This window comes from Pseudomonas sp. 43NM1 (genome assembly GCF_002836905.1).
In the GTDB taxonomy this organism is placed as follows: domain Bacteria; phylum Pseudomonadota; class Gammaproteobacteria; order Pseudomonadales; family Pseudomonadaceae; genus Aquipseudomonas; species Aquipseudomonas prosekii.
Genome location: NZ_MKGS01000114.1, coordinates 1 through 56,116 on the forward strand (window position 1 = coordinate 1; position 56,116 = coordinate 56,116).

Here is a 56,116-nt window from a genome sequence, read left to right on the forward strand (position 1 = left end):
TATTTGGCCGTGGTGCTCGATCTGTTTTCACGCCAGATCATTGGTTGGTCAATGAAGTCGCAGATGACCAGCGACGTAGCCATTGATGCACTGCAGATGGCGGTTTGGAGACGCAAGCCGAAGCAAGAGGTGATGATCCACTCGGATCAAGGCAGTCAGTACAGCAGCTCAGACTGGCGAAGCTTCTTGAAAGCTAACAACCTGGTAGCCAGCATGAGTCGTCGAGGTAACTGCCACGACAACGCTGTGGCGGAGAGCTTTTTCCAGTTGCTAAAGCGGGAACGGATCAAGCGTAAAATCTACACTACACGCCAGGATGCTCGGGATGATGTGTTCGATTACATCGAAATGTTTTACAACCCAAAACGACGTCATGGTTTCAACAATCAGCTGTCACCGGTAGAGTTTGAAAAGCGTTACGCAGCGAGCCTGGAGAGTGTCTAGAAAATCCGGGGCGATTCAGTGTGCAGTAAATGGAGAGATCGCTCCTTCGGGCCAAAGGGCCCGGCTCACACAATCAGCCGAGCATCTCCTTAATGATGGACGCGACGTTCCTGGCATCGTCTATCCCTCGGTGATAGGTACCCGTCCAAACCAAGCCCAACGACTCTACCGTTTGCTTAAGTGGTTTCGGTAGATTGTCATACAAGCCTGCATGCCATTTCCTGGCATTGAAATGGGGTAAGCCTTCGAGTAGGGAAGGGCAGGCGGCGAACTCTGCGTCTCGCTCAAGCTGCCTTGCATCATAGTCACCCCACGACGCCCAAGCAGCGTTTGGATATCGCGCAACGAACGCTCCTAGCTCCTGGCCAACCTCCACATAGGTTCGTGCACTGTCTACATCCGCTAGCTGAATGGATGTGAGCTTGATGCAGAAGTCGGTGAGGACAGGATTGATCTGCGGTCGAACGAAACGCTGGAACTCATCGACGATCTCAAGCGTTTCCAAATCGATCACCACCAACCTAGCAGCGATAACCCAGGGCAACTTATCTGCCCCGGCACTGGCGGAATAGGCAGCATCGCTTACCCGCCCAAATGACCGAACGACACCAGAACAGCTAAGCGCTTTGACCTGAAGACCTTGTAGTCGCTTTCCAGAGTCGGCTCGATGGGTCATAAAATCGCCGCGTTGAGAAGTTCGACAAGCAACGCGTATCGCGTATGGGCGGCTTAGAGCGCTTACGCTTTGAGCGGCCACTCCTCTGGTACCAAAGCTGGAGGTTTAGACCAAGGATCTTCTACCAGTGCATCTTGGAACCACTGATCTCGGAGGTTCGCGTGCTCGGTGATGATAATTTGAAACCCAGGAACCTCATCCTGGGTAAATTTTAGAAGTAGCTCAAACAGCTTACGCACGGACACCATGTCAGCATCTGCCTCGGTCATCTGTACAGAGCCATCGGCCTCCTGATAAACCTTTTCGGAGGGAAAATAGACCTGCGTTGGCTGGTCGATCATCAGAAATCGTGGAAGAGGGCGATTGCTCTTTGCCGCGAACCAGTGAAGTGCGAGCAGTGCACTTAGATGGTAAGCAAGATGGTTTTCACCGCCCCCCGTCCTGGTCATCGGCACCGGACGTTCTGTTTTGTCGAACACCACTGTCAGTTGCTTCAGATCGAAGCGTGCAGGGTAATCACTAAACTCCGCCCCAAAGCGTGTGATGTATCGCGACATCTGGGCGGATATATTATTCAAGATCGATATTAGGCGATCATCACTGTCATCCGACCCAATCGCACTCTCTAGATCCTTGACACGCAGTTCGCGCCGCTGGTGCTCAGCGCGAAGATTGCTCAAGTCAGCATCAGGGATCAGTTGTTCTAAAAACCAGCTGATTCTGCCGACAACAACGGCGGCAGCGGTGGTACGAGCTTCTGCTGAAGCGAGCGCGACATTTGCAGCAATTGCAGCGCTCAACTCGGCATCTTTCTCGGCGATCTGATCGGAGATTTTTTGATGACTTTCCTCCTCCGTAGTCAGGTAGGCCTGCAACTTTGGCCGCTGTCCAGCTACGACGGTCATTTCCTGTTCTAGCGAGGCTAGTTCCTGCAGGAGAGATGCGGCAATCGGGGTATCCATTGACAGGTTACTTTCACAGAACGGCCATTGCCACTCGCCGGTAGCAACGTTTTTGGGAAGCGATTTGATTGAGGCCAAGCGATCGATATGTTGGCTAGCTTCATTCGAAAAGCCGCCAGCTCTTTTCTCAAACTGCTTACCAGCATCGATCCGGCTCTTTATCTCCCGACGCGTCTTACGCAGATTTGCGAGCTCAGCCTCTAATTTTGTCACCCTGTCGCCGTCGTCAGCCACTCGCTTTAGGGGTATCCATTGAGCTGCCTCGCGCAGGGCCATAATCAATCCATTCTCACCGCTAGGCGTAGCATTGGTACTGATGATGCCAACAGCCTTGGCCTCTGAGTACAGCGAGATGGCTTTGAGTTGAAAAGTGTCCAGGGTCTGCTGTGCTTCCGAGAGCAGTTTCGCCTGAAGCCTCAGGTCTCGCTTTGCAATTCGTAGTTTTGCTTCGTGCTCAAACCGTTCATTTGTCGACACGCCTAGCAAAATTGGAAGGGTGTCTCGAATGGCCTGGGGCTGAAACTGCTCGTTCTGTCGGTAAAATAGCTGGTCTTTGTTTGCGACCAAACCCTGCTTTTGGAACATGTAGTAGTACGTATGCTTGATATTCGCGTCAAAGCTTACACGGCTATGCTCAGCGTCAACGTCGGTACGGTTTTCCGGAATCCCGATTAAACGTGAGAGCAGGGACGTGACGGTATCGTCATCGGCGTTAACTGCTAGCTCGTCGAAGGGCAGCGCAACTACCTGGTCACCATATCTCACCATCGCGGTGCTACAGCTCACACCTCCCGTCGGGGGGGTGGGCTTTGCAATCATCACCTGGACACCAGGCAGCTGGTAGATCACTGCAAACCAAGACACCTTGTCACGAATGATCCCTTCTGGGACGTTGAACGTGGATCGCCCCATGCAATATTCGATGATGTCCGAAAGTGCGGATTTACCGGTTGAGGATCTCCCCGTAATGACGTTTAGTCCGTCGACCTTGAATTTGAGATCTCGACGCTGACCGTCGTGGCTATACACATGGATGGAGCTGATCTTCATGGTCTGATTCCGAATGCTGTGTATATCGTCGCTCTGTCGCCAATGCGTGAAAATTCGCGGCCCAGAAGGCGGGCCACTCGCTGGCAACTAATCGACTCCTCAGTTCCAGTGATCGCTTTTTTGGTCGTTTTGGGCGTTCCGATTAGTCGACCTTCTGACGTGACCTGAAAGCAGCCCATTTGCATGGCCAGTCCGAATGCTTCAAAGGTAAACGGAAGCATCTCGGTTACCCGCTCAGCTAACGCAATGAGAAGCTGGGGATTATCCTCTATGGTCTTGAGTAAGTAGCTTCGACTGCTAGGGGCGAGGACGTCCCGGCTGCCCTTGTAAAGTGACAACGGTAGTATCAATAGGGATAACGAGAAGGGAATACCCCTTGCGTCTTCGAGCTCAAAAGCCTCAAGCGAACGCATCATTAGCAGAGCGCAAAAGGCTGGATTGAAGAGGTTCTTCGTTTCAAATGGCCTCAAGTCCCAACGCTTCATGGGTTAACTCCCACGACTCGCTGAACTCCGGCGAGGAAAGATGGATGCCAATAGACCCTAGGGGTAGGGCGGTGATTGGCTAAAATATGAAAGCCCCCGCGCAGGACATACGGCTCGGTAACGCGGGCTCGGATCTGCAATGAGGCCATGCCGCCGCTGCCTAGTTCGGCCCACTTGTAGAGGTTCTTGCCGGCGTCAGTAAGGACTGAGTCTGCGCTGTTCTCGCTCAATCCCTCGAAGACTACCTCGCGGTACCGCTCCCATTCGTCAACCAAGCGATCTTCGTAGAGCTCAATTTCCTGCGAAACGAGAAGATTCTCGCGTGCCCATGCAGATCGCTGCTCGAAAGCGCGATAGTAGTCCAAGATGGCATTTCGGATTCGGATTGAGCTAATGCCCAGAGCTCGGATCTGCTGAACGAACATCCTGGAATCAGACTCCACATCGACTTCTTCAGCCGGGGATACATTCCTGAATGTGATCGGCAGGTTGTCCGAGGCGTACTCTTCACAATACGAAGAAAGCTTGTCGGATATCTCATGGTTGTAGATCGGAGCGTCCTGCAGGCCTGATAGCATTCGGACGATCAGATCGTTCCACCACCCTTCAAGTCGCTCGTAAATAGCGTCCCTGATCTCGCGGCGAACGGTTCTCATTTTACTTTTGATAATCCGGGGTATATCGACGATCCTCGGGCTTTCATCAAAGATGGTGATCCTCGCGAAGAAGTCCTCTTTCTCTGAGTCGGAAAAGTCCTGCAGGGCTTTCTGGATAGGTAGCAGTAGTTGAGACTTACTGCTTTCCAACGCTTTAACAGCCGTCACCCATAGCTTGGGCTCTAGGTCAGCCTGCAAGGCGTCCGGCAAGAAATGGCGCAGAAATGAGTCGGATGACATCGTGGCCGTGCTGAACAAGAAGAATCTCAGATCGGACTGGATCCTATCTTGGTCATTATACCGATGGATCCAGATGTTAACCGACTTCCAAAAGTCGACCGAAAGGTTAGTAATTCGATCCCCTATGGCCTTGTGTTTCAGTGACGCGAGGGTCTTTACTCCGTTTGCGTCAATGAAGTCCAAGTCATCTTCTTTTTCGATCAGTACCGATGTGCTTTCAGGCATTTCCAGCATTTTTAATAGGGCAAATCTAGGCTGGTAAATATAGCCAAGTCCCTGCTCGCTCGCGGAAAAGCGATCCATTGAGCTACTCACAGCATACCTCCGATGTACACGCTAGCTTGATTTTTCCCTTCAATGCTCGTACGAAATGCAGTCCGATACGGTGCCTTGAAGCCCCCTTTACTGGTAAGGGGGCTTGGCGTAGCAAATGGCATCAAGATGATATCACTTGCTGTTAATGGGGACATCGCTTCTTCGGGCACCTGGGCCCGGCTAACGCAGTCAGGCAAGAATCTCTTTCACGATGGAAGTGACATTTCTCGCACGTCTGTCCCTCGGTGATAGGTACCCTGCCAAACCAAGCCCAACGACTCTATCGTTTGCTTAAGAGATTTAGGTCGATCGTCATATAAGCCGGCATGCCATTTCCTGGCATTGAAAAGGGGCAAGCCTTCAAGCAGGGAAGGGCACCCAGCTAAGCCAGCGTCACGCTCAAGCTGTCTTGCATCATAGTCACCTCACGACGCCCAAGCAGCGTTTGGACATCGCGCAATAAAGGTTCCTAGCTCCTGGCCAACATCCTAATAGGTTCCTGCACTGTCGACGTCCGCTTGTTGGATGGATGTGAGCTTTTTGCAGAAGTCGGTGAGGGTGGGATTGATTTGAGGCCGGACGAAGCGCTGGAGTTCATCAACGATCTCAAGTGTTTCCATATCGATCACCACCAGGCCAATTTCAATCGTTTCCATCTGAGCAGAAACGACTGCAAGCGGCCTTGGTGATTCCGACTCGCCAACCTCATCCCAGGTTGCCTCAAGGTCTACGCAAAAGAGGTACTGATATGGCGCGAGGAGGTTCTGGATGGATTGGAGGTGATGGCGCTTCGCTTCAATGCTCATGGCAAGTATGTCCTAACTTTGATCTGTCCAAGATACATCGACAGGATCCTAAATCCACGTGGTTGCAGGCCTTGACGAAGACTGGTTTTTTTCCCACTATATATCTGCGCCATCGACGTTGGCGTTCAGCCCTAGCTAGGTGAAGCCTCTGCAACGTCGCTCCAACATCTCTTATTGCCACCTTTAATGGTCAACTGACACTAGGGTTTAGCGTTGATCGTAAGAGGCTAGGCTATGAAATTCCCTGATACTCCTTCGCTTGCTGCTTTTAAGTCAGATGCAGCTGTTTTGCATCGTGATTTACGCAGCGGCTGTCGCTCTGCACTCGACAGAGCCATTAGTGCTCAATTGATAACTTCGGGCCCCGTGAACCGTGATATCTGCCTGCGTATCATTGCCAAAGAGTATGGTCTGCCATACCCCAAAATTGTTGCTAGAGATCAGATGATATCCCGGTATGCGGAACACTGTGTTTCTCAAGGGTTTTGGCGCAAACCATATGAAGGCGTATTCCGAAGGACGCGATTCCTGTTGCAATTCGATGCCCTTGTTGAATGTCTTCGTGACCAAGTTCCACTTGCATCTGCTGCAGATAAGCGGGGCGTCGATTTCAGCGGATTTCATTTCAGCTCGTTGCTATTTAGCAGAATTCGTCGTGTCCTCAAGCGCTTGAAAGTCCCTGATTTCAGCTATCTGCAGGCGCCCGGAAGCCTCGTGCACTACGACTGGTTCCAGGACGTTCAAAAGGCAAGCCACTGCAACTTCAGTGATGCAAAGTTCTACTGCATTACTGCTGATCCAGTGATTCAACCTGGCGCTTACGGATGGGAAACCGATTTTAGCTATGCAGATTTGCGAGGCGTTGACCTTCGAGGGGCCTATCTGAGAGAAGCCTGTTTTAAAGGGGCTAAAGTCGACGGCGCTGATCTGCGCAATGCGAATATCAATGGCTGCATATTCAACGGTGCCACAGGGCCGTTTTTGAGCGGTGAAATCCTTTATCACAACTGGGACGTAGGCCCTCAGGGCGTCGTCCCTTGGTTACCAGACGACGAAGACTGAACCGCAGCCTCTACTTAGTACCCCGCTCATACACCTAGACGAAGTTGTGGGGGCGTGGGCGGGCGAAGAAATGTTGCGATTAAAGAACGCTTTGCAAGTGAATTATACCAACGCTAGTAACGAACATTAAGTATCACTTTGAGGTGATGCCCTATCCGTGTACCTGTTTTTTTCAATTCCGGCTTTTTTCGAGATGAGAGGGCAAGGATTGGATCATCAGCTATTGGGTGAATGGCCATTGAAGTTAAGGGGAATAAGAAGATGGAAAAAATAATAGGGTTTTTCTTGGAGAAGATTTGGCCAGCTTTGTGCGCATCCGCTCAGGACGCGCGGGAGCTAATTCAGTCGAACTCATCCTTTTTCGCAACCATGAGAGATCGCAAGGGAGTTTGCTTGAATGCCTGGCTCTTCGGCATCTTCGTGGCGATTGGCTTGGGGGTTCTAGGGCTGCCAGCGTCTCGGTCTGCCGGCATTACTCCAAACCTTGAGTTTGCGGGCGTGATGACAATGATGAACTGGCTCCTCGTTGCGTTCTACGGGGTTTGCTTCGCGATAGGATCTCGGCTACTCGGAAGTGACCGCGAGATGTTGGTCAGCGTTAACACCTTCTTTTACGTCTCGGGTTGGCTGGTGGTACTAAAGTTATTCGAAATGCCCGCTTTGGGTGCACGATTCAAAGCGATGGCGCAGAGTTGTAGTGCCTTCAGCTATGACGAGGCGGTCACGTCGGCAATCCAACAAAGCTCTATGGCCAAGACTTCAGATGATATAGTGCTGATCGGTTATGTAATGTTCATCGGCTTTGCCATCGCCAAAATGCAGCGTTCAGTGCATGACTTCGGTTGGATTCGTGCGATCCTTTCAACAGTGATTGGTATGACTCTGTTGAGTGCGATGGTCTCGTATGTTCAAGAGCCCATCATCTCGCAGCTGATATGCAGCTATGTAAGTTATCCACTTAAGGGTTGATAACGTCTCACCTGTATCGGGCGAGCCACTTCACATCTGGCCCGCCACGATACGAACAAATGCTCGTGATACTTACGTTTTCAAGCTCTAAACAGATCGCCGGAATCGTTTCCGGCACGCTGTCCAAGTTCGAGTGCCCCGAATCTGCGATCGGCGATCCGCCGTATTAGCAGTAGCCCAGGGCGTCACAGTCATTGAAGACTCTGAGCTGCCAGCCATCGATTTCTACGGGCATGAGGCCATGGTAGATCTCGCTCCATGATTGTATGGAGCTTCGCATCATGATGCTAAAGGCCAAATCACCATCCCTACCAGGTGCGGGCTATTCTTGGCCTACGACCAGGAGATGAAATCGAATTCGTCGACCTGAAGAATGGCCAGTTCGCCATCGTGGTTGCAACGTATTCCGTTGAGCGACTGAAGGGCATGAATTCGCAAGCCGAAGGCCATCGTGAGCATTGATGACATGAAGCCAGTTTTTGCGCTGAAGGAGTAAATGCTCGTCGATAGCGTTTCCCAAGAAGACGCTTGCTAAGGTTTGTCTCGAGCTTCGTTCAAAGGCAGCTTCTGAGGTGGGATGTTGCTATCGCGTCTTCGGGCCTGAGGCCCGGCTCGTCGAGTGACTGCTTTATTTCATCTCGGCGTTGCCTGGTTGTCCGCTACTCCAGGCTTCAGTGAGCTCGTCTATTCGATCCGCGGTTTGCGGCTTTGTTGATAGGACTAGGCAACGAGTGTTGCCGACACACTCCTCTATCAAATACAGCGAGTCGCCAATATTCCACTCCAGTTTCTGCAATGCCTCATCGTCGTTGACGCTCAATGGAACTCCGTCCATTGAGCGTTCGGTAATGAGGGGTGAGCTTACGGCCCACTCAACCGATGCGGCTGTAGGCAACGACTAACGCTCAGGGCGATCTGCCCGAGACAAGCGGTAAGTTTGCAGGACATTCAGGGGCAAGCTTTCAACGAATGCTGTCAACTTCTCCAAATCTACAGAATTACTCAAAGACTCTGTGTGAAGCTTGTTCGCAAGAGTTATCAGGATTGCCGCGCGAAGATCCGCAATCTCTGGGGGCGGGGCGTTCTCAGGCCCCTCATAGGCAGAACGCGAGACATCGTGATAGTTCTTGTAACCAAAGCATCGAGCGAGCATTTCGCGCGCCGCTGAAAGGTTGACAGGATCAGGCCCGGGCCAGTCGCGGTGGAGGACTTTGGCGATTCGTTTGAAGCCTTTCTGAGGGATAAGGTCTTCGGGATAAATCGAGATGCGCATTAGCAATTCTCCAGTTGTCGGTATGGCGACGCGAGCCCTGCGCCGTGCAGAAGCCTGCCCGCTTGATTGGCCTCTCCGTTCGAGGCAATCAAGGGCACTTAAGGTTGGGCTAGGATTAAAGTTTGTGTTGGAAAATGGAGGGCCCACACGAGAGGCATGACATCCCACCCGATGAAGGCTGATTGGCGTCGTATGGTGATTGATGGGTGCAGACACCCATGGGGGGAGATACATATGCCGCGCAAGAATTCACCGAGAGGTGTCCCAACATCGCATCGAGTCTATTTAATCGGAGCTCGTGGGTTCGCTTATCTGGCTGTACCTCAGAATGAGCTTTCTGAGTGGATAGGAATGCCTCAATTAGCTCGGCAATCACTGCTTTAGCCACAACCCGATTATCAGAGTGACCGTATTGCTTACGGTAGACGCTCAATTGCAAGAATGGCCAATCGATAACCTGCGTTTGTAGCTTCCCGAGGTCGAAGAATTTAGCGCGACCACCACCTAACAGTTCACCACAAAGCGTCTCCATGCACTGCGCTACCACGTCTGCTATCGATGGGTAAGCTACGATTTTTGGTGAGTTTGAAGATATGATCTGATGGTAGTCGGAGTATCCGAAGCATCTAGCAAGTAGATTTTGCGCTTCTGACAGTCGGATAGGCTCGGTTCCCGGCCAATCGCGCTTTAAGCATTTCGCAAGACGCGCGAAACCGCTACCACTATTAAGATCTTGAGGGTAAATAGGAACGCGCATAATCATTCTCCAATCGTCCAGGCGGTGTCGGCTGCCCGCAGTGACTAATGTCGAATGCATGCAAAAAGAAGGGGTGCTGCGACCTGTGGGTTACCTATGCGTGCCGACCGCTCGATCCAGGAAGACCGATCCAACGTGCAAATGCTATCAGACGTGCCGGATGGGCTCAATGAGTTCATGCCGTCGTTCCTTCCACCATTCGTTCGGTCGATAGTTAACATTAGGGAATGCAAGTTTTGTTTTGCTGGCAAAAGAGGAGACTGGCGTTACACCGAAGCAGTTTCTGAAGGAGCAAATGCGATGAGAATTTCCACTTTACTGACTCTTGTCGCAGTGTTGAGCTGTGGTACTGCAGCCATGTCGCCCGCCTATGGCGCGGGAGGGGATGCTTGCCATTTTCTGCCGATGGATAACAGCTCGGCTGTCTTGTTGCAGCATTCACAATCGGTGGGAGTTCTTTACAGCGAAAACACCATAAATACCGTTCAATACCTTGAGCAGTACCATTCCGTTGCGTTGAAAGGTGCTAAAAATGATGCGCTCGATTCCCGCATCAGCAGCGCGTTTATCAACAGTTCTGAACCGAAATTTGCAATTGACTGGCTTAAGAATTCTCTCCAGAAACAATTTTCCTCAGTGACCGTTTACGACAACCTTGATGCTGTGGTGCAAGCGCACCCGGACGTGGTGGTGATGCTCGACACCTACAGCCGCCTAGTGTCGAAGCGCAATAACCAGGTCGAAGCGCGTTTCATGGCCAAGTTCTATGACTCGAACCTGCAATACATCGGCAAGGCCGAAGGCTCCCGTGAACAACAGATGCCTTTGGTCTGGGTGCATGGCAAGGCCGCACCGCAGATTGCCGCGCAGATCGACCAACAAACCGAATTACAAATCAACGCGCTGAAGCAGTTTGATGTGTCGCTGAAGGCGCTGGTTTCATCAGGGCGAATGGATCAGCTTTCAAGCAACTGATGGCTTGGTGCCCACGGATTGCGATGTGCTATCGGATGGTACTGCCGTCGAATGTGTTTACAAAAGCACGTCGTCCCATATAGACATTGCGTAGCCCTGAATTACTAGTCGTGCAGGAAACCGAAAAGGATGATTTTCAGCAGAAAGGGCTGGAAGGCCTGTGCTAGAGCTTGTTTTCGTGATGTGCATTAACTATAATGCACATCACGGCAATACGATGGTTGAGGTCACGATTTAACACGTACTGTGCATGTTTGTTGGGGGCAGGAGCTTGTTGGGGTCGCTGCAAAAACAATTTGCCTCGGTGACCGTCTACGACAACCTCGACGCACTGGTGCAAGCGCACCCGGACGTGGTGGTGATGCTCGACACTTACAGCCGGCTGGTGAGCAAGCGCAATGATCAGGTCGAAGCGCGTTTCCTCGCCAAATTCTACGACGCCGACCTGCAATACATCGGCAAGGCTGAGGGCGCCCGCGCTCAGCAAATGCCGTCAGTCTGGGTCCACGGCAAAGCGGCACCCGAGATCGCCGCGCAGATTGATCAGCAAACCGAGTTGCAAGTGAACGCGTTGAAGCAGTTCGATGCGTCGCTCAAGGCGTTAGTGACGGCGGGGAGTGTGGCGCGGGTGGCGAGCAACTGAACACTGGCTCATCGGCCCGCAGCGGTTTCGAGGGCTGCGGCTAAATGGCTCACGACGTGTGCCTCAACGATGCCTTGGTCAGCGTCCTCGAGAAACACCGCGCAGGTCGCGGTGTTTTCATGTTCGGCGCAGTGATGAACCGCCACCACGCTGCCCGGTCCGCTGCCGGTATGTCCGCTTAAAACGCGCCCGCCGCGCACCGGCCCTTGCATCAACCCGAGGCCGTAGCCTGGCGCTATCCATGGTCGACCGGCGATTGGCCCGCCGAGCGGGTAGGCGGTTTGCATTTGGTTGCGCAGGGACGGACCGAGCAGTCCACCTGTCATCAGGCGTTCCAGGCACAAGGCTGCATCCTTCAACGAACCGACCAGCAAACCGTGATAAACCCAGCCTGGGTGGTACGCAGCAGCGCTGCCCATGCGCACGTTCTTCAACGCTTCCGGGGTCGTCGCCAGGCTCACGTTTGATAAGCCGAGCGGTGCGAAAACTCGCTGGATCAATGCCTGTTCCAGCGATAGATCGCACAAACGCGTGATTAGCCTCGACACATACAAATAGCCAACGTTTGAATAGCCCCAGCCGGTTCCCGGGCCATAGCGCAGCCGGCCGGCATCAAGGCGTTGGAGCATTTCATCGGCCGACCACGGGGCGTCATTTCGCGCCACGGCCGCGTGGTAATCGGCCAGCTCGCCGTAGTCCGCCAGACCGGCCTCATGCCGGAGCAACTGGCGCAAAGTGAACGGACCTTCCGGCAGCACCTCGTCGAGATCGATCACGCCGTCGCGCACCAACGTCAGCGCCGCAGCGGCGAGCAGGGTTTTGGTAAAACTCCACCACGGCACGACGACGTCGGGCTGTTCGCCAGCGCTTGGTGAACCGTTTGAAACCAGGGAAAAAAGCATGGTGTGTGGCTCGAGGGGCAGGGCTGCGCGTTTGCGTGAGCCGCAAGTCTGCCAGAAAGTCTTTGCTGTTTGTGTTCGTTGCGGACTTTGGCTAATCTCGCCCTACGTTGCAAAACCCGCACTAACCCGCATAAAAAGGCACAACCATGCACGCGGCAATCGAGCTTCCTTCTCTGCGCCGGCAGAAAATCCTGCTGATTCTTGAGCGAGACGGCAAAGTTATGGCTTCCGAGCTGAGTCAGCATTTCGCCGTTTCCGAAGACACCATCCGCCGCGATCTCGCGGAGCTGGACAGCGCCGGGCTGGTGCAGCGCGTGCACGGCGGGGCGTTGCCGCGACCGAAAGACACCGGCAAGGACTTTTTCACCCGTGTCAGCGAAACCGATGAGGTGAAAGCCCGCCTGGCGCAACTGGCTGCGGGGTACGTGAAGAATGGCCAGATTGTGATGTTCGACTCTGGCTCGACGACGTTGCAGATCGCGCGTTCGTTGCCCTCGAACATTGCGATAACAGCGGTCACGGCCTCGCCGATGATCGCGATTACCCTCGCGGAGTATCCGGGCATAAAGGTGATTCTGGCCGGCGGCCAGATCAATCCATCGACACTGGCAGTGAGTGGGCACGAGACTATGCGGTTGTTGCAGGGGATCAAGGCTGACCTGCTGTTTACCGGGGTTTGCGCGATTCATCCCGAGGTCGGCATCAGCTCTCTGCACTTCGATGAAGTGCCGGTGAAACTGGCAATGCTCGACAGCGCCGCGCACGTGGTAGCGGTGACCACGGCGGACAAACTCGGCGCGGTCGAGCCGTTCGTGGTGGCGCCGTGCGCGCGTATCCACACGCTGATCACCGAGCACACCGTGGCCTCCGGCAACATCGAGGACTACCGCAAACTCGGGATCGAAGTGGTGCAGATGAGCGCTGCAGATTAACGCCCAACCCAATCACCGCCCCCCACGGGGGAAAGAGTTGGCCACAAATTCCGGCCATCACCCAAACCCTGTAGGAGCTGAGCTTGCTCGCGAAAGCGGTGGGTCAGGTTGATTTGATGGTGGCTGACACACCGCTATCGCGAGCAGGCTCGCTCCTACAGGGGACGGCGTTTGTCACAAATTCCGGGATCACCCGAACCCTGTAGGAGCTGAGCTTGCTCGCGAAAGCGGTGGGTCAGGTTGATTTGATGGCGGCTGACACACCGCTATCGCGAGCAAGCATCGCTCCCACGAAGCCCAATCATTGCGCGCCGAACATTGCGGTCCAATAAATCCCGCTGTCGCTCTTGGGGTCTACCGCGTACGCCGCGCCCAGTTCCTGGAACTGCGGGTTCATCAGGTTGGCGCAATGCCCCGGACTGCCGATCCAGCCGTCCACTACTTTGCGAATGGTGTCTTGGCCGGCGGCGATGTTTTCGCCGATTTGCTGGTAGCTGTAACCGGCCAGTTCCGCGCGGTCACCCGGGGTGCCGCCGTTGCGGTCCTTGTGGTCGAAGTAATTGTTGTTGGCCATGTCCCGACTGTGCGCTTCGGCGGCGGCGCCGAGTATTGCGTTCCAGGCCAGCGGCGTGGTTGCGGCGAACGCCTGGCCGCCGCACTGACGCGGTTGCGCGCGCGCCGCATTGAGCAATTCCAGCAACTTTTGCCCCTCGGCCGCCGCATCGCCCAGACGTGCGCTCAATAACGGACGCGCGAGCACAATCCGCCATTCGCGGCCCTCGCGGCTGACCCCGACGTCGATGTATTGCGGATTCAGCACCACCTGGCAAAAGCTTTCCTGCACCGCTTGCATCGCTGATTGCGCATCACGAGGCCCGGAAAGGGTAATCGCCTGCACATTGACCATCGGGTATTTGGCTTGCGACATCGCTTGTTGCAAGTCGATGTTGTGTGTCGCCGACAACACCAGGCGCGGGTCTGACGCCAGTGGTGGCAACTCCGGCGAGGCTTGCCCGCCGCAACGCTGCACCTGGCTGCGATAGGCGTTGATCGACTGCACCAGTTGCGTTTCTTCGGTGGCGAACGCCGCGCCAGCAAACGTCAGCCCCGACGACAACGCCGCAACACCCACAGCAAATGATAAAACGCGCATGAAAATCCCCCTTGAACGGACTGCGCCCATGATGCTCGATTTCGTCGCGGGAAGGGCACTGGGTTTTTGCGGTTAGTGGTCGATCTTTTTGAACAATTTGCCGTCTACACTGTAGCCAAGTCGCCTGCCGACGCCTCAAGAGCCCGCCCATCATGCGTTTCCCCTGGATAGCCACTTGCCTCGCCCTGAGCTTTTTTGCCGGCCAGGTGTTCGCTGACGATCAGGAGCAAAAAAAGGAAGTGGCCGTGGACAAGGCCCAGGTTCTGGAACAAAAAGCCGCCGACAAGGGCGCTGCCGCCCCGGCGCCGAAGAAAGCCGAGACCATCACCCAATCCGAAGTTCAGGCCGTCGACCCGGCTGGCACTGCGCCGCTGGACGAAACCATCACGTGCCTGGCGCGCAGTATTTATTGGGAAGCGAAGGGCAAGGACAGCGCCGACATGGAAGCCGTGGCCAATGTAGTGATGAATCGCCTCGGTCATCCGGGCTTTCCGGACACGGTCTGCGGGATCGTCAAACAAGGCTCGGAACGTCACGCCTGCCAGTTTTCGTGGTGGTGCGACGGCCGTGCAGACAGCGTGCAGGAAGACCGGCCTTATGCCCTGGCCAAGGAAATCGCGCGCAAGGCGCTCAACAAACAACTGCCGGATCGAACCCACGGCGCGATGTATTTCCATGACCGTTCGGTGAAACCGGACTGGACACAGGAATACGTGCGCACCGCGCGAATCGGCCGGTTCATGTTTTACAAACCGCGTGGCGGTTCAGCGAAAAAGTGTTTCAGGCGTGACTGAGGGCAATCGCGAAAGACACCACGATCATGCAGGCGATGGCCAGATTGAAGTTCATCAGGGGTAAGTCCGGTCTGTAAAAAGTGTCGCCATCGTGAACAGATCAGCGGCGAATGAAAAATTCGCTTTTGTGATTTGAATGATCGAGACAAATGATGTTTGGGTTAGAGGGAAATGTGCGTTGACTGGGAGATCGCGTTCGCGAGCAGGCTCACTCCTACAGGGAATCTCTGTCAGCCGCACAGTTTGTGTTCATAGCAGACAAACCCCCAACCGCGCCGTTCACCGAAATAAACAAAAATCCCAAGATCAGCACAGATCAAAAATGTAGGAGTGAGCCTGCTCGCGATGGGGCCTCCAGATCCAACATCACTGTCGGCCGAAACACCGCTTTCGCAAACAGGCCCATTCCCACAGGTGTTCGCGCTTACAGTTCCTGACCGAGGAAAATCAGCGTATTGCCATGCGCTTCAGCCGCTGCGCGTTGGTTGTAGCTGTCGCGGTGCGAGCAGTTGAAGCCGTGCTCGGCTTCCGGGTACACGACAATTTCAACGTTGTCGTTGCTGTCGAAACGCTCGGCGATTTGCTCGACGGCTTCCAGCGGAATGTGGCTGTCGGCTTCACCGAAGTGCATCAGAAACGGCACGTCGATCTGGTCGGCGCGGTCGAGTTGGTTCTGAATGCCGCCGCCATAGTAGGAGACCGCCACATCCACCAAACCATTGGCGGCAGTGTTGTAGGAGAGCATGCCGCCGAAGCAATAACCGATCGACGCAATGCCGCCGTCCAGGCCCGGCTGGGCTTTCAGCGCTTCGATGGTCAGTTTGATGTCGTCCTGCGCTTTGCCGACATCGGTGGCGTTCATCAGCTCGACGGCTTTTTTCCAGCCCGCTTCGTCATAGCTCAGCTCGATGCGCGGACCGCTGCGCCAGAACAGATCCGGCGCGATCACCAGATAACCGTCGGCAGCGTATTGCTCGACGACCGAGCGGATGTGTTCGTTGACGCCGAAAATCTCCTGGATCAACACAATCCCCGGACCTTTCTGGGTATGCGGTATCGCCAGGTAAGCACCGAATTTACCTTCGGGGCTGTCGATCTCGATCCATTGGGTGGTCACGCTCATGGGTGGCTCCTGTTGTCTTGCAAATGTGAGTGCAAATGTGGCTGAAAGTGTGGGTGCACCTGTGGGGAAGCGCAGCTTATCGCGAAGGTATGTCAGTTGCTGCGACGCCAGAACAGCCGCGCCAGCAAGGCATCCAGACTGAGCTTGCCAGCGCCGCAGAGCAACAGCGGCATCAGGGCGGCAAGGTAAATCAACGGCAGTTTGAAGTTGCCATGTCCTTTGTTACTGATGGCATAGCCTTGGGCAAGTTCACTCAATGTAGACCAATCGGCCGGCCAATGAACAGCCGCCGTCGCCACCACCGTCACCACCATCAGACTGATCGCCGACAGCCGTGTGCCGAGGCCGACGAGCAAGGCGAGAGCGCAAATCAGCTCGGCCCACATCGACAATTCCCAGTTCAGCGTGGCCGGCAATTGGTTGAACGGGAATGGAAAAGCATCCTGAATATCCGCGAACCAGTTCTGGCCGTTCCATTTTTCCAGGCCTGATTCAAAAAACTCCCAGGCCAGAAACACCCGCAGCGTCAGCGGCGCGACCCAGCTGCCGGCGCGGTCGAGGTTCAGGTGCAGGCCTTTGACGGCAGAGGAAATTGCGGTGTTCATGGCTGGATCTCCGTTCGATGCTTGGATTTTTTGATGAATCGACCAGCACATTTGATCAAGCGGCTGTATCTGCGATGTGTCATTGCGGCGAGGTTTCAGGCTGGAGGTGTATCGAAAACGCGGCTGTACACATTGCAATACAAGCCCACCCGATAAGCCCATGTGGGAGCAAGCTCGCTGCCACAGGTATTCAGGGGTGAATTCAGGAATACGCGTGGCGCTGGCTGCGTTTGTTTCTCAGCGCCAGTTTGCCGATCAGCCGCAACGCAATCGCCGCGCACATCATGCCGAACGGCAGCACATACCACGCGCTCATCGGGATTCGTTTGAAGTTGGAGTAGGTGAACACCGCCGCAAGCACCCACATGCCGGTCACGTGCAAGGCTTTCCAGGCTTTGGGGCCGATCATCTTCGCCGGGGTTTTGAACGAGGTGATCGCCATCAGCACAATAAACAGATAACCCAGCGACCCCGGAATGTTGCCGACCGTGGTTCGGCCCGGCCAGAACTCCGGGTTCAATTGCCCGTAGCTGTAGATCAACACCGCGTGCACCAGATGCGAAAAGGCAAACGCCAAACCGATAAAACGCCGCTCCCGCACCAGCGATTTGCTCAGCGGCGAGGGCACCAGCACCGCGAGTGCCGAGGCCAGAAACGCCGCAAGAAACAGCACAAACGAGGTCCGCGCCGTCGCCCGAATGGCGCTGCGCGTGGCTTCCACCAGGTCGGGATTGAGCAGCAGGATCGCGCCGGTCATCAACAGCACCAGCAGGGACAGCAGGCCGAACAGCGACCAGCCGTGATAACGAGGAAGTGTGGCATTCATGACAACGCTCCAAAGCAAGGGCCGACCGCGGTCAGCAGACGACAGGAGTTTGCCCGCCGCATGTATTGGCGCTGTGTCGTAAAACCGCGTTGATGCAACGCCATGTATCCCGAGAGCCGCCAGATACATTCGCCTACAAAACTGTGATTCGCCCCACGCCAGCCGCGTCTAGCGTCTGTGCCCGTCGAAACCGGCGGGCGAGACTTCGGAACCGGGCATGCAAGCGCTGTTGAACGAGATTCTAGACGCAGTTCATCCCCTGATCGGCCAGGGCAAAGTCGCCGACTACATTCCCGCGCTCGGCACCGTGCCAGCCAATCAATTGGGGATCGCCGTGTACGGCAACGACGGCGAGTTGTATTGCGCCGGCGACGCGCACACGCCGTTTTCGGTGCAGAGCATTTCCAAGGTTTTCAGCCTGGTGCAAGCCATCGATCATTCCGGCGAAGCGATCTGGCAACGCCTCGGCCACGAGCCTTCGGGCCAGCCGTTCAACTCGCTGGTGCAGCTGGAATTCGAACGCGGCCGCCCGCGCAATCCGTTCATCAATGCTGGCGCCCTGGTGATCTGCGACATCAACCAGTCACGTTTCGCCGCGCCGGCCCTGTCGATGCGCGATTTCGTCCGGCGCCTGTCCGGCAACCCGCAAGTGATGGTCGACGGCAAAGTCGCCGACTCCGAATACCAGCACCGCGCGCGCAACGCCGCGATGGCTTACCTGATGCAATCATTTGGCAACTTTCACAACGACGTCGAAGCGGTGCTGCGCAGCTATTTCAGCCACTGCGCATTGCGCATGAGTTGCGTGGACCTGGCCCGCGCCTTCTGTTTTCTCGCCAATGACGGTTTCTGCAAACACAGCGGCGAACAGATCCTCAGCGCGCGCCAGACCCAGCAAGTCAACTCAATCATGGCCACCAGCGGCCTTTACGACGAAGCGGGCAACTTTGCTTATCGAGTCGGCCTGCCGGGTAAAAGCGGGGTCGGTGGCGGCATCGTCGCGGTGGTGCCGGGGCAGTTCACCGTGTGCGTCTGGTCGCCGGAATTGAACGTCGCGGGTAACTCGCTGGCCGGCATGGCGGCGCTGGAACTGTTGAGCCAGCGGATCGGCTGGTCGGTGTTCTGACCCTCGCGCCGCTAATGACGCTTCGGCGGTTTTCCTATACATTTTCCGGCCGCCCTCTGCATGGTGAATCCGTTTCATGTCCTTGATGCTCGAACGTCTCGTCGCTGGTACGCCGATCCCTTTTGCCGGCAACCGTGTCTCGGTGGTCAGCCCCGAACTGGCGGCGCGCTTCCAGCCCGGTGACCATCTGCTGGTCGAGCAGGTGAGTGGCGAGTTGTTGTTGATTCCGGTGGTGGATCAGCAAGCGGCAGCGGTGGCGATCGAGCGCGCGCAAGCGGCATTCAGCGCGCTGTCGGCAGTGTCGGACGCGGCCATCAGCGAGTTCTTTGATCGGTTCGCGCAACGGCTGGAAACCCCGGCCTGCTGGGCATTGATCGAAGCCGCCAACCTCGCCGACATCGAACGCGCCAAGGGCCGTGGGCGCTCGACCACGCGCCTGCTCGCCGATGAACGCATGCGCCGCGACATGATCGCCGGCCTGCGCGCCTGGCGCGATGCCCCGGCCACGCGCGGCAAAGTCCTCAGTTGTATCGAGCATGACGGCTGGAAAGTCGAGCAAGTGGTCTCGCCGCTGGGCATCGTCGCGTTTGTCTTCGAAGGTCGGCCGAACGTCTTCGCCGATGCCGCTGGCGTGTTGCGCACCGGCAACACCGCGGTGCTGCGCATTGGCAGCGATGCTTTGGGCACCGCGCAAGCCATCGTCACCCATGCCTTGAACCCGGCGCTGGCCGACGCCGGTTTGCCGGCCGGCGCGGTGTCGCTGGTGGAAAGCGTCAACCATGCCGCCGGTTGGGCGATGTTTGCCGACCGCCGTCTGTCGCTGGCGGTGGCCCGTGGTTCGGGTCGCGCGGTCAGTCAACTGGGCAGCATCGCCCAGCAGGCTGGCACCGCCGTCAGCCTGCACGGCACTGGTGGCGCCTGGTTGATCGCCGACCAACACGCCGATGCCACGCGCTTCGCCGCCGTGGTGCGCAACTCGCTGGACCGCAAAGTCTGCAACACCCTCAACGTTTGTCTGATCCACCGCGAGCGTGCCGCAGAACTGGTGCCGCTGTTTCTCGATGCCCTGCAACAGGCCGGAGCCGCACGCCAGCAGGGCTGCAAATTGCACATCGTCGAGGGCAGTGAAACCTGCTTGCCGAACGATTGGCAGAACGCCAGCGTCGAGGTTTATCGCGCCGATGGCTATGTCACCGAGGCTTTGGCCGAACCGTTGGCGGAAGATCAATTGGGCCGCGAGTGGGAGTGGGAAGAAACCCCGGAAGTCAGCCTGAAAATCGTCGACGACCTGGATCAAGCCATCGACCTGTTCAACCGCTACAGCCCGCAATTCACCGTGTCGCTGATCAGCGAAACCGCCGAGGCGCACGAGCGTTTCTACAATGCCGTGAACGCGCCTTTTGTCGGCAACGGCATCACCCGATGGGTCGACGGTCAATACGCGCTGAACAAGCCGGAATTGGGCCTTTCGAACTGGGAAAGCGGTCGCCTGTTCGCCCGCAGCGCGATTCTCTCGGGCGACGGGGTGTTCACCGTGCGCAGCCGCATGACCCAGACCGATCTGTCGGTGAAACGCTGAGTCGGCTGAGCGTTAGCGAGAAAATTTGCGCGCGCCGGCCACGCAGAGGATCACCGCGACGGTGACGCCGAGCATTCCCAGGCTGACTTGCTCATGCAGCAAGGTGGCGGCGAGCGCCAGACCGAAGAACGGTTGCAGCAATTGCAGTTGGCCCACGGCGGCAATCCCGCCCTGGGCCAATCCGCGGTACCAGAACACAAAACCGATCAACATGCTGAACAGCGAAACGTACGCCAGGCTCAGCCATGCCGGTGTGCTGATCGGCGAAAACGACGCTGGCAAGCGCAGCCAGGTCAGCGCTGCCATGAACGGCAACGCCAGCAGCAGCGCCCAGCAAATCACCTGCCAGCCGCCCAGGGTTCTTGAGAGTTTTGCGCCCTCGGCATAACCGAGTCCACACACCACCACCGCCAGCAGCATCAGCAGATCACCGGTCGGCGACGCGCTCAGCCCTTGCGACACGGCAAAACCGACCACCAGCAAACTGCCGAGAATCGAGAACAGCCAGAACGCCGGTTGCGGCCGTTCGCCGCCGCGCAGCACGCCGAATACCGCCGTCGCCAGCGGCAGCAGGCCGATAAACACGATTGAATGCGCCGACGTCACGTACTGCAGGGCCAGCGCGGTCAGCAGCGGAAACCCGACGACCACGCCCAGTGCGACCACGATCAACGGGATCACTTGTTGCCGGGCAGGGCGCTGTTCCTTGAACAGCCACAACAGGCACAGCGCGAGCACACCGGCAATGGTCGCGCGGGCGACGGTGAGAAATACCGGATCAAATTCCAGCACCGCAACGCGCGTCGCCGGCAGCGAGCCGCTGAAAATCACCACGCCGATCAGACCGTTGATCCAGCCGCGCGTGCTGTGTTGCAGCGTCGGGCTATTGAGGTTGGTGCTGCGTTCCATTCGGCGTCACTCCGTGTCTGCGGCGGGTTGCTTTTAGCGCATCCTATGGCTGAAGATCAGCACAATCAAAAAATTGTCATGGATACATTGGCGATGGCACGTTCCCGCTACAAATCCTTGGTCGATAGCTTCGCGGCGGACATTCGCTCAGGCCGATTGCTGCCCGGCACGCGCTTGCCGACACACCGTCAACTCGCCGCGAGCGAGGGCCTGGCGCTGGTCACGGCGAGTCGGGTCTACAGCGAATTGGAGGCGATGGGCCTGGTCAGCGGCGAAACCGGGCGCGGCACGTTTGTCCGCGAAACTTCGCTGCCGCACGGGTTGGGCGTGCATCAACCGAGCGTGGTAGCGGGCATGATCGACCTCAATTTCAACTACCCGGCGCTGCCCGGTCAGGCTGAGTTATTGCGTACGGCGCTGCGTCAGTTGGCGTTGTCCGGCGACCTCGAAGCGCATTTGCGTTACCAGCCGCACGCCGGGCGCTTGCAGGATCGCGCCTCCGTGGCGCGGCATCTGCACACGCGCGGCTTGCACGTCGAGGCCGAGCAGGTGTTGATCGTCAGCGGTGCCCAGCACGGTTTGGCGGTGACCATGATGGCGCTGCTGCAACCTGGCGACGTGATTGCAGCAGACGCGTTGACCTATCCGGGTTTCAAGGTATTGGCCGAAACCCTGCATCTGGAAGTGGTGGCGATCCCGGTCAGCGACGGCGGGCCGGACCTTGCCGCGCTGGATAAGCTTTGTCGCAGCCGTTCGGTGCGTGCCGTGTACAGCATGCCGACCTTGCACAATCCGCTGGGTTGGGTGATGGCGCTGGAGCAGCGCGAGCACCTGGTGGCGATTGCGCGCCAGCATGATTTGCTGATCATCGAAGACGCGGCGTATGCGTTTCTCGCCGAAGCGCCGCCGCCACCGCTGGCCGAATTGGCCCCGGAGCGGACGGTGTACGTTTGCGGATTATCCAAGAGTATCGCTACCGGGTTGCGCGTCGGGTTTGTCGCGGCGCCGCTGGCAAAAGTCGCGGCGCTGGAACGAACGATTCGCGCAACCACCTGGAACACCCCTGGCGTGATGACGGCGATTGCTACCGGTTGGCTGGATGACGGAACCGTGCATTTGCTCGAAGCGCAAAAACGCGCCGATGCGCAGGCGCGGCAGGCGTTGGTCGATGAGCTGCTGGCCGGTTTGCACATCATCCGCCATCCGTCGTCGTATTTTGTCTGGCTGCCCTTGTCGGAGGAGGCAAGGGCGGATCAGATCGTCATGGCGTTGTTGCAAGAGCAGGTGTCGGTGTCGACTGCCGAACCGTTTGCGACCTCGGTGCACGTGCCGCACGCGATTCGCCTGGCGCTCGGTTCGGTGGATATGGTCACCCTGCGCCAAGGGTTGCTGAAGGTGAAAAAGGTCGTTGGCGCGTGGCTGTGATTCCGCGCTCAGGCCAGTGAGAGGCTCAGGCAACTTGCGGCGTTTTTGCGTAAACCGCGCAGGTGTTCGGGTGCTCGACCAACGAGACAAAGTCGCGGCTGGCGGCGTCCAGCGCATCGATTGAACCGGTCTCGATGTCGTACACCCAGCCGTGCAGGTTCAACTGACCTTTTTCCTGGGCCAGGCGCACGCTCGGGTGAGTCTGGATATTCGCCAGTTGCGCGATCACGTTTTCGCGCACCATCGAGCTGACCTTCGCCGCTTGATCGGCGTGCGGCCGCGATTCGTTGATGACCTTGGCCGACTCCGCGTGTTGCAACCAGCCGCTGACCGCTGGCAGGTGATCCATGCATTTGCACGAGGCGACGGCTGTCATGGCCCCGCAATCGGAATGGCCGCAAATCACAATGTCGGTCACGCCCAACACCGCGACCGCGTATTCCACCGTGGCCGAAACGCCGCCCGGATGCGGGCTGTACGACGGCACGATGTTGCCGGCATTGCGGATCACGAACAGCTCGCCGGGTTCTTGCTGGGTCAACAGTTCCGGGACCACGCGGCTGTCAGAACAGGTGATGAACAAGGTGCCGGGGTGCTGGGTGGTTGCCAGGTGTTTGAACAGGTCGGTGCGTTGCGGAAACGCGTCTTTCTGAAATTTCAAGAAACCGTCGATAAGCGCTTTCATGGGTGCTTCCTTATAAGTGGGTGTTCATTCGGTGGTCGAGGCCCGCACTCGATGTGCGGGCCGGCCGCCGTTTAGAAAGGACGCAGTGGCAGGAATTTGCCGTCGAGGGTAATCACCGCGCGGGAGCCGCCCTCCGGGTCTTCGACTTTTTTCATGTCGAGTTTGAAGTTGATCGCGCTGATGATGCCGTCGCCGAATTGCTCATGAACCAGCGCCTTGAGCGTGGTGCCGTAGATCTGGATCATTTCGTGGAAGCGGTAGATGGTCGGGTCGGTCGGCACGCCCGCGAGGCTGCCGCGCAGCGGAATGATCTGCAGGCGAGCGACGCTGTCCGCGTCCAGCTCAAGTTTGTCGCCGACCACTTTGGCTGCCGCTTCCGGCAATGGATGCTGGCCGAGCAGGGCAGCGGTGACGTAGGCCAGGCTCAGGCCGGTGCCGTCAGCCAGGTCCTGCCATGAGAGATTTTTGCGTGCCTTGGCATCGAGAATCGAAGTAGTCAGGGCTAGACTCTGGTCGTTGTAAGCGTGGGACTGTTGCATGGTGTAACTCCTATCGGATGGGTGTGTCGCTGGGTGTGGAGCAATCTTCGGCCGATTGATCCATAGCGTCCAAGACCGATATGCAATGCCGCGCATAAGCACAGCCTATAGATGGAGTTTGCGCCGCAAGGACCTGTCCCGTGGGACCTTGCAGTTTCCGCGAGCAAGGGATCACGCCCGCGCAACTAATGTAGGAGTGAGCCTGCTCGCGATGAGGCGTTCATATTCAACATCATTGCTGACTGACCGCCGCGATCGCGAGCAGGCTCACTCCTACAGGGGGATGGTGTGATTTTTGGGCAATAAAAAGGGCCTGTTCCAGGAAGGAAGCAGGCCCTTTTTTTCAATCTTGATCAGTAGAACCGATCAATCACCCGAACTTCGTTCTGGTTCTGCATCGATGCCCACGCCTGTTTCAAAGTTTGCAGAACATTGCCGATGAAGTCCTTGTCGGCCGCGGCTTTCTTGCCGACGTAACCCTGGCCGCGACGGTACATCTTCAGGCGGGCCAGCAGGTTCTGGTTGTTCTTGTCGAACTCTTCTTCGTGGGTATGCGGCGACAGGCAGTCCATGTGCACCTGGCCGGACTTGCTGATCCACAGAATATGGCTGTCGTGGCTGTCTTTTTGTTCAGCGAACATACGCGCCAGTTCATCGATAGTCGGTTGATTGTTCAGATTCATAATTAAGCCCCTTGACCATTTGGTGATCTTTCAAAGTTGATTCGCTAATACAAGTAGCCCATCGGTTAGTTGATCCCTGGCACCGAAACCAGGACGTCAGCGGTCAGCCGCCAAATTGACGGGGTCCCGCGTCTGCTGCATGTAGTCGTGTCGAATAACTGCTACGCAATAGCGTCACAACGAAGAGAAGCGGCGAAAAACTGGAGGCCACTGCCGACTTTTCAAGGGTCGGCCACAAGCTTCATGAGAACATTTCGCCAGCGCTTCTCGTCCTTGTACTGGACGTTCGGGCCAGGTCAGCTTCTTCAATCTGCCTTGTGGGCAGCGTGTATCCGGGAATAACAGCTCGGCGGTCAGACGAGCTTGCTCAAACATGTTGCCTGTACTCCCGATCGGGGAGACGTCTGCATCATGCAAGGGCAAATCGAAGACGTCAACGGTTATGTAGTGATTATTTTTGGTCACTACATATTGTCGGACAAAGTGCTTTTGGAATTAGAGAGGGCGCCTAACAGGCTGCTGGGGCGAGCTTTCGAGGCGGTAGAGCGTGCACGGATAGCCGTCTACGGTCAGTGGCTGCGTGGTGAAGTTTCCCTCGGTGAAAGCAGGGATCAAACGCGCCCAGAACCGCCGTGCAGGCTGGTTGGCGTCGATGTGGAAAATTTGCCATTGACCGGGGATTTGGCTCAAGAGGGCAGAGACGACAAATTTCGCGACACCTTGGCCACGAAAGCGCCGACTGACAAAGATATAACCGATGTTGTGCTCGGCACCGGGGACATGAGTGTCTGCGTCCACGACAACAAAACCGCCGAGTTCGCCGTCAACCTTGATCAGAAACGGGCGGGTTGCCGGATTGCGCCAGTAACCGGGTTTTATCTGGAAGTTGAACAAACCCTGTTCGCCCAGCTTCAGCGGCAGCCATTCGCTGAAGTCGTGCAGGTAGAACTGCATCATGTTTTCAATCGTTGCCACTTCGTCGCGCTGAGCGGCGTGCAGTTCTATTGACGACATGGCTGGCTCCTGATGTTCCGGGCCATTGCTGGCCCGGGCATGTGTGCTCAGTGGGGCGCGAAGTCGTACTTGCCACCGGTTTTCAGTGCAGCGGCGTAAGCCGGGCGGGCCTGGAAGCGATCGACCCAAGCCGCAACATGCGGATAGTCGCGCAACTTGCCTTGAGCCCGGGCGATCTCGCCGATAAAGCTCATCTGAATGTCAGCGGCGCTGAATTCGTCGCCCAACAGATAGTCGGATTGGCTCAACGCGCTGTCGAGGTAGCTCAGGTAGTTGGCCACTTCCGAGTTGATCCGTGGGTGCAGCGGCGTCCCGGCTTCACCGAGTTTGCCGACGTACAGGTTGAGCATCAGCGGCAGCATCGCCGAACCTTCGGCGAAGTGCAGCCATTGCACATATTGATCGTAAGCCGGGGTGGACGGATCCGGTTGCAGACGACCTTCACCGTGGCGGCGGATCAGGTAGTCGATGATGGCGGCGGACTCGATCAGCTTTTGCGCGCCGTCCTCGATGACCGGCGATTTGCCCAAGGCATTGATCGCTTTCAATTCCGGCGGTGCCAGATTGGTCTTCGGGTCGCGCTGATAGAGTTTGAGTTCGTAGGGGATGGCCAATTCTTCCAGCAACCAGAGAATGCGTTGGGAGCGGGAGTTATTCAGGTGATGAACGATGATCATGGTCGATGCCTTTTCTGAAAGTGCGGTGAGCGCCTGGGCTTGAGCAACACTAGACCATTGGGCGCTGGCCGAAGTGCCCTTAAGCCTTGCTTGCCGGTTTGGCGGCGCGTTTAGTCCCGGTCGCAGCTTTGCGCGGGGCCGTTTTGCGTTTTTTCTTCCACGGGGCGGCGCCGCGACCGGCCGGGCTGGCCGGGCCGCTGATGGTCATGCTCAGGCCGGAGCACCGGGCGACTTGCTTGCTCATCCACGCGGCTTGTTTGGTGACGAATTCTTCGAGGCTCATTTCGCCGCTTTGCACCATGTCCAGTGCCTGCTCCCAAATGGCCGTGGTGCCGGGGTCGGCGATCGCCCGCGGCACTGCGTCGATCAGGCTGAACGCCGCCGGGGTGGCCGCCAGCGCCTTGCCGTTTTTCACCAGATAACCACGGTCGAGCAGGCCCTGAATGATCGAGGCACGGGTCGCTTCAGTGCCGATGCCGGTGGTGTCCTTGAGTTTCTGCTTGAGCAGCGGGTCTTCCACCAGTTTGGCGACGTTCTTCATTGCCTTGATCAGGTCGCCCTCGGTGAACGGCTTGGGTGGTTGGGTCCAGAGGTCTTTGAGCCTGACCCCGTCCACCGCGTAATCGCAGCCTTCGGCGAGTGCCGGCAGGGTTTGCGGAGCCGGCGCCTCGCGTCCCTTGGCCGGGGCAAGCGCTTCGGGCAAGGCACGTTTCCAACCCGGCTCGACGATTTGTTTGCCCACGGCGCGCAACGCTTCGCCGGCACAGTTGAAGTCGGCTTGAGTACGATCGTATTCGTGGTTGGGCAGGAACTGCGCCAGATAACGCGCGCGAATTAACGTGTAGACCGCCCGTTGCTTGCCCACCAGCCGCTCGAGGTTTTTCGCCGCCGCGGTGGGGATGATGCCGTGGTGGGCGCTGACCTTGGCGTCGTTCCAGGCCCGCGAACGTCGCTGCGGCTGGAGGAAATCGTTCAGGGCGTTCAGGCTCGGATCGGCCTGGCGCAGCGCGGCGAGGATGCCCGGTGCTTCGCTGTGCTGGCTCAGCGGCAGGTAACCGCAATCGCTGCGTGGGTAGGTGATGACTTTGTGGGTTTCGTAGAGCGCCTGGGCGATGTCGAGGGTTTCCTGGGCGCCGAGGCCGAGCTTCTTCGAGCAGACTTCCTGCAAGGTGCCGAGGTCGAACGGCAGCGGGGCGATTTCGCGCATGCGCTCGGTGCGCAGTTTCAGCAGGCGGGCACTGCTGGCATTGCTCATTGCCGCTGCCGCTTGTTGCGCCAAGGGCTGGTTCAGGCAGCGGTCCTGATCGTCGCAAACGTCTGCAGCGGCGCGCCATTGCGCGGTGAACGGCGTGCCGTCGTGGAGCAGTTGCACGTCGATCGCCCAATACGCGACGGGGACAAAGTCGGCAATGCTGCGATCCCGATCGACCACCAGCCGCAATGTCGGCGTTTGCACGCGACCGACGGGCAACACGCCTTGATAGCCCGATTGGCGGCCGAGCAGGGTGAACAGGCGGCTCATGTTCATCCCGATCAGCCAATCGGCGCGGGAGCGACCCAGCGCCGAGTGATAGAGGCTGAAGGTGTCGGCGCCGGGTTTGAGCGCCGCCAGTGCCTTGCGGATCGAGGCGTCGTCGAGTGCCGACAGCCACAAGCGGCGGATCGGCCCGCGATAGCGGCAATGCTCGACCAGTTCCCGGGCGATCATCTCGCCCTCACGGTCGGCGTCGGTGGCAATCACCAGTTCGGTGGCTTCGCCGAGCAGACGTTTGACCGCTTTGTATTGGCTGGCGGTACGCGGTTTGACGGTCATCTTCCATTTGTCGGGGATGATCGGCAGGTCGGCCAGCACCCAGCGTTTGTAGCGCGCGTCATAGGCGTCCGGCGGCGCGGTTTCGAGCAGATGGCCGATGCACCAGGTCACCGTGACGTTCGTTCCCAGCCAGCAACCGTCGCCCCGACGCTTGGCGCCGAGCACTGCTGCGATGTCTTTGGCCTGGGAAGGTTTTTCACAGAGGTACAGCTGCATAACCACCATCGTTCGAGTCGGTTTGAAGAAGTGCACAGAATGCGCAGGGATTGTGAATGGGGCAACCTTTATCTGTATGGATATACAGATAAAAGGTTTTCAGTGATAACAAGATATTGCGCTCACCGCCCGAGCCAAGGTGGGAGCGAGCTTGCTCGCGATGGCGGTTTCAAATTCAAAAGAGCAAGCGGCTGACACTGCGCTTGCGCGAGCAGGCTCGCTCCTACAGGGTTAGTGCGAGGACACGAATACCGAGTCCTGCAGCGGCGGCGGCAATGCGAAGGCGTCTTTCATCCGCGCCACCTCAGCGGTCGGTGTGCGCCCGAACAGCCTTTTGAATTCACGACTGAACTGCGAGCCACTTTCATAGCCGACGTGCGACGCCGCCCGCGCCACGCTGTAGCCATTGCGCGCCATCAACAGCCGCGCCTGATGCAGACGCGTCGACTTCAAATACTGCATCGGCGAGGTCTGCGTCACCGCTTTGAAATGCGCGTGAAAGGTCGGCACGCTCATGTTGGCTTGCGCAGCCAGCTGTTCGACGTCGAGCCGTTCACCGAGGCTGCCATGGATTGTGCGCAATGCCCGGGAGATGCGCCCGAACTGCCCGCGAGCGGCGAGGGCGGCGCGCATCGAGCCACCCTGCGCGCCAGTGAGAATCCGGTAATAGATTTCGCGCACCAGCGCCGGCCCGAGCAAACGGCCGTCCAGCGGCGAGTCGAGGGCTTCGAGCAGGCGCAGCACCGATTGGCGCAAACGCGGCTCCATCGGCGAGGCGAACATACCTTTGGGCTCGGCGCTCGGCGGGTCGTCGAGTTGCAGAACGTCATCGAGTTGCTGCGAGTCATCGATCTGCAACATCAGCTCGGCGGCGAGGTTGAAATCCAGATGAAAATAGATCGCCAGCAACGGTTCTTCGGCACTCGCGTCGGTTTCCATGGTGAACGGCACGGGCACCGCGACCGCCAGATAATGCTGGGCGTCGTAGCGATAAACCGCCTCGCCCCAATAGCCGATTTTGCGGCCCTGGCAGACGATGACGATGCCCGGATCGTAAAGCACGGGCGTGCGTTGCAGCGCCCGGTTGGAGCGCAGCAAACGCACATCGGCCAGCGCCGTGAGGTTGTAGCCCTCATCCGGCGCGAGTTTCGCCAGCAGCGCGACCATCTGCTGCTGTTCATCGTTTTGAGCAATCGCTGACGCGCTCACCTGTCGGTCCTGTTCGATAACAATGGGCTGAATGTGAACCCCCGCGCTCGGCAAATCAATCGCCTCATAGGATTAGGCAAAACACTCACAACAATCGGCGTTCAACCGCTGCCATTGCCTGCTTAGCATGATCGACAACTCCACAACCCACGGCGGAACCTGATCATGACTGTTCATAAAACCCTGTTTATCACCGGTGTCAGCAGCGGTTTTGGCCGCGCGCTGGCCAACGAAGCACTGGCCGCCGGTCACCGTGTTATCGGTACCGTGCGCAGCGAAACGGCGCGCGCCGAGTTCGAACAACACCCTGGCGGACAGGCGTTTGCACGTTGCCTGGATGTCACCGATTTCAGCGCCATCGACGCGGTGGTCGCCGAGGTCGAAAACAGCCTCGGCCCGGTGGACGTGCTGGTGAACAACGCCGGTTACGGCCATGAAGGCGTGTTTGAAGAGTCTGCGCTGGAGGAGATGCGTCAGCAGTTTGATGTCAATGTGTTCGGCGCCGTCGCGGTGACCAAGGCGTTTGTGCCGTTCTTCCGCCGGCGCCGCGCCGGGCACATTATCAACATCACCTCGATGGGCGGTTTCATCACGATGCCCGGCATCGCTTACTACTGCGGCAGCAAATTCGCCCTGGAAGGTATTTCCGACACGCTGAGCAAGGAGCTCAAACCGTTTGGCATCGCCGTCACGGCCGTCGCGCCGGGCTCTTTTCGCACCGATTGGGCGGGGCGCTCGATGCGTCGCTCCGAGCGCAGCATTGCCGACTATGACGCCAGTTTCGGTCCGATCAGAGCTGCGCGTCAGGCCAAAAGTGGTCAGCAATTGGGCGATCCACTCAAAGCCGCTCGCGCCATGCTGAGCCTGATTGCCAGCGACGCACCGCCGGCGCATCTGCTGCTGGGCAGCGACGCGTTGAAACTGGTGCGCGAGCGGTTGGCGAGCATGGCGCAGGAGATTGACGCGTGGGAGGCTGTGACGCGTTCCACCGATGGTTGAGGCGTTTGTTGAGGCGCTCCGTTCGGCTGCGCAGCCGTCGTCGAGGCGAAAGTTGGGTTATACCTGACAGATCGTGGTCTCAGTTTTTGGGGCCGCTTCGCCTACCCGTCTGTAGGCGCAAAGCTTGCTCGCGATCAAGCAAAACGCGGTGTGCCCGGCGCGCCGCCATCGCGGGCAAGCCTTGCTCCCACAGGTTTATCAGCGTCAGGAGGAACGTCGTCCATGAAAAGCACCGGTCCCAGCCCTGTCATCACCATCGCCGAGCAGCCCGGCTGCCTGTTGGTGAAATTCCACGGTATTCAAGTGGCCGCGTCCGCCCGGGCGCTGGTGTTGCTGGAGGCCAACTATCCGCCGGTGTATTACATCCCGCGCGAAGACATCGACGAAAAGTATTACGCGCGCACCGACCACACCAGTTATTGCCCGTACAAGGGCGACGCCAGTTATTTCAGCCTGCAGATTCCGGGGCATGAAGGCGCCAACGCGGTGTGGAGCTACGAAGAACCGAAAGTCTCGGTCGAGCAAATTCGAGGCTACGTGGCGTTCTACCCCGACGTCGTGAAATTCGAGATTCTCGACAACGTCGATTGAATGCCTTCCCGGCGTTGAGCATTTCCAGCAAGGGCGGGTGACCCAATCCGGTTGAAGCCTTTTGTGAACAGGGTTTCAGCCGGGCTTCGCTGCAGCGAAAAAACACTTTGATTCGCCGCTGGCAGAACACCGCGCAAACCCCGCAAACTACGTGCTCGTTAACGCAACCGAGTGGGCGAGCATTGATCGAACGACGGCAATTCAGCGGAGGCATGAAAGGTAAAAACCTTCGCTACCTGAATGAGCAACCTGGCGCGGCGAGCCGAACCGTTCGCGCCGGTTTTTTGCTGCTGGAGCATTTTTCCCTGCCGGCGTTTACCCAGGCGCTGGACACGATTGTCACCGCCAATCTGCTGCGCGCCGAGTCGTTCGCTTCGCAGACATTCGGCTTGCAGGACGGTGAAGTGGTCAGCGACCTCGGGCTGGTGATTCGCCCGGACGCGCGCCTTGATTGTGCGGTGATCAAGAGCCTGGACTTGCTGGTGATTTGTGGCGGTTACCGGACTGAGTTGAAGGCCTCGGAAGACCTCATTCATGTGCTCAGAAATGCCGCTGAACTGGGTGTGAGCCTGGCCGGTTTGTGGAATGGCGCGTGGTTTCTCGGGCGTGCCGGGCTGCTCGATGGTTATCGCTGCGCAATTCACCCGGAACATCGCCCGGCGCTGGCGGAGTTCTGCAAGGTTACGCAGGTCAGCAGCGAGCCTTACGTGATTGATCGCGACCGGCTCACGGCGTCGAGTCCGTCCGGGGCGTTTCACATGGCGCTGGACTGGATCAAGGGATTGCACGACAAGGCATTGGTCGAGGGCATCGAGGACATTCTGGCGTTCGAGGAGTCGCGATATCGGCGGATCAAACCGACGGAAAACATCTGCTTGAGCGCGCCGCTGCGTGAGGTGGTCAAGTTGATGGACGCCAACCTTGAGGAGCCGCTGGAGCTGGAGCAGCTGGCGGTGTATGCCGGGCGTTCGCGGCGGCAACTCGAGCGGCTGTTCAAGGAGCAATTGGGCACCACGCCGCAGCGCTATTACCTGGAATTGCGCATCACTGAAGCGCGGCGCTTGCTACAGCACACCGAGTTGTCGCAGGTGGATGTGCTGGTGGCGTGCGGGTTTGTTTCACCGAGCCATTTCAGCAAATGCTACAGCTCGTATTTCGGCTATCGGCCTTCGAAGGAAAAGCGTTTGGTGAAGTGACCGAAAGTCCCTCAGATGCTGAGTAGTCTGTGGCGAGGGGGCTTGCCCCCGTTGGATTTTGCAGCAGTCCCATAAGAGCGGGGCCGCTGCGCAGCCCAACGGGGGCGAGCCCACTCGCCACAGGGGGATCTGTTTGACTTAGGGAATGGGGGCAGCGCTTACCAGTGTCGATTCGTTGATTTGGTGAAGTGACCGAAAATTCATCAAGCGCCGAGTAACTTGTGGCGAGGGGGCTTGCCCCCGTTGGATTTTGCAGTAGTCCGATAAAAGCGGGGCCGCTGCGCAGCCCAACGGGGGCGAGCCCCCTCGCCACAGGGGGATCTGTTTGACTTAGGGGATGGGGGCAGCGCTTACCAGTGTCGATTCGTTGATTTCGGCAATCGAGGTCACTCCGGTCAATGTCATTGCCACGCGCATTTCCTTGGCGAAAATATCCAGCATGTTTTCCACCCCGCGTTGACCGTCCGCCGCCAGCGCGTAGGCCATCGAACGCCCGAGCAACACGCCTTTCGCGCCCAGCGCCAACATGCGCACGACGTCCAGCCCCGAGCGAATCCCGGAATCCACCAGCACCGTCAAATCATCGCCAATCGCCTGCATGATCGGCGGCAAAGCCTTGGTCGTCGACAGCACCCCGTCCAACTGCCGGCCGCCGTGGTTTGACACAACAATGCCGTCGGCGCCGAAGGTCACGGCGTCCTTGGCGTCCTGCGGATCGAGAATGCCCTTGATGATCATCGGGCCTTGCCAGAAGTCGCGAATCCACTCCAGATCGCTCCAACTGATCGACGGGTCAAAGTTGTTCGCCAGCCAGCCCATATAGTCTTCCAGCGTCACGGCTTTGCCGAGGTACGCCGAAATATTGCCCAAGTCGTGCGGCCGGCCCATCAGGCCGACATTGAACGCCCAGTCCGGTCTGGTCATCGCCTGGAGCATTCGTCGCGACGACGCGAACGGCCCCGACATGCCCGAATGCGCATCGCGGTAACGGGCGCCGGGGGTTGGCATGTCGACGGTGAACACGAGGTTTTTCACCCCGGCAGCCTTGGCTCGCTCCAGGGCATTGCGCATGAAGCCGCGGTCTTTCAATACGTACAGCTGAAACCAGATTGCCTGTTGGCTCTGCGCGGTGACTTCCTCGATGGAACACACCGACACTGTCGACAGGCACAGCGGAATGCCTTTGTTTTGCGCCGCGCGCACCGCTTGCACTTCACCTCGGCGGGCGAACATGCCCGTGAGGCCGACCGGCGCGAGGATGATCGGCATAGCCAGCGGCTGGTTGAAGAGGGTGGTTTCCAGGCTCAGGGTTTCAACGTTTTTCAGAATGCGTTGACGCAGGCTGATGCTGGTCAGGTCGGCGCTGTTGGCGCGCAGCGTGTGCTCGGCATAGGCGCCGCCGTCGATGTAATCGAAGAGGAATCGCGGAAGTTTGCGCCGTGCGGCCTCGCGGTAATCGGATGCGGAGGAAATGATCATGGGGCCTCGGTCGTTTGATTGGCGGGGCTGAAATGTGCATCGAGCTTAACCTGTCGCGAGTCTTTGTAGCAGCTGCCGAGGCACGAGGCTGCGTTCGGCTGCGCAGCAGTCGCAGGACCTGAGCACGCGGTGTGCCTGAAACACCGCGGTGCCTGATTTCACTGAATGTGCACCGAGCTTAACCTGTCGCGAGCCTTTGTAGCAGCTGCCGAGGCACGAGGCTGCGTTCGGCTGCGCAGCAGTCGCAGGACCTGAGCACATGGTGTTCCTGAAACAACGCGGTGCCTGATTTTACGACTGCTTCGCAGCCGAACGCAGCCTCGTGCCTCGGCAGCTGCTACAGGGTGAACGCAGCCTCGTGCCTCGGCAGCTGCTACAGGGTGAACGCAGCCTGGTGCCGAGGCAGTCGCTACAAAAGGTGTGATCTTCGGATCAGTTTTTGTCGAGGTCGACGTTTTTCGTCTCGCGCAAAAAGATCATGCCCACCACCAGACTCACACCGGTAATCACCACCGGGTACCACAAGCCATAAAAGATGTCGCCGGTGTAGACCACCAGCGCGAACGACACGGTTGGCAGGAAGCCGCCAAACCAGCCATTGCCGATGTGGTAGGGCAAGGACATCGAGGTGTAGCGGATGCGCGTCGGGAACAGTTCGACCATCAGCGCCGCCAGCGGGCCGTAGCACATGGCGGAAATGATGATCAGCGCCACAATCAGCGCGACGATCATCGGTTTGTTGATCTGCTGCGTATCAGCTTGCGACGGATAACCGGCCAGCGTCACGGCGCCGCGCATTGCCGCTTCGTCGTAACCGTCAATTTTCACGTCGCCGACGCTGACCTGCACCCCCGCACCGGCCGGAGCGGCGGCGCTGGTGTAAGGCAGGCCTTGCTTGACCAGGAAGGTCTTGACCTTGTCGCACGGGCTATCAAATTTCGCCTTGCCTACCGGGTCGAACTGGAAGGTGCACGTCGCCGGGTCCGCGAGCACGGTGATCGGTGCCTGCTGGCTGGCCTGATCGATCGCCGGGTTGGCGTAATGCGCCAGGGTTTTGAAGATCGGGAAGTACAGCGCGGTTGCCAGCAGCAGGCCGATCATCAGCACCGGTTTGCGTCCGACTTTGTCCGACAGCCAGCCGAAAAAGATAAAGAACGGCGCGCCGATAATCACGCTGACAATCAGCAAACTGTTGGCCAGCGCCGGGTCCATCCGCAGGAATTGCGTGAGGAAAAACAGCACGTAAAACTGCGCCGCATAGAAGGTGACCGCTTGCCCGGCGTTGATGCTGAACAGCGCAATCAGTACGACTTTGAGGTTTTCCCACTTGCCGAACGAATCGCGCAGCGGTTGTTTGCACAGCTTGCCTTCCTCCTTCATTTTCACGAAGGCCGGCGACTCGTGCAGGCTCAGGCGAATCCAGGTGGAAATGCCCAGCAGCACGATGGAAAACAGGAACGGAATGCGCCAGCCCCAGACTTCAAACTGGTCGCCGGTGAAGTAACGGCAACCGAGCACCACCAGCAACGACAGCAGCAAACCGAGGGTCGCGGTCGACTGAATCCAGCTGGTGTGGAAACCGCGTTTGCCCATCGGCGCATGTTCGGCGACGTAGGTTGCGGCGCCACCGTATTCGCCGCCGAGCGCCAGGCCCTGGAGCATGCGCAGGATGATCAGGATGATTGGCGCGGCGATGCCGATGGTCGCGTAAGTCGGTAGCAGGCCTACGCAAAACGTCGCCAGGCCCATGAGAATAATGGTCGCGAGAAAGGTGTATTTACGCCCGATCATGTCGCCCAAACGGCCGAACACCAACGCGCCGAACGGCCGCACGATGAAACCGGCGGCAAACGCCATCAGCGCAAAAATGAACGCCGTGGTGTCGTTGACCCCGGCAAAAAACTGTTTGCTGATCACCACCGCGAGGGCGCCATAGAGGAAAAAGTCGTACCACTCGAACACCGTCCCAAGGGACGAGGCGAAGATGACTTTGCGGGTGTCGCTGCTGGTGCCCGCGCTGCGCGTGGCTTCCAGGGGTTGAACGTGCTCTGACATATCGGTATCCCTCACAGTGATTGTTTTTGTTGTTCCACTGTCGGCGCCGGCCTTGTGGGCCAGTGCCGCGTTTATCCATAAAGCGGGGTGTATTCGTTTCCTGTAGGAGCAAAGCTTGCTCGCGAAGGCGTCAGGCCTGACGCCCCGCGTTATCGTTCTTCGCGGGCAAGCCTCGCTCCTACAGGGTTTGAACTGCGTGTCGCGGGGTCAAGCATCATCTGCGCAGCCTTCTCGGCAATCATCAGCGTAGGCGAACATGTGTTGCCCGAGGTGATTCGCGGCATGATCGACGCATCGGCGATGCGCAAACCCGGAATCCCGTGGACTTTCAACTGCGCGTCCACCACCGCATCAACATCATTGCCCATCCGGCAGGTGCCCACCGGGTGAAAAATCGTTGTGCCAATTCGCGCCGCTGCTTCATGCAATTGCTCTTCACTCTGCAAACTTTCGCCGGGTAGATATTCGACCGGTTTGAATGCAGCCAACGCGGGTGCCGCGACAATGCGCCGGGTCAGGCGAATAGCGTCCGCCGCCACGCGCAAATCCTCGGGATGGCTCAGATAATTGGGTTGGATTACCGGTGCGTCCTGCGGATCGGCGCTGCGGATTTCGATGCGTCCACGGCTCTGCGGGCGCAGATCACACACCGACGCGGTGAACGCCGGGAACGCGTGCAGCGGTTCGCCAAAACGCTCCAGCGACAGCGGCTGCACGTGGTATTCAAGATTCGCCGAGGTCTGCTCCGGGCCCGAGCGGGCAAACGCGCCCAACTGACTCGGCGCCATCGACAGCGGCCCGCTGCGGTCATACAGATAACGCAAACCCATGCCCATCTTGCCCAGCAGGGTGCCGGCGATCTGATTCAGCGTGCGCGCGTTTTCCAATTTGTAGATCAGCCGCAGTTGCAGGTGATCCTGCAAATTGCCGCCGACCCCCGGCAGTTCATGCGCAACACCGATGCCGAGGCGTTGCAGCAGCGCACGCGGGCCGATCCCGGAGCGCTGCAAAATGCTTGGCGAACCCACCGAGCCGGCGCACAGAACGATCTCCTTGCCCGCCTTGAAGATTTTCGCCTGACCTTGCCAGCGTGCGCTCACCGCAGCGGCGCGGCCGTTTTCCAGCAGCACGCGGTCGACTTCAACGTCGGTCAAAACGGTCAGGTTGGCCCGGTGGCGGATTGGTTTGAGAAAAGCCTTGGCGGCGTTCCAACGAATCCCGGATTTCTGGTTGACCTGGAAGTAACCGCAACCTTCGTTATCGCCCTGATTGAAGTCATCGATGCTGGCAATGCCGCTTTGCTCGGCAGCGCTGCGAAACGCATCCAGCACGGGCCATGACAGCCGCTGGCGTTCAATCCGCCATTCACCGGCAGCGCCATGGAACTGGGAATCGCCGGCGAAATGGTTTTCGCTTTTTTTGAACAGTGGCAGCACGTCCTGCCAGGCCCAGCCCGGATTGCCCTCGGCGGCCCAGCCATCGTAGTCGCCGGCCTGGCCGCGCATGTAGATCATGCCGTTGATCGAAGAACAGCCGCCGAGCACTTTGCCGCGCGGATAACTCAGCGCCCGCCCTTGCAGGCCCGGTTGCGCTTCGGTCTTGAAGCACCAATCGGTGCGCGGGTTGCCGATGCAGAACAGGTAACCGACAGGAATATGAATCCACGGATAGTTGTCGCGACCGCCAGCTTCGAGCAGCAGCACCCGATGTTGCGGGTTGGCCGACAATCGATTGGCCAGCAAACATCCGGCGGGCCCGGCGCCGACCACGATGTAATCGTATTCGTCCTGGGAAGTCTGCATCCATGACCTCTGATTGTTTTTGTTGTTGGGTTCATCCTAGTTGTTAGCTTTCGTATAAAGAATGTTAGTTTTTGCGCAGCCGCTGTGCGTTTTCAGACAGCATCGCGTTCACCCAACATTGCTTTCGCGCATTGTCGCGCTAAGGAAGTCTGATGTTCGATTGGAATGACCTGCGGTTTTTTCTCGAGTTACAGCGCAGCGGTCGGTTGCTCACCGCCGCCCGGCGTTTGAACACCACCCACGCCACGGTGGCCCGGCACATTGAGGCGATTGAAAAGAGCCTCGGCACTGCGCTATTCGTCCAGCACGCGCAGGGTTATCAACTGACGCCGGCCGGGGAGGCGCTGCTCAAGCATGCCGAAGCGATGGAAAATGTCGCGCTGCTGGCGCAAGAGGAAATCACCCAGTCCACCGCGCCGCTGGGCAAGATCCGCGTCGGCGTAACCGAGGGGCTGGGCATCATGTTTCTCGCCAGCCGCATGAACGGGTTGTTCGAGCGTTATCCTGGCCTTGAAGTGGAACTGGTGGCGGTGCCGCGCTTCGTCAGCATCCTCAACCGCGAAGCGGAAATCAGCATTCACCTCGAACGCCCGGCCGCCGACATGCTGGTCACGCGCAAACTCACTGACTATCGCCTCGCGCTCTACGCCAGCCAGGCCTACCTCGATCAGGCGCCGCCGCTGCTCAGCCGCGAAGACCTCGGCCGCCATGCATGGATCGGCTACGTCGACGATTTATTGTTCAGCCAGGAACTGATGTTCCTCAACAGCTTCTGCCGCAACCCGCGAGTGGTGTTCCACAGCACCAGCGTGATCGCCCAGCACCAGGCTGCGCGCTCGGGGCTGGGCATTGCGGTGTTGCCTTGTTACATGGCGAGTGCGGATCCGCAGTTGGTGGCGCTGCTGCCGGACGAAAGCATTCTGCGCAGTTACTGGATCAGCACGCGGCGCGAACTGCATAAATCGGTGAGATTGCGCGTGTTGTGGGATTACGTGGCGCAATTGTGCGAGCGCGAGCAGGGGTTATTGCTGGGCAGCGAACGCTGATGCGTCATGCCGTGGGAGCAAAGCTTGCTCGCGATGGCGTCCGGTCTGATACACCGCGTCATCGTTCTTCGCGAGCAAGCTTTGCTCCTGCGGTTGAGGCGTCCGGTCTGATACACCGCGTCATCGTTCTTCGCGAGCAAGCTTTGCTCCTACGGTTGAGGCGTCCGGTCTGATACAACGTGTTTTCATTCGGCGCGAGCAAGCTTTGCTCCTACGGTGGGCGGCTAGGGGAGGATTTCGAACGAGCTGCTCGCCAGTCTTTCGCCATTCACCATGATGTGCACCGCGTGCCGGCCCGCGTAATGCCGGCGCGTGGTCAGTTCCTTGATCTGCTGGCCGCGGCTGACAAACTCGCTGGCGTGCCCGGGCAAGGTCAGCGCTTTGAGCTTGAACACCTTCGCGGAAGTGCTGCCATTGGCTTTGACGTAATCGATTGCATAGTCGATCACCAATCGCTGACTGTCCGGAGCTGTGGATTTCAGCGTAAACGACAGGCTGATTTTCTGCCCCAGGCGAATCACAGCCGGCTCAACCTTCACCCCGACAATCTCAACCTCAGGCTTGCCGCCCGCGCCGATCACCGCCAACGCGCGCTGATTGCCCTGTTTGATCAAACTGCGCAGCGCATGTTTGGCGATCCACGCCGTGTGCCTGTTTTCCAGCGACCAGCCTTCGATCAAATCCAGCACCCATTCCGGGTGATCCTTGGTGATGTCGTTGAGGTGATTGGCCACGGACTTGCGCACATACAGGCTTTCATCAGCCTTGAGGTTGTCGAGAATCGCCGCCGCCAACGTCGGGTCAGCCTGAATCTGCTCCAGCCGAAACGACCACGGCAGACGCGGGCGACTGCCTTCGCTGGCGAGGCGCCGGACGTGTTCGTTGGCATCGCCCGACCACTCCAGCATTATCGCCATCGAACGCTCAAGGTCGCTGCGCAGGAAATGCCGGATGGCGAACTCGGACGAGCCGAACGTCGTGAAATACTTCAGCGCCTCCATCGACTGCTCAAACGAATGCGCGCCATACATCGCCACATAATGCGGCAGCGAAATACTCACAAAACCGCTGTTCAGCCGAGGAGCGAGGGCGCGCAGCACCTCGAGGGATTCTTCGTAACTCAACGGCAACACCGCGTGCAGGAACTCGCTGACCCGCGCCATGCGCTGCATGATCGACAACTCGGCGAGGCCATCGTTGGCCATTTTCAGGAAAGCCTTGGCGTCGAATGCCGGGTAAACCGCGGTCATTTCGGTGGCGATGTGCTTGAGACGCTCGGCGTTGAAAATCTCCTTCAATGCCGGGGCGGGTTGTTCGGCGGCAGTCATGGGCGCATCCGTGGAGAAGGGCGGCTCAGGTTATCGGGGTAGCGACGAATGCCTCAAGCTTTTCCGCCCGCGCGGCGAATTGGGTAGTACGTGATAACCGCGTGGCGCCGCCGTTTGTCTTCTATATAAAGCCGCTGGACTGAATTTCTTGCTATAAACGCACTCCGATAACCACCACAACGGCTGCCATGGCGCACTTTCCGGGTGTTGTCGGACAAATTCGCTGTCTTTTCAGTTGCTGAGGCCTCAAGTCGGCCTTAGACTGCCGCCCCTCGTAAATTGAGTGCCGGGTGGCGCTTGGAATAAATGGCGCCTTTGCGGCGGACGACCAACGTTCGCCGGAACGCTCCCTAATTCGCCTTAATGCACGTTTTTTTATAGAGATATCAATGACAAAGGACAAGTTGCTGGCCATGCCGGCGGATGACTACATGAATGCCGAGCAACATGCTTTTTTCTCCGAGCTGTTGCAGAACATGAAAGTCGAAACCCACGAGCGCATCGAGCAGAACCGCATCGCTATCGAAAGCCTGGATACTCCGGCTGACCCGGCCGACGCTGCTTCCGTTGAAGAAGAGCGCACCTGGCTGGTCAACGCGATCGATCGCGACCAGCGCATGCTGCCTCAGTTGGAACAGGCTCTGGAACGCATCAAAGAAGACAGCTTCGGCTGGTGCGACGACAGCGGCGAGGCCATCGGCCTGAAGCGCCTGCTGATCAGCCCGACTACCAAGTACTGCATCGAAGCCCAAGAGCGTCACGAACAGATCGACAAGCACCAGCGTCAGGCCTGATTCGGTAGCGCCCACATCGCGGGCAAGCCTTTTTCCTACACACAACCGTAGGAGCAAGGCTTGCCCGCGATGTTTTTGCCGTCTGCGTTTTCTATTGACCCACTGCAACATCCGCGACCAACGGACCATAGATAATGGCCCATTAGTGGCGTTTAATGCAGTCACAACAAATAGAAGACGCATGGGGTGACGAAGATGACGAGAGACGGATCTCTGGTTGGGCGATTGCCTGCACCAGCGCTTGCAGCACCAAACCGCTGGCTGACGCCGACATTGCAAAGCATCGCCCTGGTGCTGTTGCTCTGCGGTATGAGTCTGGGCGGTGCATCGCTTTACATCGGCCTGCCAGTGGCGGTGCTGATCATTTGGTTGCCGCGCCTGCGCAGCCGCGCGAGTGTCGATTCAACGCCGGTCGACAACAGCAGCGCGATCGCCGAACTGACCCGCGATCTTTCGTATACAACCAGCCACAACGCCTTGTCCGCCGCGGGCGTGGCGTTCTCGGTCAAGCAACTGGCGGAGAAAGTGCAGTCGCAGCTCGACGCCGCCAAGCGCATCGTCAGCAACGCCGAAGTGATGATTTCCACCGAACAGGCGACTTCGACGCTCAGCCGCGAAGCCCTGAGCGCTGCCAGCGAAGCCCATCAAAGCAGCGCCGCCGGGCGCACCGAGTTGATCGAATCGATTTCGCGCATGCATCAGCTCAGCGAACGCGCGAGCGCCAGCCGCGAACTGATCGAAGCCTTGAGCCTGCGCAGCGACGATATTCAGCGTGTCACGCTGGTGATCCAGTCCATCGCCAGCCAGACCAATCTGCTCGCACTCAACGCCGCCATCGAAGCGGCGCGGGCCGGCGAGCACGGTCGAGGTTTTGCGGTGGTCGCCGATGAGGTGCGCGGTTTGGCCGCGCGTACGGCGACGGCAACGGGTGAAGTCGGGGAAATGGTCGCTGACATTCAGCAACGCACGGCGCAAGTGGTCGAGCAGATCCGCCAACTCTCCGGCGATCTCGACGTCGGTGTGCAGCAGGTCGAGCACACCGGTCAGCACCTCGACAACATCGCACGCCTGGCCGCCGGTGTTGAACAGCAGGTCGGCGAAATCGCCCGTGGCGCCGAAACCAATCGCGAACAACTGGACAGTCTGTTCCACGCCATCGAACAGATGCGCAGCGATTTGGCGATCAGTGATGAGCAAACCCGACGCCTGGCCGAGGCCGCTGTGCAAATGGAAGGTCAGGCCGAAACCATCAGCGAGCGCCTCGCCGAAGTCGGTCTGGACGATTATCACCAACGCATTTATGACCTCGCCCGCGAAGGCGCGAGTCAGATTGCCGCGCGTTTTGAGGCGGATGTCGATCAGGGTCGGGTAAGCCTGGATGACTTGTTTGATCGCAATTACCAGGCAATCGCGAATACCAGTCCGGCGAAGTACCAGACGCGTTTCGACCGGTACACCGATCAGGTGCTGCCGGCGATTCAGGAACCGTTGTTGCCGCGCCATGAAGGTCTGGTGTTTGCGATTGCCTGCACGCAGCAAGGGTATGTGCCGACGCATAACGCTGCGTTCAGCCAGCCGCTGACGGGCGATCCGCAGGTCGATACCGTGCAGAACCGCACCAAACGCAAGTTCGCCGACCGCACCGGGATTCGTTGTGGCAGCCATCAGCAACCGGTGCTGTTGCAGACGTACACGCGCGACACCGGTGAGCTGATGCACGATTTGTCGGTGCCGATCATGCTCAAGGGCAGGCATTGGGGTGGGTTGCGGTTGGGCTATAAACCAGAAAAACCGCGCTAGGGGCGCGGTTTGTAGTACGCAGTCACGAAGTTTCCCGACCCCTGTAGCAGCTGGCGCAGCCTGCGTTCGGCTGCGCAGCAGTCGCAAACCCTGAGCACGAGGTATTTCTGACACACCGCGCTGGCTGATTTTACGACTGCTGCGCAGCCGAACGCAGGCTTCGCCAGCTGCTACAACGCAGGCTTCGCCAGCTGCTACAACGCAGGCTGCGCCAGCTGCTACAGGGGTGGGTGAGGTTCGGGATTAGTGATTTTGATGCAGGCGCAGGTTCAATTCGTCTACTACCCGTGCCCAATCGGCGTCGATGCGCAGTTCTTCTTTCAGGAATGCAGCTTGGCGCTCGTTCCAGAAGTCGGCTTCGATCAGTTTTACATCGTCGGGCAATCTGTGATCAGCGATGAATTGGTCGATGGATTTCTCGTCGGAGTCCAGACCGAGCTGGTCGAACAAGCCTTGCAAGTCGTGTGTTGGTGAGTCCATGTTCATCTCCTTGGGTCGCGTCGAATGCGAAATCTGAGTGCGGCTTCATTGCATCTGAGGCAGCCGCGCTGCAGGAGTTCGATCTCGATGTTCGAAAGCAGCAAAGAGCGTAGACGCCAACGCGAAATCAGGCTTTCAGCGCACCTTCATCGACCGCCAGCTTCAGGGCTTTGGCGGCATCTTGGGCGGCAACGGCGGCGACGTCCGAGGTCTTGAACCAGCGATCTTTCTCGACCTGATGGTAAGTCACGGTGTTCAAGGGCGGTTTGGTACGCATCACGATGACAGCCTGAAACTCGCCTTCGATCTCTCGGGCTTCGCCCCGGATAAAAAATTCGCCGATATCAAATTCCGTCACGTAGCAGCCTTCCCTTGAAAATATTCTGTTGTATTGAAGCCGTCCGCCGAGGGGAGCGGCCTTCATGGGTCGCGCAGTATGGCAGTTGTTGCCGCCCGACGGCTGAGTTAACTCGTCGGCATGACGAAACGTCATTTGAAGTCAATGCAATAAAGTGTGTCAGGCGCGTGCCGCCAATGAGCGGGCGAGGGCGCAGGCTTGGTTATGGTCGGTGCGGAAACCTCTGACACGTCCTGTCGACGTTTCCCTGATATGGAAGAACGCCTTGCCGGCCGGCACCACCTGGAAAGTGGGCAGAGTAAACGCTTGCAGGTCCAGTCCGTCTGCTTGCAACAGCGCCGTGTGCATGGCCCCACAGCTGTTTTCATGCTGCGTTGGGCGATGGGCAAAATGAGTCATGGTGCACATTAGAAGTCCTTTTCGTATGTTTACCGACGTATGTCCGTCGTTTTGAGTAGTCTCGATGAGCATCGCTGCTCTAGAATCGCCGACGCTGGTTAGCGATGACGTCCATCTAAAGCAATTTTTTGCCGCTGATATGTCAGAAAAATCGCTTTTTTAAGGCGGACTCTTCCCTAATGTCGGTAGTCCGCTATTTTTGGTTGCAATTAGAGTGTTCTCCTCACGTTTCTGACGAAAGTCAGGGAGGACGGCGCGAGTGACAATCCAGTAATCTTACTTACCTCGCGTTGGACGAGCGCTCTGCTCGGTTCAGGATTTCAACCCGGCTGATTCGGCAAACTATTCGCCATGGCCGCTTTTTCTGCTGTGCGTCTTTCCTGCGTGCAGCATCATTTTCAGATGTGGGGATGTTTCCTTGGCAGTAAGTAATCTTGATATGCACGCGTTGTTCGTTCTGGGCGATTTGCGTGCGAAGTTGGTTAAACAGTTTCAGTCGCGTTTTGTTTATGTCACCGAACAGAACGCCGAAGGCATCTACATCGCCGAGATCGACACCGAAGCTTCATTGGTCGTCGACGACAAGCCCGGCCTCAAACTCAAGGTCGGCGATCATTTCAGCGCTTCCGTGCTGCCCAGCCGTGAAGGCGGGAAACTCGAGATCAGGTTTCGCGAAATCAAACTGACTGTTTACGGTTTGGGCGATTACGCGTTTGTCACCACGGCTGACGGCCACGGCGTGGTGTTCAAGGAAGGCCACAGCGTGGTGATGGTTTTTGCCGCTCACCAACAGTTGCAGGAAGGCCTGACCAAAACCCTCAAAGCCGTGACGGCCAAGGCTGCCAAGTGGCGCAAGGGTGAACTGGTGACCTTCAAGGCCAGCGAGTAATGGCGCTGACCCGCGCCGATTTTCACCAGCAGAACCTCGCCAGTGCCAAGGTCGAGGCTCAACGCCTGTTCGACCAGAAGGCTGTAATGCAAAGCGCTTGGCTGAACTGGGTGGCGTCGCAAATCTACACATTGCGTCCGGCGGAGTACGCCAGCATGGTGCGCAGGGAACTGGCGCAGTTGCAGCAACCTGCTGAAAAGTAATCCCCCCACCTCATCACCGCGAAAAAGCAGGAACCTCTACTACAGTCAGTGGACTGAGTATTCAGAGGCTTGCGGTCTTGTCTGTCAGGCCATCCTGCTATTGCTGTGAACAGCACGAGGTGCAAAAGCATGAAAGGAATTCGACGGTTGCTGGCGGCCACCCTGGCCACCTTCGGTCTGCTGACGACGCCGCTCCCGGTGTTCGCCGCGCAAGCCCCGATACATTTCGCCGATCTGAACTGGGAAAGCGGCAGCCTGATCACCGATATCCTGCGGATCATCGTCGAGAAGGGTTACGGATTGCCGACCGACACGCTGCCCGGCACCACCATCACACTGGAAACCGCGCTGGCCAACAATGACATTCAGGTCATCGGCGAAGAGTGGGCGGGGCGCAGTCCGGTGTGGGTCAAGGCTGAGGCCGAAGGCAAAGTCGTCAGCCTCGGCGACACGGTGAAAGGCGCCACCGAAGGCTGGTGGGTGCCGGAATACGTGATCAAGGGCGATCCGGCCAAAGGCATCAAACCGATGGCGCCGGACCTGCGCAGCGTCACCGACCTGGCGCGCTACAAGGACTTATTCAACGACCCGGAGAGCCCCGGCAAAGGGCGCTTCCTCAACAGCCCGATCGGCTGGACTTCAGAAGTGGTCAACAAGCAGAAACTCACCGCCTATGGCCTCAACGACAGTTTTGTGAATTTCCGCAGCGGCTCGGGTGCGGCGCTGGACGCGGAGATCAGTTCGTCGATCCGTCGCGGCAAGCCGATCCTGTTTTACTACTGGTCGCCGACGCCATTGCTCGGGCGCTTCAAGTTGATCCAACTGGAAGAACCGCCGTTTGACGCTGAAGCGTGGAAAACCCTGACCGACGCCGATAACCCGAATCCGAAACCGACCCGTTCGCTGCCGTCGAAACTGTCGATTGGCGTGTCGACCCCGTTCCAGAAAGAGTATCCGCAGATTGCCGAGTTCTTCAGCAAGGTCGATTTCCCGATCGAGCCATTGAACAAAGCGCTGGCGCAGATGAGCGAGAAACACACCGCACCGCGGCAGGCGGCCGAGGCGTTCATGAAGGCGCACCCGGATGTGTGGCAGGCGTGGGTGCCGAAGGATGTGGCGGATAAGGTCAGCGCTTCATTGAATTAACCTTTAACTTTCAGGAGCAAGGCTTGCCGGCGATGGCGATTTCGAGGATGCCTTCGCGGGCAAGCCGTGCTCCCACAGGTATTTGTCGAATCGAATCGACTGACAACCTGAAATCTGTGGGAGCAAGGCTTGCCCGCGAAGCTTTTGCCTCTAGAACTTGGTCTGCACTGCCAATTCAAACGTGCGCGGTGTCCCGAGGTAATACGCCGGCGACACATGCGCAAACTCGGCATACACCTCATTCGTCAGGTTGCGCACCCGCCCGGTGACCGTGGTGTGCCGATCCACCTTGTAGCTGAGAAAACTGCCGAACAACGTGTACGACGGCACGGTCATGGTGTTGGCATTGTCGGCAAACACTGAAGCCACGTACCGCGCATCGACACCACCCTGCCATTGCGGCGCAAAGTCGTAGGTCAGCCACAGATTGCCGACGCGGTCCGGGACATTGGTGGGCGTATTGCCCTTGCGCGAAACCACCGCGCCCGCCGCGTTTTTCTCGTTGAACTCATCGTATTGAGCATCAACCCAGGCGAAATTGCCCTCGGCCAGGAGCTTGTCGGTAATGCGCAATGAGCTCGCCAACTCGATGCCTTTCGACGTTTGCTGACCCACCGGGATGCTCTGGGTTGTGTCCAGCGGATCAGTCACCGCAAAATCCTTGCGCTCGATTGTGTACGCCGCCAGCGTCGCTGAGCCGCGACCGTCGAGATAATCAAACTTGCTGCCAACCTCCCATTGCTTGCCGGTGGACACGTCGAAATCCTGCGTGCCATTCGGCTGCTCGGCGGCGGTGCTGTATTGCACGTAAACGTTAGCCGAAGGAATGAATTGATAGGTCAACCCGATCCGGCCAGTCAGCGGTTCCCAGCTGCGCTTGAGGTGTCGCGGATTGCTCGCGGTCACTTCCCGGTGATTGGTCACGTCGAGGTCAATGTCGTCGTAGCGCAGGCCGGTGAGCAACGCCAGTTTGTCGGTCAGCGCCAGGCGATTTTCGGCGAACAGCGCTTTGGTCGTGACTTGGTTGGTCTTGTCGCTGACAAACCCCGGTCTGGTCCCCGGAATGTCGTAGAAGTGACCGGGCTGAAAGTTGTTCGGATCAACGCTGCTGGTGCCGCTGACATTCAGCGGTGAGTTGGTGGTCTGGTTGACCTTGTACTCGAAACCGCCGGACCAGGTGGTCTCCAGCCCCCACAAAGTGTTGTCGTGGCGCAACTCGAACTGGTTGCCGTTCTGCTCGCCCTGATGCCGCACCTGATACGCCGTGGAGCGATTCACCGCGCTGTTGTCGGCGTTGTACTGGTAGGTTTCAAGGTTGCGATAATCGCGCTGGCTGTCGAGGTGATACAGGGTGTTGCGCAACGTGGTGTTGTCGTTGATCCGGTAGTCGATAATCGAGCGCACCCAGACCGTGCGCTGCTCATAACGACCGTCCTCGACGTTGTAGTTGTTGAAGCGATTGTGTTTGTCGATCTTCAGTTCGCCCGCCTTGTGATTGAGCACCGGCGTGCCCCAGTAAGGGCTGTCCTCGTGTTCGTCCTGATACTCCAGCGCCAGCGTGTGCGACAGGTTTGGCGTCAGGTCGCTGAGCAGTGAAAACGCCACGCTCCAGGCGTCGCGTTGCTGGCGGTCGATGTAGCCGTTGCTGGCGTTGTGACTGACGTCGAGCCGCGCGTAATGCTGCACGTCTGCGCCAGCCTCGCTAAGCGCGTGGTTAAGGCCGAAGGCGGTTTCAGTGGTGTCATAACTGCCGTAGCTGACACGACCTTCGGCGGCTTGCTCGTCGCGGGTTGCGAGTTTGCTCACGTAGTTCAACGAGCCGCCGACCGAGCCGGCGCCATTGATCAGGGACGAGGGCCCGCCGACCAGTTCCACCCGATCATAAATCCACGCGTCCACCGGGCGGGCGAGGCCGCCGGAAACGTTGATGCCGTTGAACATCTGGGTGATCTGGCTGCTGGTGAAACCGCGATAGGAGACGAACCCGCCAAACCCCGGCGGCGCGCTGGCATTGACGCCGGGCAAGGTGTTGGCGGCGTCCTGAAAGTTCTGCGCGCCGTGGCGTTCGATGTCGTTGCGGTCGGCGATGGCCACCGAGGCCGGCGTGTCGCGCACGCTCAAACCGAGGCGCGAAGCCATGCCGCTGGATTGATCGAGGCTGAGGCCGGGCTCGGCATTGGTTTCGCCATCAATGGTGATCGGCGCGAGGTCGATGCTGGTTTGCGCCCAGGCGCTTGCGCACAGCGAAAGCGGCAGACAGCCAAACAGGCTCGCCAGCAAAGGGATGTGTTTCATCGATTGAATCCTGAATTCTTGACTGGAAAACAGCGCACAGGCAAACGCCACGCGTTAGCGAGCAGGCTGATCGATTAGGTCGAGGTGATTCAGGCGAAGGGCGGGGCGCGGGGGTTGGCCGACGGCCAAGTGTGGCGGGCAGGCAGGTCGATCGTGGCAACGGCGGCCAATGGCGGGCTGTGTTGTTGCGGCAGAATCGCCAGGGTCAGGCTGGAATTAAGCGCCGGACCCATGCCGCCGGTGGAGCACAGCGGGCAGCCAAAGGCTTTGGCCAAAGTTGGCAGTTTGTCTTCGGCAGGGTTGGCGGCGGCGGGCGCCTGAGTCGCTGGGTCGACGCTGCAAAACTGGCCGCCGAGGCCGTTGAGCTGCATCCCGACCATTTGCCCGTGACCGATGCTGCAGGCGAACACATTGAACAGGACGCAGCAATAAAGCATCCAGGCCATTAGTGTGCGATCAGATTGGGCGAATTTCATGGAGCGGCACTTTAGCACCGTCGATGACATTTACCCTTACAAAAATGCGCGATGAAGTTCATCCTGCTGCGACATTTCACGCTGGAATTCTGAATATGAGCCTAATGGTCGCGCAATGGATGGCTGCAATCTTCCTGCTGATCAGCCTGATTCATCTGTATTGGGCAGCGGGTGGCAAGCTCGGAAGTGATGCGGCGGTGCCTCGGGTGCCCAGCGAGGGCGGCGGCGAATCGAGGCCGGCGTTCAAGCCGTCGGGTTTTGCGACGCTGCTGGTCGCCGTGGGATTGTTGCTGATTGCGATGCTGGTGTGTTTGCGTGTCGGTTTGTATTTGCCGACGGTGCATCACTGGTCGCTGCAATGGGTGATCAGCGCTGTCGCGATGCTGATGTTTGCCCGGGCGATTGGTGATTCGAATCTGTTGGGGTTTTTCAAACAGGTCAAGGATTCGAAGTTCGCGCGGCTGGATACCTGGGCCTATTCGCCGTTGTGTGTGGTGCTGGGGGCGGGGTTGTTGGCGGTTGCGTGGATTTGAGTAGTTGCTGAAAAGCTTCGCGGGCAAGCCTCGCTGCGCTACAACTGTAGGAGCGAGGCTTGCCCGCGAAGACGCTCGCCCAATCAATACAAACCGTTGAACCTAGCCCTGATTCTCACTGTTGCGGCTACTCACCTCGGCCGGCACATCATCCCCGGCCATGCGCTTGCGGAACAACGCCGCGCGCGCCAGCAGCAGCGTGGTTACCGGCACGGTGATCGCCAACAGAATCGGAATCAGCCACGCGTGCAGCACCGGCGCCGACTTGAGCGCCGAGAAATAAATGATCGACGCCAACGCCACGCACCACGCGCCTAACGTGGAGGCCAGGGCCGGCGGGTGCATGCGCTGGAAATAATCCTTCATTCGCACCAGTCCCACCGCGCCAATCAGCGCAAACAGGCTGCTGAGCACCAGCAGAATCGCCACTGGAATCTCGACCCACATCGACAATTCGCCATTCATTCGATCACCTCGCCACGCAGGAGGAATTTGGCCAGGGCAAACGAGCCGACGAAGCCGAACAACGCGATCAGCAACGCCGCCTCAAAGTAAGTGTCACTGGAATAACGAATGGCCAGGGTGAGCATCATCAACATGGCGATGATGTACAGGTAATCCAGCGCCAGCACTCGGTCCTGAGCCGACGGGCCGCGAAACAGTCGCAGCAGCGTCAGGATCATCGCCACGGAGAAGATGAACAGGCTCAGCAGGATCGCATTCGCCAACAAAGGGCTCATTCGAAAATCTCCATCAGGGGCCGTTCGTAGGTCGTCTTGAAGTGCTCGATAAACGTCGTTTCATCGTCCAGATCAAACACGTGCAGCAACAGAATGCTGCGGTCCAGCGCCAGTTCCGACCAGACCGTGCCGGGCACCACCGTGCAGATCACCGACAACGCCGCGAGGCCATTGGCGTCCTGCAAATCCAGCGGCACTTTGACGAATGCCGAGCGCGGCGGGCGGTGGCCGGCGGTCAGCACGCCCCAGGCCACGGCGAGGTTCGACACCACCACGTCGCGCCCGACCAGCAAGAACAACCGCACAATGACCCCCGGCCGGCGAATTCGGATCGGCAACGGGCGCAGTTTGCGCATCATCAGCGGCGCACAAAAACCGAGAAGCGCACCGAGCAACAGATTGCCAGGGCTCAACGACAAGTTCAGCAGCAGCCACAACAGCCACAACGCCAAAGACAACCACGGTGCCGGGAACAGACGCTTCATGGCTGCGCCTCCAGCAGGGCCGCTTTGCCCTCGGGGCTCGGCACGGCGCGGGTGGCGAGCACCGCCATTACGTATTGCTCGGGATTATTCAACGCCTGCGCGGCAGCCTGGGTGTAGCGAAGCAGCGGTTCAGCCTTGAAAGTCAGCGCAACGCTCAACCCCAGCAGGACGATGATCGGCACGCATTCGAAGCGTCGCAGCAGCGGTGAAGGCCGTTCTTCCGGGGTCCAGAAGCGCTGGATGCCCAGCCGCGAAAAGGCAATCAGCGAAGCCAGACCGGAAAGCACCAGCAGTGCGAGCAAGCCCCACGCCGCGTTCGACACCGGGATGTCGGCGCTATCGCCCAGACCTAGCGGATTGAGCAGCGCGTGCAGCAAGCCGAGCTTGCCGATAAACCCGGACAGCGGCGGCATGCCGATGATCAGCAGCGAACAGGCAATGAAACTCAAACCGAGGAACGCCATGGTCCAGGGGATTACCTGACCGACCACGGCTTTCTGTTCATCGTCGAGGTTGATGCCTTTGGGCGGTTGCAGCGATTCCATTGGCCTTGGCAGCAGGTCGCCGTCGTCGAACAGCGGGATTTCATTGGCAGAACGGGAACGCTCAATCAACTCGGCCAACAGGAACAGCGCGCTCAATGCCAGCGTCGAGCTGACCAGGTAAAACAACGCTGCGCCGATCAGGTTGGGTTGGGCGAAACCGATGGCTGACAGCAGAATCCCGGCCGACACGAGGATGCTCAGGCTGGCCATGCGTTCCAGGCGCTGCGCGGCGAGGATCGCTACGGCGGCGCAGGTAATCGTCGCCATGCCGCCGTAGATCAGCCAGTCGCCGCCGAAATACGCCGACGCCCCGGCTTGCCCGGAGAACAACAGCGTCCACAGACGCAGCAAGGTGTAGACGCCGACTTTGGTCATGATCGCGAACATCGCCGCGACCGGCGCGCTGGCGGCGGAGTAGGCTGGCACCAGCCAGAAGTTCAGGGGCCACATCCCGGCTTTTGCCAGAAACGCCACCGCCAGAATCGCCGCGCCAGCATGCAGCAAACCGAGATCGGCTTCTGGCACCAGCGGGATTTTCATCGCCAGATCGGCCATGTTCAGCGTGCCGGTGACGCCGTAGATCAGCGCCGCGCCAATCAGAAACAGCGAAGAGGCGAGCAAGTTGATCGAAATGTAATGCAGCCCTGACGACACCCGCGCCCGGCCGGAGCCGTGCAGCATCAAGCCGTAAGACGCCGCGAGCAGCACTTCGAAGAACACGAACAGGTTGAACAGGTCGGCCGTCAGGAACGCGCCGTACAGACCCATCAATTGAATCTGGAACAAGGCGTGGAAGCTCGAACCGGCGCCATCCCAGCGGGCCATGGCGAATAGCAGGGCGCTGACGCCGATGATCCCGGTCAGCACCAGCATCATTGCCGACAGTTGATCGACCACCAGCACAATGCCGAACGGCACCTGCCAGTTGCCCGGCAGATACACGCCAATCGAACCGGGCACGCCGCTGCTTTGGGTCCATTGCAGCAGCATCACCGAAATGCCGAGGCCGACCAGGCTTGAGAACAGATTGATCTTGGCTTTGAGCGGGCGATGCCGTTCGCCGAGCATCAGCATGATGGCGGCGGTCAGCAGCGGCAGGAGAATCGGCGCTGCGATCAGGTGCGTCATCACATTCATTCTTTAGGCTCCCGGCCATCCACGTGGTCGGTGCCGGTCAAGCCCCGCGAAGCCAGCAACACCACGAGGAACAGCGCGGTCATGGCGAAGCTGATGACGATGGCGGTCAATACCAGCGCTTGGGGCAACGGGTCGGTGTAGTGCAGCAGATCTTGCGGCACGCCGTCCTTGATGATCGGTTCCTTGCCGATGAACAGGCTGCCCATGCTGAAGATGAACAGGTTGACGCCGTAGGACAGCAGGCACAGGCCCATGACCACCTGAAATGTCCGTGGCCGCAGGATCAGCCAGACGCCGGAGGCTGCGAGGACGCCGATGGCGATTGCGATGACTTCTTCCATCAGACGGCTCCTTTGGCAGCAACGGCTCGGGGCAGGGCAGAGGACTTGGGTTGCGCGGCGGTTTTGTGACCTCGCACCGATTGGTGGGCGATGGCGGTGAGCATCAGCAGGGTTGAGCCGACCACCACGGCGTACACGCCGATGTCGAAAAACAGCGCGCTGGCAATGTGGATGTCACCCAGCACCGGCAGTTTGAAATGCCAGGTGTGCGTGGTCAGGAATGGATAACCCGCCGCCATCGCCCCGAGCCCGGTGACGGTGGCGAACAGCAAACCGGTGCCCATCCAGCGCAATGGTCGCAGGCTCATTTGCGCCTCGACCCACTGCGTGCCAGCGACCATGTATTGCAGAATGAACGCCACCGACATCACCAGCCCGGCGACAAATCCACCGCCCGGCTGGTTGTGCCCGCGCATGAATAGATAGAAGGAAACCACCACGGCAATCGGCAGCAACAGACGCACCAGCACGGCCGGGACCATCATGAAGCCGAGCGCGGTGTCGCTGGCCGAACGCGGGTTAACCAGGTCGGTGACTACATCCGGCGCCAGCAAACGTTGCTGGGCTGGCAGCTGCAAACTTTCTTTCGGTGGGCGGAAACGACGCAGCAGGGCGAAGACTGTCAGCGCAACGGCCGCCAGTACGGTGATTTCGCCGAGGGTGTCGAAGCCACGGAAGTCCACGAGCATCACGTTGACCACGTTGCTGCCGCCACCCTCGGGCAGCGCGCGGCTGAGGTAAAACGAGGAAATATCGTTTGGTGTCTGGCGCGTCAGCATCGCGTAGGACAGCAGCGCCATGCCGCCACCGACCACCACCGACAACAGGAAGTCACGAATCCGCCGCACGCGCGCCTTGCGTAGGGTGCTCGGTAGTGGCGTGACTTCTTCGATCCGTCGCGGCAGCCAGCGCAGGCCCAGCAGAATCAGAACCGTGGTCACCACTTCGACCACCAGTTGGGTCAACGCCAGGTCCGGCGCCGAGAACCAGACGAAGGTTACGCAGGTCATCAACCCGCAGACACTGACCATGGTCAGGGCCGCCAGTCGGTGATATTTGGCTTGCCACGCGGCGCCGAGGGCACAGGCAATCGCCAGCAACCAGAGGGTCACGAACACGATAGAGCCGGGAATCTTCGGCCGATCGCCCCAGCTCAACTGGCTGTTGAGCATCGGGATCAACCCGCCCAGCACAGCGGCGACGACCATCAGGAACAATTGGGTTTGCAGACGTTTGGAGCTGACGCGGCGTTCGAGACGTCGGGCCAGACGCATCATCACCACGAGGCTGCGCTCGAACTGGCGCTTGCCGTTGAAGCGGCCAATGATCGGCGGGTATTTGAAGCGTCCGCGTTTAAGTTGGTTGCGCAGCAGCAGATAGAGGACGATGCCGCCGGACATGGCGACCAGACTCATGATCATCGGCGCGTTCCAGCCGTGCCAGATCGCCAGGCTGTATTCCGGCAGCGTGCCGCCGACCACCGGCAGCGCCGCAGCGGCGAGCAATGGGCCGACCACTTGCGCCGGAAAAATCCCGACGATCAGGCAGGTGAACACCAACAGTTCGACCGGAGCACGCATCCAGCGCGGCGGTTCGTGCGGGACGTGGGGAAGATCGGTGGCGGTCGGGCCGAAGAACACGTCGACAGTGAAGCGCAGGGAATAGGCGACGCTGAACATGCCGGCGATGGTCGCGACAATCGGCAGCGCCATTTCTACCCACGCCGTGGCGTTGATGAACACGGTTTCGGCGAAGAACATTTCTTTCGAGAGGAAGCCGTTGAGCAACGGTACGCCGGCCATCGAGGCGCTGGCGACCATCGCCAGCGTCGCGGTGAACGGAATCAGCTTGATCAGGCCGCTGAGCTTGCGGATGTCGCGGGTGCCGCTTTCGTGGTCGATGATGCCGGCGGCCATGAACAGCGAGGCTTTGAAGGTGGCGTGGTTAAGGATATGGAACACCGCGGCGACGGCGGCGAGCGGACTGTTGAGGCCCAGCAGCAGGGTGATCAGGCCGAGGTGGCTGATGGTCGAGTACGCCAGCAAACCTTTGAGGTCGTTCTGAAACATCGCGCAATAGGCGCCGAGCAACAGCGTACACGCGCCGGCCCCGCCGACGATGTAGAACCATTCTTCACTGCCGGACAGCGACGGCCACAGCCGCGCGAGCAGGAAAACCCCGGCCTTGACCATGGTCGCCGAGTGCAGATAAGCCGAAACCGGGGTGGGTGCCGCCATGGCGTGCGGCAGCCAGAAGTGGAAGGGGAATTGCGCGCTTTTGCTTAAAGCGCCGACCAGAATGAGCGGGAGCAGGATGGGGTAGAGGGCGTGTGCGCGAATCAGATCGCCGGCGGCCAGGACCTTGTCGAGGTCGTAGCTGCCGACCACATGGCCGAGCAGAATCACCCCCGCCAACAGGCATAATCCGCCGGCGCCGGTGACCATCAACGCCATGTAGGCGCCGCGTCGCGCATCGGCGCGGTGGTGCCAATAGCCGATCAACAGGAATGAAAAGAGACTGGTCAGTTCCCAGAAAAACACGATTTGAATCAGGTTGCCGGAGATCACCAAACCGAGCATGGCGCCCATGAACGCCAGGAAAAACGCGAAGAATCGCGGCACCGGATCGTCCGGCGACATGTAGTAGCGGGCGTACAGCGACACCAGCGTGCCGATGCCCAGCACCAGCAGCGAGAACAGCCAGGCAAAGCCGTCCATGCGCAAAACGAAGTTCAGCCCGAGGCTGGGCAACCAGAAGAATTCTTCGCGGATGACGCCGCCATCGGCGATCTGCGGGTACAGGAGGGCGACCTGAATAGTGCCAATCAAGGCAACCAGGCCAGCCAACAGCGATTCGGTGTTGCGCGCGTTGTGTGGCAGCAAAGCCGCGACACAGCTGCCGATAAAGGGCAGAAGCAGTAGAACTATCAGGGACATAGGCTTCTAATCTGCGGAAGTTTGTGAAGCATCATACGTGCCAGCTCCCGGATCGCAAAACGCCAACTTGTGGCAGGATCCTACAAAGTGGACTGAAAAAGGCTGATTTGCATTGTTTCTTGCGGCGGGGGGATGGCAGGTCTGCCTCATCGCGGGCAAGCCTTGCTCACACTGGATTGCTTAAGCCAGACGTTTTGTGCACGGCACAAAGTCAATGTAGGAGTGAGCCTGCTCGCGAAAGCGGGGTGTCAGCCAAAATCAGGTTTTAATGGTCAATCGCCTTCGCGGGCAAGCCTCGCTCCTACAGCAGCCCTCATAAACGCCGCAATCTAATCCGCCGTCTCGCTCTCCAGCGCTTCTTCGCGCTGCTCGCGATCCTTGCCCTTGGTTTTCAGCTCACTGACGATCACCGCCGCGACGATCAACCCGGCGCCGAGCAGTGCAATCGCTGGCAACCGCTCGCCGGCGAGGCGCCCGACGATCCCGGCCCACACCGGCTCGCCGGCATAAATCAGCGTCGCGCGGGTTGGCGAAACGCTC

Annotated in this window: 55 protein-coding genes and 1 pseudogene (1 of these 56 cut by a window edge); 20 read left to right on the top strand and 36 right to left on the bottom strand. The window is 58.7% G+C overall.

Annotated elements, in window-relative coordinates:
* The coding region (locus tag BI292_RS10900) for an IS3 family transposase (RefSeq protein WP_157831249.1) at window positions 1-444 on the top strand (444 nt) is incomplete at its 5' end.
* 73 nt (window positions 445-517) lie between these two features.
* Here the strand turns inward: BI292_RS10900 and BI292_RS10905 are convergent.
* The 5 genes from BI292_RS10905 to BI292_RS29145 form a co-directional block, all read right to left on the bottom strand.
* Entirely contained in the window at window positions 518-1,120 is a 603-nt protein-coding gene (locus BI292_RS10905) for a 3'-5' exonuclease (protein ID WP_101207883.1), read from the bottom strand.
* Between the two features lie 62 nt (window positions 1,121-1,182).
* Entirely contained in the window at window positions 1,183-3,132 is a 1,950-nt protein-coding gene (locus tag BI292_RS10910; protein ID WP_101207884.1) for a DUF3732 domain-containing protein, read from the bottom strand.
* Window positions 3,129-3,617 (bottom strand): three component ABC system middle component, encoded by a 489-nt coding sequence (locus BI292_RS10915; RefSeq protein ID WP_101207885.1) that lies wholly within the window; start codon window positions 3,615-3,617, stop codon window positions 3,129-3,131. Before BI292_RS10915 ends, BI292_RS10910 begins: the two co-directional genes overlap by 4 nt.
* Complete coding sequence (locus BI292_RS10920; protein WP_101207886.1) at window positions 3,614-4,816, bottom strand: ABC-three component system protein; 1,203 nt, start codon at window positions 4,814-4,816, stop codon at window positions 3,614-3,616. The genes BI292_RS10915 and BI292_RS10920 overlap by 4 nt, the downstream gene beginning before the upstream one ends.
* 500 nt (window positions 4,817-5,316) lie before the next feature.
* The gene (locus tag BI292_RS29145; RefSeq protein WP_256592648.1) at window positions 5,317-5,634 is read right to left on the bottom strand and encodes a 3'-5' exonuclease; all 318 of its coding nucleotides are present in this window, start codon (window positions 5,632-5,634) and stop codon (window positions 5,317-5,319) included.
* Window positions 5,635-5,868: 234 nt separating this feature from the next.
* Here BI292_RS29145 and BI292_RS10930 point away from each other — a divergent pair, with 234 nt between their 5' ends.
* Together BI292_RS10930 and BI292_RS10935 are read left to right on the top strand one after the other, a co-directional pair.
* Window positions 5,869-6,696, top strand: a complete 828-nt coding sequence (locus BI292_RS10930; RefSeq protein WP_256592649.1) for a pentapeptide repeat-containing protein — start codon at window positions 5,869-5,871, stop codon at window positions 6,694-6,696.
* A 231-nt stretch (window positions 6,697-6,927) separates the two neighbouring features.
* Window positions 6,928-7,665: a hypothetical protein gene (locus BI292_RS10935; protein WP_101207888.1), complete on the top strand. Its 738-nt coding sequence runs from the start codon at window positions 6,928-6,930 to the stop codon at window positions 7,663-7,665.
* A gap of 628 nt (window positions 7,666-8,293) precedes the next feature.
* Here the strand turns inward: BI292_RS10935 and BI292_RS29155 are convergent.
* Both BI292_RS29155 and BI292_RS10950 read right to left on the bottom strand, forming a co-directional pair.
* Entirely contained in the window at window positions 8,294-8,500 is a 207-nt protein-coding gene (locus tag BI292_RS29155) for a hypothetical protein (protein ID WP_101207889.1), read from the bottom strand.
* 63 nt (window positions 8,501-8,563) lie between these two features.
* Window positions 8,564-8,938 (bottom strand): hypothetical protein, encoded by a 375-nt coding sequence (locus BI292_RS10950; protein WP_101207890.1) that lies wholly within the window; start codon window positions 8,936-8,938, stop codon window positions 8,564-8,566.
* A gap of 1,057 nt (window positions 8,939-9,995) precedes the next feature.
* Between BI292_RS10950 and BI292_RS10955 the strand changes: the two genes are divergently transcribed.
* Both BI292_RS10955 and BI292_RS10960 read left to right on the top strand, forming a co-directional pair.
* On the top strand, window positions 9,996-10,670 hold the full coding sequence (locus BI292_RS10955) for an ATPase (RefSeq protein ID WP_101207891.1): 675 nt from the start codon (window positions 9,996-9,998) through the stop codon (window positions 10,668-10,670).
* Window positions 10,671-10,941: 271 nt separating this feature from the next.
* Window positions 10,942-11,313, top strand: a pseudogene (locus tag BI292_RS10960) (ATPase); the annotation flags it as partial.
* Between the two features lie 8 nt (window positions 11,314-11,321).
* Here BI292_RS10960 and BI292_RS10965 read toward each other — a convergent pair.
* Complete coding sequence (locus tag BI292_RS10965) at window positions 11,322-12,215, bottom strand: serine hydrolase (protein ID WP_101207892.1); 894 nt, start codon at window positions 12,213-12,215, stop codon at window positions 11,322-11,324.
* Window positions 12,216-12,361: 146 nt separating this feature from the next.
* On the opposite strand from BI292_RS10965, the gene BI292_RS10970 reads away from it, so the two are divergent.
* Window positions 12,362-13,147, top strand: a complete 786-nt coding sequence (locus BI292_RS10970) for a DeoR/GlpR family DNA-binding transcription regulator (protein WP_101207893.1) — start codon at window positions 12,362-12,364, stop codon at window positions 13,145-13,147.
* A 301-nt stretch (window positions 13,148-13,448) separates the two neighbouring features.
* Here BI292_RS10970 and BI292_RS10975 read toward each other — a convergent pair whose 3' ends face one another.
* Complete coding sequence (locus BI292_RS10975) at window positions 13,449-14,300, bottom strand: CAP domain-containing protein (protein WP_101207894.1); 852 nt, start codon at window positions 14,298-14,300, stop codon at window positions 13,449-13,451.
* A gap of 152 nt (window positions 14,301-14,452) precedes the next feature.
* On the opposite strand from BI292_RS10975, the gene BI292_RS10980 reads away from it, so the two are divergent.
* Window positions 14,453-15,094, top strand: coding sequence for a cell wall hydrolase (locus BI292_RS10980; RefSeq protein WP_101207895.1), 642 nt, complete (start codon window positions 14,453-14,455; stop codon window positions 15,092-15,094).
* Window positions 15,095-15,518: 424 nt separating this feature from the next.
* Here BI292_RS10980 and BI292_RS10985 read toward each other — a convergent pair whose 3' ends face one another.
* The 3 genes from BI292_RS10985 to BI292_RS10995 all read right to left on the bottom strand — a co-directional run bounded on the left by BI292_RS10985 (window position 15,519) and on the right by BI292_RS10995 (window position 17,648).
* Complete coding sequence (locus tag BI292_RS10985) at window positions 15,519-16,217, bottom strand: dienelactone hydrolase family protein (RefSeq protein ID WP_092280510.1); 699 nt, start codon at window positions 16,215-16,217, stop codon at window positions 15,519-15,521.
* Between the two features lie 92 nt (window positions 16,218-16,309).
* Window positions 16,310-16,822 carry a DoxX family protein gene (locus tag BI292_RS10990; RefSeq protein WP_092280512.1) on the bottom strand — a complete coding sequence of 171 codons (513 nt, stop codon included), beginning with the start codon at window positions 16,820-16,822 and terminating at the stop codon, window positions 16,310-16,312.
* Window positions 16,823-17,024: 202 nt separating this feature from the next.
* Complete coding sequence (locus tag BI292_RS10995; RefSeq protein WP_092280514.1) at window positions 17,025-17,648, bottom strand: ferric reductase-like transmembrane domain-containing protein; 624 nt, start codon at window positions 17,646-17,648, stop codon at window positions 17,025-17,027.
* A 217-nt stretch (window positions 17,649-17,865) separates the two neighbouring features.
* On the opposite strand from BI292_RS10995, the gene glsB reads away from it, so the two are divergent.
* Both glsB and BI292_RS11005 read left to right on the top strand, forming a co-directional pair.
* On the top strand, window positions 17,866-18,774 hold the full coding sequence (glsB, locus tag BI292_RS11000) for a glutaminase B (protein ID WP_092280516.1): 909 nt from the start codon (window positions 17,866-17,868) through the stop codon (window positions 18,772-18,774).
* Between the two features lie 76 nt (window positions 18,775-18,850).
* Complete coding sequence (locus BI292_RS11005) at window positions 18,851-20,353, top strand: aldehyde dehydrogenase family protein (RefSeq protein WP_101207896.1); 1,503 nt, start codon at window positions 18,851-18,853, stop codon at window positions 20,351-20,353.
* 12 nt (window positions 20,354-20,365) lie between these two features.
* On the opposite strand, the gene BI292_RS11010 is transcribed toward BI292_RS11005, so the two are convergent.
* A complete protein-coding gene (locus BI292_RS11010) occupies window positions 20,366-21,262 on the bottom strand; it encodes a DMT family transporter (RefSeq protein WP_101207897.1) in 897 nt (298 codons plus the stop codon).
* Window positions 21,263-21,355: 93 nt separating this feature from the next.
* Here BI292_RS11010 and BI292_RS11015 point away from each other — a divergent pair, with 93 nt between their 5' ends.
* Window positions 21,356-22,687 carry a PLP-dependent aminotransferase family protein gene (locus BI292_RS11015; RefSeq protein ID WP_101207923.1) on the top strand — a complete coding sequence of 444 codons (1,332 nt, stop codon included), beginning with the start codon at window positions 21,356-21,358 and terminating at the stop codon, window positions 22,685-22,687.
* Between the two features lie 25 nt (window positions 22,688-22,712).
* Here BI292_RS11015 and BI292_RS11020 read toward each other — a convergent pair whose 3' ends face one another.
* The 7 genes from BI292_RS11020 to BI292_RS11050 form a co-directional block, all read right to left on the bottom strand.
* Window positions 22,713-23,372: a carbonic anhydrase gene (locus BI292_RS11020; RefSeq protein ID WP_101207898.1), complete on the bottom strand. Its 660-nt coding sequence runs from the start codon at window positions 23,370-23,372 to the stop codon at window positions 22,713-22,715.
* Between the two features lie 71 nt (window positions 23,373-23,443).
* Window positions 23,444-23,911: a cyanase gene (gene cynS / locus BI292_RS11025; RefSeq protein WP_092280524.1), complete on the bottom strand. Its 468-nt coding sequence runs from the start codon at window positions 23,909-23,911 to the stop codon at window positions 23,444-23,446.
* A 353-nt stretch (window positions 23,912-24,264) separates the two neighbouring features.
* Complete coding sequence (locus BI292_RS11030; protein ID WP_092280526.1) at window positions 24,265-24,594, bottom strand: hypothetical protein; 330 nt, start codon at window positions 24,592-24,594, stop codon at window positions 24,265-24,267.
* 495 nt (window positions 24,595-25,089) lie between these two features.
* Window positions 25,090-25,608, bottom strand: a complete 519-nt coding sequence (locus BI292_RS11035; RefSeq protein ID WP_101207899.1) for a GNAT family N-acetyltransferase — start codon at window positions 25,606-25,608, stop codon at window positions 25,090-25,092.
* Window positions 25,609-25,655: 47 nt separating this feature from the next.
* Window positions 25,656-26,285, bottom strand: a complete 630-nt coding sequence (locus BI292_RS11040; protein WP_101207900.1) for a glutathione S-transferase family protein — start codon at window positions 26,283-26,285, stop codon at window positions 25,656-25,658.
* A gap of 79 nt (window positions 26,286-26,364) precedes the next feature.
* Window positions 26,365-28,314: a DNA topoisomerase III gene (locus BI292_RS11045; protein ID WP_101207901.1), complete on the bottom strand. Its 1,950-nt coding sequence runs from the start codon at window positions 28,312-28,314 to the stop codon at window positions 26,365-26,367.
* A 231-nt stretch (window positions 28,315-28,545) separates the two neighbouring features.
* Window positions 28,546-29,481, bottom strand: a complete 936-nt coding sequence (locus tag BI292_RS11050; protein WP_101207924.1) for an AraC family transcriptional regulator — start codon at window positions 29,479-29,481, stop codon at window positions 28,546-28,548.
* A 207-nt stretch (window positions 29,482-29,688) separates the two neighbouring features.
* Here BI292_RS11050 and BI292_RS11055 point away from each other — a divergent pair, with 207 nt between their 5' ends.
* From BI292_RS11055 to BI292_RS11065, 3 genes are all read left to right on the top strand, one after another.
* Window positions 29,689-30,522 (top strand): oxidoreductase, encoded by an 834-nt coding sequence (locus tag BI292_RS11055; protein WP_101207902.1) that lies wholly within the window; start codon window positions 29,689-29,691, stop codon window positions 30,520-30,522.
* Window positions 30,523-30,744: 222 nt separating this feature from the next.
* A complete protein-coding gene (locus BI292_RS11060; RefSeq protein WP_101207903.1) occupies window positions 30,745-31,113 on the top strand; it encodes a DUF427 domain-containing protein in 369 nt (122 codons plus the stop codon).
* 212 nt (window positions 31,114-31,325) lie between these two features.
* Window positions 31,326-32,309 carry a GlxA family transcriptional regulator gene (locus BI292_RS11065; RefSeq protein WP_101207904.1) on the top strand — a complete coding sequence of 328 codons (984 nt, stop codon included), beginning with the start codon at window positions 31,326-31,328 and terminating at the stop codon, window positions 32,307-32,309.
* 330 nt (window positions 32,310-32,639) lie between these two features.
* Here the strand turns inward: BI292_RS11065 and lldD are convergent, their stop codons facing one another.
* The 3 genes from lldD to BI292_RS11085 form a co-directional block, all read right to left on the bottom strand.
* Window positions 32,640-33,788: an FMN-dependent L-lactate dehydrogenase LldD gene (gene lldD, locus BI292_RS11075; RefSeq protein WP_101207905.1), complete on the bottom strand. Its 1,149-nt coding sequence runs from the start codon at window positions 33,786-33,788 to the stop codon at window positions 32,640-32,642.
* Window positions 33,789-34,220: 432 nt separating this feature from the next.
* Window positions 34,221-35,843, bottom strand: coding sequence for an MFS transporter (locus BI292_RS11080; RefSeq protein WP_101207906.1), 1,623 nt, complete (start codon window positions 35,841-35,843; stop codon window positions 34,221-34,223).
* Between the two features lie 149 nt (window positions 35,844-35,992).
* A complete protein-coding gene (locus tag BI292_RS11085) occupies window positions 35,993-37,645 on the bottom strand; it encodes a GMC family oxidoreductase (RefSeq protein ID WP_101207907.1) in 1,653 nt (550 codons plus the stop codon).
* A gap of 152 nt (window positions 37,646-37,797) precedes the next feature.
* Here BI292_RS11085 and BI292_RS11090 point away from each other — a divergent pair, with 152 nt between their 5' ends.
* Window positions 37,798-38,691 (top strand): LysR family transcriptional regulator, encoded by an 894-nt coding sequence (locus BI292_RS11090; RefSeq protein ID WP_092280544.1) that lies wholly within the window; start codon window positions 37,798-37,800, stop codon window positions 38,689-38,691.
* A 224-nt stretch (window positions 38,692-38,915) separates the two neighbouring features.
* Here the strand turns inward: BI292_RS11090 and BI292_RS11095 are convergent, their stop codons facing one another.
* The gene (locus BI292_RS11095) at window positions 38,916-40,019 is read right to left on the bottom strand and encodes a DNA alkylation repair protein (protein WP_101207908.1); all 1,104 of its coding nucleotides are present in this window, start codon (window positions 40,017-40,019) and stop codon (window positions 38,916-38,918) included.
* A 389-nt stretch (window positions 40,020-40,408) separates the two neighbouring features.
* On the opposite strand from BI292_RS11095, the gene BI292_RS11100 reads away from it, so the two are divergent.
* A complete protein-coding gene (locus tag BI292_RS11100; protein ID WP_007907888.1) occupies window positions 40,409-40,813 on the top strand; it encodes a TraR/DksA family transcriptional regulator in 405 nt (134 codons plus the stop codon).
* Window positions 40,814-41,389: 576 nt separating this feature from the next.
* Window positions 41,390-42,613, top strand: a complete 1,224-nt coding sequence (locus tag BI292_RS11105) for a methyl-accepting chemotaxis protein (RefSeq protein WP_371918723.1) — start codon at window positions 41,390-41,392, stop codon at window positions 42,611-42,613.
* Between the two features lie 243 nt (window positions 42,614-42,856).
* On the opposite strand, the gene BI292_RS11110 is transcribed toward BI292_RS11105, so the two are convergent.
* The 3 genes from BI292_RS11110 to BI292_RS29475 form a co-directional block, all read right to left on the bottom strand.
* Window positions 42,857-43,093, bottom strand: a complete 237-nt coding sequence (locus BI292_RS11110; RefSeq protein ID WP_092280550.1) for a DUF2789 domain-containing protein — start codon at window positions 43,091-43,093, stop codon at window positions 42,857-42,859.
* Between the two features lie 127 nt (window positions 43,094-43,220).
* Window positions 43,221-43,451, bottom strand: a complete 231-nt coding sequence (locus BI292_RS11115; RefSeq protein WP_092280552.1) for a hypothetical protein — start codon at window positions 43,449-43,451, stop codon at window positions 43,221-43,223.
* 159 nt (window positions 43,452-43,610) lie between these two features.
* Window positions 43,611-43,922: a hypothetical protein gene (locus tag BI292_RS29475; protein WP_371918722.1), complete on the bottom strand. Its 312-nt coding sequence runs from the start codon at window positions 43,920-43,922 to the stop codon at window positions 43,611-43,613.
* 346 nt (window positions 43,923-44,268) lie between these two features.
* On the opposite strand from BI292_RS29475, the gene BI292_RS11125 reads away from it, so the two are divergent.
* The 3 genes from BI292_RS11125 (at window position 44,269) to BI292_RS11135 (ending at window position 46,088) form a co-directional block, all read left to right on the top strand.
* Window positions 44,269-44,739, top strand: a complete 471-nt coding sequence (locus BI292_RS11125; protein WP_092280554.1) for a hypothetical protein — start codon at window positions 44,269-44,271, stop codon at window positions 44,737-44,739.
* Complete coding sequence (locus BI292_RS11130; RefSeq protein ID WP_092280556.1) at window positions 44,739-44,942, top strand: hypothetical protein; 204 nt, start codon at window positions 44,739-44,741, stop codon at window positions 44,940-44,942. Before BI292_RS11125 ends, BI292_RS11130 begins: the two co-directional genes overlap by 1 nt.
* Before the next feature lie 129 nt (window positions 44,943-45,071).
* On the top strand, window positions 45,072-46,088 hold the full coding sequence (locus BI292_RS11135; RefSeq protein ID WP_092280558.1) for an ABC transporter substrate-binding protein: 1,017 nt from the start codon (window positions 45,072-45,074) through the stop codon (window positions 46,086-46,088).
* Between the two features lie 150 nt (window positions 46,089-46,238).
* Here BI292_RS11135 and BI292_RS11140 read toward each other — a convergent pair whose 3' ends face one another.
* Window positions 46,239-48,383: a TonB-dependent siderophore receptor gene (locus BI292_RS11140; protein ID WP_101207910.1), complete on the bottom strand. Its 2,145-nt coding sequence runs from the start codon at window positions 48,381-48,383 to the stop codon at window positions 46,239-46,241.
* A gap of 89 nt (window positions 48,384-48,472) precedes the next feature.
* Window positions 48,473-48,859, bottom strand: coding sequence for a DUF2946 domain-containing protein (locus BI292_RS11145; RefSeq protein ID WP_101207911.1), 387 nt, complete (start codon window positions 48,857-48,859; stop codon window positions 48,473-48,475).
* A 95-nt stretch (window positions 48,860-48,954) separates the two neighbouring features.
* Here BI292_RS11145 and BI292_RS11150 point away from each other — a divergent pair, with 95 nt between their 5' ends.
* Entirely contained in the window at window positions 48,955-49,392 is a 438-nt protein-coding gene (locus BI292_RS11150) for a DUF3995 domain-containing protein (protein WP_092280564.1), read from the top strand.
* 102 nt (window positions 49,393-49,494) lie between these two features.
* Here the strand turns inward: BI292_RS11150 and BI292_RS11155 are convergent, their stop codons facing one another.
* The 7 genes from BI292_RS11155 to BI292_RS11185 form a co-directional block, all read right to left on the bottom strand.
* Window positions 49,495-49,857, bottom strand: coding sequence for a Na+/H+ antiporter subunit G (locus BI292_RS11155; RefSeq protein ID WP_101207912.1), 363 nt, complete (start codon window positions 49,855-49,857; stop codon window positions 49,495-49,497).
* Complete coding sequence (locus BI292_RS11160) at window positions 49,854-50,132, bottom strand: K+/H+ antiporter subunit F (protein ID WP_092280568.1); 279 nt, start codon at window positions 50,130-50,132, stop codon at window positions 49,854-49,856. Before BI292_RS11160 ends, BI292_RS11155 begins: the two co-directional genes overlap by 4 nt.
* Window positions 50,129-50,617, bottom strand: a complete 489-nt coding sequence (locus tag BI292_RS11165; RefSeq protein WP_092280570.1) for a Na+/H+ antiporter subunit E — start codon at window positions 50,615-50,617, stop codon at window positions 50,129-50,131. The genes BI292_RS11160 and BI292_RS11165 overlap by 4 nt, the downstream gene beginning before the upstream one ends.
* Window positions 50,614-52,299 carry a monovalent cation/H+ antiporter subunit D gene (locus BI292_RS11170; RefSeq protein ID WP_092280572.1) on the bottom strand — a complete coding sequence of 562 codons (1,686 nt, stop codon included), beginning with the start codon at window positions 52,297-52,299 and terminating at the stop codon, window positions 50,614-50,616. The genes BI292_RS11165 and BI292_RS11170 overlap by 4 nt, the downstream gene beginning before the upstream one ends.
* Window positions 52,296-52,640, bottom strand: coding sequence for a Na+/H+ antiporter subunit C (locus BI292_RS11175; RefSeq protein WP_007986256.1), 345 nt, complete (start codon window positions 52,638-52,640; stop codon window positions 52,296-52,298). The genes BI292_RS11170 and BI292_RS11175 overlap by 4 nt, the downstream gene beginning before the upstream one ends.
* The gene (locus BI292_RS11180) at window positions 52,640-55,576 is read right to left on the bottom strand and encodes a monovalent cation/H+ antiporter subunit A (RefSeq protein WP_092280574.1); all 2,937 of its coding nucleotides are present in this window, start codon (window positions 55,574-55,576) and stop codon (window positions 52,640-52,642) included. Before BI292_RS11180 ends, BI292_RS11175 begins: the two co-directional genes overlap by 1 nt.
* Before the next feature lie 329 nt (window positions 55,577-55,905).
* Window positions 55,906-56,116: the end of a DMT family transporter gene (locus BI292_RS11185; RefSeq protein ID WP_178076569.1), read on the bottom strand. The gene runs 797 nt beyond the window's last position; only the last 211 of its 1,008 coding nucleotides appear in the window; its start codon lies off the right edge, out of view; its stop codon occupies window positions 55,906-55,908.

Coding starts and splice junctions, on each gene's coding strand:
- BI292_RS10915 (WP_101207885.1), bottom strand. CDS start 3,617: ATGAAGCGTTGGGACTTGAGGCCATTTGAAACGAAGAACCTCTTCAAT.
- BI292_RS10995 (WP_092280514.1), bottom strand. CDS start 17,648: ATGAATGCCACACTTCCTCGTTATCACGGCTGGTCGCTGTTCGGCCTG.
- BI292_RS29155 (WP_101207889.1), bottom strand. CDS start 8,500: ATGGACGGAGTTCCATTGAGCGTCAACGACGATGAGGCATTGCAGAAA.
- BI292_RS10910 (WP_101207884.1), bottom strand. CDS start 3,132: ATGAAGATCAGCTCCATCCATGTGTATAGCCACGACGGTCAGCGTCGA.
- BI292_RS29475 (WP_371918722.1), bottom strand. CDS start 43,922: ATGCTCATCGAGACTACTCAAAACGACGGACATACGTCGGTAAACATA.
- BI292_RS11095 (WP_101207908.1), bottom strand. CDS start 40,019: ATGACTGCCGCCGAACAACCCGCCCCGGCATTGAAGGAGATTTTCAAC.
- BI292_RS11105 (WP_371918723.1), top strand. CDS start 41,390: ATGATTTCCACCGAACAGGCGACTTCGACGCTCAGCCGCGAAGCCCTG.
- BI292_RS11050 (WP_101207924.1), bottom strand. CDS start 29,481: ATGGTCGCGCTGCTGGCGAAACTCGCGCCGGATGAGGGCTACAACCTC.
- BI292_RS11165 (WP_092280570.1), bottom strand. CDS start 50,617: ATGAAGCGTCTGTTCCCGGCACCGTGGTTGTCTTTGGCGTTGTGGCTG.
- BI292_RS11140 (WP_101207910.1), bottom strand. CDS start 48,383: ATGAAACACATCCCTTTGCTGGCGAGCCTGTTTGGCTGTCTGCCGCTT.
- BI292_RS11005 (WP_101207896.1), top strand. CDS start 18,851: ATGTCCTTGATGCTCGAACGTCTCGTCGCTGGTACGCCGATCCCTTTT.
- BI292_RS10930 (WP_256592649.1), top strand. CDS start 5,869: ATGAAATTCCCTGATACTCCTTCGCTTGCTGCTTTTAAGTCAGATGCA.
- BI292_RS11130 (WP_092280556.1), top strand. CDS start 44,739: ATGGCGCTGACCCGCGCCGATTTTCACCAGCAGAACCTCGCCAGTGCC.
- BI292_RS10990 (WP_092280512.1), bottom strand. CDS start 16,822: ATGAACACCGCAATTTCCTCTGCCGTCAAAGGCCTGCACCTGAACCTC.
- glsB (WP_092280516.1), top strand. CDS start 17,866: ATGCAAGCGCTGTTGAACGAGATTCTAGACGCAGTTCATCCCCTGATC.
- BI292_RS10975 (WP_101207894.1), bottom strand. CDS start 14,300: ATGCGCGTTTTATCATTTGCTGTGGGTGTTGCGGCGTTGTCGTCGGGG.
- BI292_RS10905 (WP_101207883.1), bottom strand. CDS start 1,120: ATGACCCATCGAGCCGACTCTGGAAAGCGACTACAAGGTCTTCAGGTC.
- cynS (WP_092280524.1), bottom strand. CDS start 23,911: ATGCAACAGTCCCACGCTTACAACGACCAGAGTCTAGCCCTGACTACT.
- BI292_RS11030 (WP_092280526.1), bottom strand. CDS start 24,594: ATGAATCTGAACAATCAACCGACTATCGATGAACTGGCGCGTATGTTC.
- BI292_RS11145 (WP_101207911.1), bottom strand. CDS start 48,859: ATGAAATTCGCCCAATCTGATCGCACACTAATGGCCTGGATGCTTTAT.
- BI292_RS10970 (WP_101207893.1), top strand. CDS start 12,362: ATGCACGCGGCAATCGAGCTTCCTTCTCTGCGCCGGCAGAAAATCCTG.
- BI292_RS11160 (WP_092280568.1), bottom strand. CDS start 50,132: ATGAGCCCTTTGTTGGCGAATGCGATCCTGCTGAGCCTGTTCATCTTC.
- BI292_RS11065 (WP_101207904.1), top strand. CDS start 31,326: ATGAAAGGTAAAAACCTTCGCTACCTGAATGAGCAACCTGGCGCGGCG.
- BI292_RS11085 (WP_101207907.1), bottom strand. CDS start 37,645: ATGCAGACTTCCCAGGACGAATACGATTACATCGTGGTCGGCGCCGGG.
- BI292_RS11100 (WP_007907888.1), top strand. CDS start 40,409: ATGACAAAGGACAAGTTGCTGGCCATGCCGGCGGATGACTACATGAAT.
- BI292_RS11010 (WP_101207897.1), bottom strand. CDS start 21,262: ATGGAACGCAGCACCAACCTCAATAGCCCGACGCTGCAACACAGCACG.
- BI292_RS10920 (WP_101207886.1), bottom strand. CDS start 4,816: ATGGATCGCTTTTCCGCGAGCGAGCAGGGACTTGGCTATATTTACCAG.
- BI292_RS10980 (WP_101207895.1), top strand. CDS start 14,453: ATGCGTTTCCCCTGGATAGCCACTTGCCTCGCCCTGAGCTTTTTTGCC.
- BI292_RS11150 (WP_092280564.1), top strand. CDS start 48,955: ATGAGCCTAATGGTCGCGCAATGGATGGCTGCAATCTTCCTGCTGATC.
- BI292_RS11175 (WP_007986256.1), bottom strand. CDS start 52,640: ATGGAAGAAGTCATCGCAATCGCCATCGGCGTCCTCGCAGCCTCCGGC.
- BI292_RS10985 (WP_092280510.1), bottom strand. CDS start 16,217: ATGAGCGTGACCACCCAATGGATCGAGATCGACAGCCCCGAAGGTAAA.
- BI292_RS11040 (WP_101207900.1), bottom strand. CDS start 26,285: ATGATCATCGTTCATCACCTGAATAACTCCCGCTCCCAACGCATTCTC.
- BI292_RS11170 (WP_092280572.1), bottom strand. CDS start 52,299: ATGAATGTGATGACGCACCTGATCGCAGCGCCGATTCTCCTGCCGCTG.
- BI292_RS11035 (WP_101207899.1), bottom strand. CDS start 25,608: ATGTCGTCAATAGAACTGCACGCCGCTCAGCGCGACGAAGTGGCAACG.
- BI292_RS11020 (WP_101207898.1), bottom strand. CDS start 23,372: ATGAAAGCGCTTATCGACGGTTTCTTGAAATTTCAGAAAGACGCGTTT.
- BI292_RS29145 (WP_256592648.1), bottom strand. CDS start 5,634: ATGAGCATTGAAGCGAAGCGCCATCACCTCCAATCCATCCAGAACCTC.
- BI292_RS11090 (WP_092280544.1), top strand. CDS start 37,798: ATGTTCGATTGGAATGACCTGCGGTTTTTTCTCGAGTTACAGCGCAGC.
- BI292_RS11110 (WP_092280550.1), bottom strand. CDS start 43,093: ATGGACTCACCAACACACGACTTGCAAGGCTTGTTCGACCAGCTCGGT.
- BI292_RS11055 (WP_101207902.1), top strand. CDS start 29,689: ATGACTGTTCATAAAACCCTGTTTATCACCGGTGTCAGCAGCGGTTTT.
- BI292_RS11155 (WP_101207912.1), bottom strand. CDS start 49,857: ATGAATGGCGAATTGTCGATGTGGGTCGAGATTCCAGTGGCGATTCTG.
- BI292_RS11135 (WP_092280558.1), top strand. CDS start 45,072: ATGAAAGGAATTCGACGGTTGCTGGCGGCCACCCTGGCCACCTTCGGT.
- lldD (WP_101207905.1), bottom strand. CDS start 33,788: ATGATCATTTCCTCCGCATCCGATTACCGCGAGGCCGCACGGCGCAAA.
- BI292_RS10935 (WP_101207888.1), top strand. CDS start 6,928: ATGGCCATTGAAGTTAAGGGGAATAAGAAGATGGAAAAAATAATAGGG.
- BI292_RS11180 (WP_092280574.1), bottom strand. CDS start 55,576: ATGTCCCTGATAGTTCTACTGCTTCTGCCCTTTATCGGCAGCTGTGTC.
- BI292_RS10965 (WP_101207892.1), bottom strand. CDS start 12,215: ATGCTTTTTTCCCTGGTTTCAAACGGTTCACCAAGCGCTGGCGAACAG.
- BI292_RS10955 (WP_101207891.1), top strand. CDS start 9,996: ATGAGAATTTCCACTTTACTGACTCTTGTCGCAGTGTTGAGCTGTGGT.
- BI292_RS11080 (WP_101207906.1), bottom strand. CDS start 35,843: ATGTCAGAGCACGTTCAACCCCTGGAAGCCACGCGCAGCGCGGGCACC.
- BI292_RS11045 (WP_101207901.1), bottom strand. CDS start 28,314: ATGCAGCTGTACCTCTGTGAAAAACCTTCCCAGGCCAAAGACATCGCA.
- BI292_RS11060 (WP_101207903.1), top strand. CDS start 30,745: ATGAAAAGCACCGGTCCCAGCCCTGTCATCACCATCGCCGAGCAGCCC.
- BI292_RS11015 (WP_101207923.1), top strand. CDS start 21,356: ATGGCACGTTCCCGCTACAAATCCTTGGTCGATAGCTTCGCGGCGGAC.
- BI292_RS10950 (WP_101207890.1), bottom strand. CDS start 8,938: ATGCGCATCTCGATTTATCCCGAAGACCTTATCCCTCAGAAAGGCTTC.